This is a genomic window from Bacteroidetes bacterium SB0662_bin_6, assembly GCA_009839485.1.
Classification (GTDB): Bacteria; Bacteroidota; Rhodothermia; order Rhodothermales; family VXPQ01; genus VXPQ01.
In genome coordinates, this window is sequence record VXPQ01000048.1 from 1 (window position 1) to 57671 (window position 57671).

Annotated in this window: 42 protein-coding genes and 1 tRNA gene (1 of these 43 running past the window's edge); 13 read left to right on the forward strand and 30 right to left on the reverse strand. The window is 60.3% G+C overall.

Going from position 1 to position 57671, the window contains the following annotated elements:
- Together F4Y00_09795 and F4Y00_09800 are read left to right on the forward strand one after the other, a co-directional pair.
- On the forward strand, positions 1-268 hold a 268-nt coding region (locus F4Y00_09795), incomplete at its 5' end, for a T9SS type A sorting domain-containing protein (protein ID MYE05248.1).
- A 422-nt stretch (positions 269-690) separates the two neighbouring features.
- On the forward strand, positions 691-1674 hold the full coding sequence (locus F4Y00_09800) for an outer membrane beta-barrel protein (protein MYE05249.1): 984 nt from the start codon (positions 691-693) through the stop codon (positions 1672-1674).
- A 46-nt stretch (positions 1675-1720) separates the two neighbouring features.
- Here the strand turns inward: F4Y00_09800 and F4Y00_09805 are convergent, their stop codons facing one another.
- Complete coding sequence (locus F4Y00_09805; GenBank protein ID MYE05250.1) at positions 1721-3256, reverse strand: glutamate--tRNA ligase; 1536 nt, start codon at positions 3254-3256, stop codon at positions 1721-1723.
- 278 nt (positions 3257-3534) lie between these two features.
- Between F4Y00_09805 and F4Y00_09810 the strand changes: the two genes are divergently transcribed.
- From F4Y00_09810 to F4Y00_09835, 6 genes are all read left to right on the forward strand, one after another.
- Positions 3535-5607 carry a peptidyl-prolyl cis-trans isomerase gene (locus tag F4Y00_09810; protein MYE05251.1) on the forward strand — a complete coding sequence of 691 codons (2073 nt, stop codon included), beginning with the start codon at positions 3535-3537 and terminating at the stop codon, positions 5605-5607.
- Between the two features lie 44 nt (positions 5608-5651).
- On the forward strand, positions 5652-6548 hold the full coding sequence (locus F4Y00_09815; protein ID MYE05252.1) for a peptidyl-prolyl cis-trans isomerase: 897 nt from the start codon (positions 5652-5654) through the stop codon (positions 6546-6548).
- Positions 6549-6615: 67 nt separating this feature from the next.
- Positions 6616-8007 carry a peptidylprolyl isomerase gene (locus F4Y00_09820; GenBank protein MYE05253.1) on the forward strand — a complete coding sequence of 464 codons (1392 nt, stop codon included), beginning with the start codon at positions 6616-6618 and terminating at the stop codon, positions 8005-8007.
- A gap of 56 nt (positions 8008-8063) precedes the next feature.
- Positions 8064-9107 carry a MoxR family ATPase gene (locus tag F4Y00_09825; protein MYE05254.1) on the forward strand — a complete coding sequence of 348 codons (1044 nt, stop codon included), beginning with the start codon at positions 8064-8066 and terminating at the stop codon, positions 9105-9107.
- A complete protein-coding gene (locus F4Y00_09830) occupies positions 9104-10396 on the forward strand; it encodes a c-type cytochrome (protein ID MYE05255.1) in 1293 nt (430 codons plus the stop codon). The genes F4Y00_09825 and F4Y00_09830 overlap by 4 nt, the downstream gene beginning before the upstream one ends.
- 26 nt (positions 10397-10422) lie before the next feature.
- Entirely contained in the window at positions 10423-12078 is a 1656-nt protein-coding gene (locus tag F4Y00_09835; protein ID MYE05256.1) for a hypothetical protein, read from the forward strand.
- Between the two features lie 27 nt (positions 12079-12105).
- Here F4Y00_09835 and F4Y00_09840 read toward each other — a convergent pair whose 3' ends face one another.
- The 6 genes from F4Y00_09840 to F4Y00_09865 all read right to left on the reverse strand — a co-directional run bounded on the left by F4Y00_09840 (position 12106) and on the right by F4Y00_09865 (position 20720).
- Complete coding sequence (locus tag F4Y00_09840) at positions 12106-12753, reverse strand: hypothetical protein (GenBank protein MYE05257.1); 648 nt, start codon at positions 12751-12753, stop codon at positions 12106-12108.
- Positions 12750-13205: a tetraspanin family protein gene (locus F4Y00_09845; GenBank protein MYE05258.1), complete on the reverse strand. Its 456-nt coding sequence runs from the start codon at positions 13203-13205 to the stop codon at positions 12750-12752. Before F4Y00_09845 ends, F4Y00_09840 begins: the two co-directional genes overlap by 4 nt.
- Before the next feature lie 17 nt (positions 13206-13222).
- Entirely contained in the window at positions 13223-15634 is a 2412-nt protein-coding gene (locus tag F4Y00_09850) for an HDIG domain-containing protein (protein MYE05259.1), read from the reverse strand.
- Between the two features lie 117 nt (positions 15635-15751).
- Positions 15752-17299 carry a sodium/solute symporter gene (locus F4Y00_09855; protein ID MYE05260.1) on the reverse strand — a complete coding sequence of 516 codons (1548 nt, stop codon included), beginning with the start codon at positions 17297-17299 and terminating at the stop codon, positions 15752-15754.
- A 13-nt stretch (positions 17300-17312) separates the two neighbouring features.
- Positions 17313-19448: an NAD-dependent DNA ligase LigA gene (ligA, locus tag F4Y00_09860; protein ID MYE05261.1), complete on the reverse strand. Its 2136-nt coding sequence runs from the start codon at positions 19446-19448 to the stop codon at positions 17313-17315.
- Positions 19449-19472: 24 nt separating this feature from the next.
- Entirely contained in the window at positions 19473-20720 is a 1248-nt protein-coding gene (locus F4Y00_09865; protein MYE05262.1) for a hypothetical protein, read from the reverse strand.
- A gap of 355 nt (positions 20721-21075) precedes the next feature.
- Here F4Y00_09865 and F4Y00_09870 point away from each other — a divergent pair.
- Positions 21076-21149 (forward strand) — tRNA-Lys (locus F4Y00_09870).
- On the opposite strand, the gene F4Y00_09875 is transcribed toward F4Y00_09870, so the two are convergent.
- Together F4Y00_09875 and F4Y00_09880 are read right to left on the reverse strand one after the other, a co-directional pair.
- Entirely contained in the window at positions 21115-21309 is a 195-nt protein-coding gene (locus tag F4Y00_09875; protein ID MYE05263.1) for a hypothetical protein, read from the reverse strand. The genes F4Y00_09870 and F4Y00_09875 overlap by 35 nt on opposite strands.
- Positions 21302-22195, reverse strand: a complete 894-nt coding sequence (locus F4Y00_09880; GenBank protein MYE05264.1) for an ion transporter — start codon at positions 22193-22195, stop codon at positions 21302-21304. Before F4Y00_09880 ends, F4Y00_09875 begins: the two co-directional genes overlap by 8 nt.
- A gap of 331 nt (positions 22196-22526) precedes the next feature.
- On the opposite strand from F4Y00_09880, the gene F4Y00_09885 reads away from it, so the two are divergent.
- Together F4Y00_09885 and F4Y00_09890 are read left to right on the forward strand one after the other, a co-directional pair.
- Entirely contained in the window at positions 22527-23453 is a 927-nt protein-coding gene (locus F4Y00_09885; protein MYE05265.1) for a DUF3500 domain-containing protein, read from the forward strand.
- A gap of 120 nt (positions 23454-23573) precedes the next feature.
- Positions 23574-25292 carry a S8 family serine peptidase gene (locus F4Y00_09890; protein MYE05266.1) on the forward strand — a complete coding sequence of 573 codons (1719 nt, stop codon included), beginning with the start codon at positions 23574-23576 and terminating at the stop codon, positions 25290-25292.
- A 52-nt stretch (positions 25293-25344) separates the two neighbouring features.
- On the opposite strand, the gene F4Y00_09895 is transcribed toward F4Y00_09890, so the two are convergent.
- The 7 genes from F4Y00_09895 to F4Y00_09925 all read right to left on the reverse strand — a co-directional run bounded on the left by F4Y00_09895 (position 25345) and on the right by F4Y00_09925 (position 32823).
- Entirely contained in the window at positions 25345-26139 is a 795-nt protein-coding gene (locus F4Y00_09895) for an NIPSNAP family containing protein (GenBank protein MYE05267.1), read from the reverse strand.
- Positions 26140-26239: 100 nt separating this feature from the next.
- Positions 26240-27163: an SMP-30/gluconolactonase/LRE family protein gene (locus F4Y00_09900; protein ID MYE05268.1), complete on the reverse strand. Its 924-nt coding sequence runs from the start codon at positions 27161-27163 to the stop codon at positions 26240-26242.
- A gap of 169 nt (positions 27164-27332) precedes the next feature.
- Positions 27333-28892: a sulfatase gene (locus F4Y00_09905; GenBank protein MYE05269.1), complete on the reverse strand. Its 1560-nt coding sequence runs from the start codon at positions 28890-28892 to the stop codon at positions 27333-27335.
- Positions 28893-28999: 107 nt separating this feature from the next.
- The gene (locus F4Y00_09910) at positions 29000-29770 is read right to left on the reverse strand and encodes an esterase family protein (protein ID MYE05270.1); all 771 of its coding nucleotides are present in this window, start codon (positions 29768-29770) and stop codon (positions 29000-29002) included.
- A 145-nt stretch (positions 29771-29915) separates the two neighbouring features.
- Positions 29916-30893, reverse strand: coding sequence for a TIM barrel protein (locus F4Y00_09915; GenBank protein MYE05271.1), 978 nt, complete (start codon positions 30891-30893; stop codon positions 29916-29918).
- 53 nt (positions 30894-30946) lie between these two features.
- Complete coding sequence (locus F4Y00_09920; GenBank protein ID MYE05272.1) at positions 30947-31459, reverse strand: DM13 domain-containing protein; 513 nt, start codon at positions 31457-31459, stop codon at positions 30947-30949.
- Between the two features lie 50 nt (positions 31460-31509).
- A complete protein-coding gene (locus F4Y00_09925) occupies positions 31510-32823 on the reverse strand; it encodes a Gfo/Idh/MocA family oxidoreductase (GenBank protein ID MYE05273.1) in 1314 nt (437 codons plus the stop codon).
- A 216-nt stretch (positions 32824-33039) separates the two neighbouring features.
- Between F4Y00_09925 and F4Y00_09930 the strand changes: the two genes are divergently transcribed.
- Complete coding sequence (locus F4Y00_09930; protein MYE05274.1) at positions 33040-33903, forward strand: 2-hydroxyhepta-2,4-diene-1,7-dioate isomerase; 864 nt, start codon at positions 33040-33042, stop codon at positions 33901-33903.
- Positions 33904-33916: 13 nt separating this feature from the next.
- Here the strand turns inward: F4Y00_09930 and F4Y00_09935 are convergent, their stop codons facing one another.
- Together F4Y00_09935 and F4Y00_09940 are read right to left on the reverse strand one after the other, a co-directional pair.
- Entirely contained in the window at positions 33917-35857 is a 1941-nt protein-coding gene (locus tag F4Y00_09935; GenBank protein ID MYE05275.1) for a type IIA DNA topoisomerase subunit B, read from the reverse strand.
- Positions 35854-38172 carry a DNA topoisomerase IV subunit A gene (locus F4Y00_09940; GenBank protein MYE05276.1) on the reverse strand — a complete coding sequence of 773 codons (2319 nt, stop codon included), beginning with the start codon at positions 38170-38172 and terminating at the stop codon, positions 35854-35856. Before F4Y00_09940 ends, F4Y00_09935 begins: the two co-directional genes overlap by 4 nt.
- Before the next feature lie 454 nt (positions 38173-38626).
- Here F4Y00_09940 and F4Y00_09945 point away from each other — a divergent pair, with 454 nt between their 5' ends.
- Positions 38627-41473, forward strand: coding sequence for a TonB-dependent receptor (locus tag F4Y00_09945; protein MYE05277.1), 2847 nt, complete (start codon positions 38627-38629; stop codon positions 41471-41473).
- A 2-nt stretch (positions 41474-41475) separates the two neighbouring features.
- On the opposite strand, the gene F4Y00_09950 is transcribed toward F4Y00_09945, so the two are convergent.
- From F4Y00_09950 to gltB, 12 genes are all read right to left on the reverse strand, one after another.
- Complete coding sequence (locus tag F4Y00_09950) at positions 41476-42483, reverse strand: NAD(P)-dependent glycerol-3-phosphate dehydrogenase (protein MYE05278.1); 1008 nt, start codon at positions 42481-42483, stop codon at positions 41476-41478.
- Between the two features lie 12 nt (positions 42484-42495).
- Positions 42496-43179: a glycerol-3-phosphate 1-O-acyltransferase PlsY gene (plsY, locus tag F4Y00_09955; GenBank protein MYE05279.1), complete on the reverse strand. Its 684-nt coding sequence runs from the start codon at positions 43177-43179 to the stop codon at positions 42496-42498.
- 190 nt (positions 43180-43369) lie between these two features.
- Complete coding sequence (locus tag F4Y00_09960) at positions 43370-43837, reverse strand: SRPBCC family protein (protein MYE05280.1); 468 nt, start codon at positions 43835-43837, stop codon at positions 43370-43372.
- 41 nt (positions 43838-43878) lie between these two features.
- Complete coding sequence (locus tag F4Y00_09965; protein ID MYE05281.1) at positions 43879-45078, reverse strand: PLP-dependent transferase; 1200 nt, start codon at positions 45076-45078, stop codon at positions 43879-43881.
- Positions 45075-46253: an aminotransferase class I/II-fold pyridoxal phosphate-dependent enzyme gene (locus tag F4Y00_09970; protein MYE05282.1), complete on the reverse strand. Its 1179-nt coding sequence runs from the start codon at positions 46251-46253 to the stop codon at positions 45075-45077. The genes F4Y00_09965 and F4Y00_09970 overlap by 4 nt, the downstream gene beginning before the upstream one ends.
- Positions 46254-46258: 5 nt before the next feature.
- A complete protein-coding gene (locus F4Y00_09975; protein MYE05283.1) occupies positions 46259-47173 on the reverse strand; it encodes a T9SS type A sorting domain-containing protein in 915 nt (304 codons plus the stop codon).
- 185 nt (positions 47174-47358) lie between these two features.
- Positions 47359-48357, reverse strand: a complete 999-nt coding sequence (locus F4Y00_09980) for a phosphoribosylformylglycinamidine cyclo-ligase (protein ID MYE05284.1) — start codon at positions 48355-48357, stop codon at positions 47359-47361.
- A gap of 15 nt (positions 48358-48372) precedes the next feature.
- Complete coding sequence (locus F4Y00_09985; protein MYE05285.1) at positions 48373-49248, reverse strand: phytoene synthase; 876 nt, start codon at positions 49246-49248, stop codon at positions 48373-48375.
- 84 nt (positions 49249-49332) lie between these two features.
- Entirely contained in the window at positions 49333-50643 is a 1311-nt protein-coding gene (gene thrC, locus F4Y00_09990) for a threonine synthase (protein MYE05286.1), read from the reverse strand.
- 7 nt (positions 50644-50650) lie between these two features.
- Entirely contained in the window at positions 50651-51622 is a 972-nt protein-coding gene (locus tag F4Y00_09995; protein MYE05287.1) for a homoserine kinase, read from the reverse strand.
- Positions 51623-51685: 63 nt separating this feature from the next.
- Positions 51686-53155 (reverse strand): glutamate synthase subunit beta, encoded by a 1470-nt coding sequence (locus F4Y00_10000; protein MYE05288.1) that lies wholly within the window; start codon positions 53153-53155, stop codon positions 51686-51688.
- 28 nt (positions 53156-53183) lie between these two features.
- A protein-coding gene (gene gltB, locus F4Y00_10005; GenBank protein ID MYE05289.1) for a glutamate synthase large subunit crosses the window boundary here: on the reverse strand, positions 53184-57671 show its 3' portion. The gene runs 45 nt beyond the window's last position; the window shows 4488 of its 4533 coding nt (coding positions 46-4533); its start codon lies off the right edge, out of view — the gene reads right to left on this strand; the stop codon is at positions 53184-53186.

Here is a 57671-nt window from a genome sequence, read left to right on the forward strand (position 1 = left end):
ACCCGAAGAGGTCTCCCTCGGACAGAACTATCCGAACCCGTTCAATCCGGAGACGGCGATACGTTACGCATTGCCTAAAACGGGAGAGGTGCGCCTGACAGTCTACGACCTGCTTGGGCACGAGGTAGCGATGCTGGTTGACGGGTTGCAGTCCGCAGGGTTTCATACGGTGCGCTTCGACGGAAGCGGTCTGCCAAGCGGTCCGTACGTCTACCGCTTGCAGGCCGGGAACAGGATTTTTACCCGTACCATGATCCTCCTCAAGTAAACCTGTCTTTATGGGAAGGATGTGCAGGTTGTTTGGGGCGCGATGCTCCATTAGAGAGATTAGGGATAATTGTGAATAATTGGATTTCTCACATAAAAAACACTATCCCCTTTCCATCATCATGAAATCTACACACTGCATTGTGTATCATTTTTCAGTGGTGTTCGATTTTATCAACCATACATGCCCGGAGCCGCAAGGAGCAAGCGAACTCGCACATTCTCATCCACTCCTCTGCGTCCCACAGCCAAGCCGGGACGCACTCCGGGCGCCTTTTGAGAGGCCAGCACAATAATCAGCCGGGGTTATCCAACGGTGAGGCCCGACATCGACAGGCTGGATGCCTCAGAAGAGGGTTTCTGTGAGGCCCGGTGTCGATCATAGCTCCTTGCTAATCCAGCCGCTCGGGCCACGCTAAAACCATGTCGGAGAAGATACAGGAAACTGTACTGAATGCACTGGGCAGGCTGTCCGACTGCTCGATGGGCTGGGCAGCGCTCGCGCTGATGCTGTTCGTGCTTCCCGGCCGAGCGTGGGCGCAGGACGGCTGGTACATAGAGATGCAGCTGGGAGTCGCGGCCGCCCCGGAAATGAACGTGAAGACCGGAGGGCTGGATGATTGGTCATCGTCCGATGTGTCATCGGTCCGGTGTGACGTGACCCTGAACCCCGACCGCGTTCAGGTCGAGCCGGGAGTGTGCAGCGATGTCCCCTTACCCTGGGGGCCTCTGGAGGAGTCGTTCGATGGAGGTGCGGGTATCCTGGCCGGGATGGTCCTGGGGTATCGCTTGCGCAGCTTGAGCGTCGAAGGCGAGTACGTGTACCGCAGCACCGCCCACGACGACACGGCGGTGCCCTATGGCCCCGCGACGAGCTACGATCCCGCCAGGGATGCGGCGTTCGACACGGTCCGGGATGCCCTTGACGACGTGATGTCGCACAGCGCCTTTGCCAACCTGTACTACCACTTCCGCTCCGGCTCGAAGGTTGCCCCGTACCTTGGAGTGGGAGTTGGCTTTTCGGACGTATCGGTCGAGTACCGGACGCTATGGCACCGAACCCGGACCATCGAGAACATCAGTATCTTCGATCCGGCAGGCGAACGGGGAGAGGAAATGAACAGGAGGCTCCTGGGCACGAATACCATTGACCGGGCGAAACTATCGGACTTGCTGCTCGGCTATCAGGTCGTCGCCGGTCTGGATTATCGGATCGGCGCCCGGGTCACCCTTGGCTTCAAGCTTCGATGGGCGGGCTTCGGCCAATTCGATGACGAATCGGAGTATGACTCCCTGCGCGGCCATGCGTCCGTGGCCGGTAATCCGCCGGCGCCTGTTACGTACTATGTAAGGACGGAGGACATCGGGTTCCTGGCTTTCAGCCTCGGCATGAAGTCCCGCTTCTGACCGGTAGACGGAGGCCGGTCATACGCTGAACCGTGGACCGATCACGTCAAGGCGAGTCGTTGCCCCCCTGCTCCAGCACCTCCACCGCCTTCCGCATCCTCCGCACACAGACTTCCCTCCCCAGCACTTCCATCATCTCGAAAAGGCTCGGACCGCCGGAAACGCCGCTCACCGCAAGACGGACCGGATGAATGATGCGCCCCGCCCCGACGCCCCGCTCCCCGGCAAGCGCCCGCAGCATCTCCTCCGCCTGCTCCGCATCGAAAACGGAGGCGGCCTCCAGCCCGTCCGCATAGGCGCTCAAAAGCGCTGCCGAATCCTCCTTCCACCGCTTTTTGACAGCCCCTTCGTCATACGCGGTCGGATCTTCGAAGAAATACCCTCCCGTGTCCGCAAGGTCCTTCGCAAACGTGAGCCGGGGCTGCATGAGCGCCGCGATCCGGCGCTGGCGCGCCTGGTCCTCGAATAAACCGGCCGTCGAATCGCTGCGAAGGTCCAGGAGATAGGGGTGCGCGCGCTCCAGCAATTCATCGACGGAAAATCCCCGAATGTACTGCTGGTTGAACCAGTTGAGCTTGTTCACATCGAATTGCACGCCCCCGCCGTTGATCCGATCGGGCGAAAACAGCTCCGCCATCTCATCGAGCGAAAAAATCTCCCTGTCATCACCGGGATTCCACCCCAGAAGCCCCAGGAAGTTGACGACCGCCTCCGGTTCGTACCCGCCCCACCAGCATTGCTCTACGGTTACCGGCAAGCCCTGCTTTTCGGCATGCCGCTTGGACAGTTTGCCCTTGCCGCCCGGGTTCATGATGAGCGGCATATGCGCCATTTCAGGCGGCTCCCAGCCGAAGGCCCGGTACAGCAGGATGTGCTTCGGCGTCGAGGAAAGCCATTCCTCCCCGCGAATCACGTGCGTAATCCGCATCTCGTGATCGTCCACGACATTGGCAAGGTGATACGTCGGCATGCCGTCGGACTTGATCAGCACCTGGTCGTCGATGCCCCCGGTCGAAAAAGAAACCTTCCCCCGGATGAGGTCCTGGAACGTGATGCGCTCTCCGGGATCCACCTTCAGGCGCACGACATGCGCGTCCCCCCGCTCGAGGCGCCGGCGCACCTCTTCGCCGGAAAGCCCGAGCGAATTCGTCATCTCCCCTCTTGTGGCCGCATCGTACTGCGGCGAGGGGTTCTCTTCCGTGGCGAACCGCTTGCGCATGGCCTCGATTTCTTCCGGCGTATCGAAGGCGTAATAGGCATGCCCCCCCTCGATCAGTCGTTGCGCATACAGGGCGTACATAACTTGTCGCTCCGACTGGCGGTAGGGGCCGAAGGCGCCCCCCTGTTCCGGCCCCTCGTCCGGCTGGATACCGGCCCATTCGAGACTCGACAGGATGTCCCGTTCGGCTTCCGGCACGAACCGCGCCCGGTCGGTATCCTCTATGCGCAGCACGAAGGTACCGCCGCGGCTGCATGCAAAGAAGTAATTGAAGAGCGCCGTGCGGAGCCCGCCAATGTGAAGAGACCCCGTGGGGCTGGGTGCAAAACGGACCCGGACTTTCGACGTAGAAGGTGCAGTCATATCAGAACGTGCAGGGCACATAGGGAGACCATGTGCGGCAAGCAATAATTAGCGGAGAAGATCGTTTTCAACAGAATTTTGATCGGGTAAGAAAAGGAACCGTATCCGCCTGTGTGCGTCCACGTCGGTTCGAATCCGAACGGTCAGCGGAACGGAAAAAACGAACCGGGCCCGGTTGCGCAAGATACACGGATAAAACCCCCGAAAAAAACGCGACACAGCCCCTGCTCGTATACGAAAGAAAACACAGGAAGATACGCACGCCACAGCGCCACAGCATGTTTAGTCGATCAAAACCGATTTCCCGGGCCGTTTCGGCCGCATTATTCATTGGACTTTCTTTTGCCGCAGGATGCGGATTACTGTCCCGCACGGCGCCCGTTCCCGGCGCAGACAACCCTGAGGTCGTAGCCTCCTTTGACGGAGAATTGTTTACGCTCGAGGATTTCGAGGCCAATTACGCCCCTCATTCAGGCAGCGACGCCGACCCCGCTGCCGATTCGCTGGCCTCCTACCGCGATTTTCTCGAGCGGTACGTCGATTTCCGCCTGAAAGTGGCTGCCGCCAGGGAAGCGGGCATGGATACGCGGGCGGACATCCTCGAAGAAATCCAGTCCTACCGGTTGCGGCTCGCCCGCCCCTTCCTGATGGAAAAGGAAATCATCGATCCGATCATCCGCACCCTGCACGAACGACGGCAGGAAATGATCGACGTAAGTCACATTCTACTTTCCATACAGGAAAACGCCCCTGCGGAGGATACGCTCGCAGCATACCTCCGGATGCAGGCCCTGCGCGATTCGGTGCTTCAGGGAGTCGATTTTGGCGAGCTTGCGTTCCGCCACTCGCAGGATCCCTCCGCGCAAGGCCCTCCGGACGCGCGGGGCGCCCGGGGCCGGCTCGGATTCTTCACGGGAGGAGACCTCGTCGAGCCTTTCGAATCGTTCACCTACGACACACCCGTCGGGGGGCTTTCCCCGGTGTTCCGGACCCGCTTCGGATACCACATGCTGATGGTGCACGAACGCAGACCCGCCGAACCGGGTATCCGGATTGCGCACATCATGATTCGCCATGCGGGGCCGCCCGGAGATTCCACGAATGCCCTTGTACGGGCGGAAGCGCTTAAAATACAACTCGACGAAGGGGCCGATTTCGCGGAGCTCGCAGTGGAGCATTCCGAAGACATGATGTCCGCCGGCCGCGGAGGAGACATCGGGTCCATCAACTATTCCACGCCGGTCCCCGAAACCTTCAAGGAAGCCGCTTACTCGCTTGCGGAACCCGGTGACATAACCGGCCCGGTAGAGACCTCTTTCGGGATCCACATTATTCAGTTGACGGAACGCGGGGAACTGCCTTCTTTCGAGGAAGCCTACGAGGATCTGAAAACCCTGGCGGGCCAGTTGCCGCGCACGGGCCTGGCCGAAGAAGCGCTTGCGCAAGACATTATCCAGACGAGACAGGGACATATCGACACCACACTCGTCCTGAATGCTTTCGCCGGCCTTCCCCCCGATTCGATTCTGATTCTGCCGAACGGCGGCCTCGACGAATCGGCCCTCGCCGATACGTTCTTCGTGCTCGGCGACTCGACCTGGACGCTCGGACATCTTGCCGAAACGGCGGGCAGCCTTGGCAACCGCTCCGGATCCGACACCGAGAGCACCGTGCGTGAACTCGTTTCGTCGTTCGTTACCGAGGCAACGCTGGATGCGGAAGCGGCCCGGCTCGAGGAACGCGACGCCGAATTCGGCAGAATCATGCAGGAGTTTCGCGACGGGCTCGTGCTGTTTGCGCTGATGGAAGACTCGGTATGGACAGCCGCCGACCAGGATTCGGCCGCCCTGCGCGCCCACTACGCCATACAGCCGGAAGCATACCAATGGCCGGACCGCATCCGGGCCATCTCCCTGCAAAGCGCTTCGGATTCTCTTCTGCAGGACGCCGCCGCGCGTTTCGACGCAGGCGCCTCGATAGCGGACATCCATGCCCTCTACGCCGCCGATACGCTGTATACGCTGCACGCGGATACGACACTGATCGCCGATTCGTCCGGCTCCGTCTACGATCGCATACTGGACTTGAGCGAAGGCGAACGCACGGAAATTCTTGCCCTGCGGAGCCGGCGCATCATTCTTGTGCATGACGGAATAGAATCCGCCCGTCCGAAAACCTTCGAGGAAGCCCGAACCGAGATCGTAAGCGAGCACCAGAACGTACTGGAAGAACGCCTGCTTGCGCGCCTCAGGGAGCGCTACAATGCGCATACCTTCCCGGACAGGCTCGTGCGGGCTTTCAGAGAGGAATCGCCCCCCATGGAGCATTCCGACACGCCCACAGCCCCTTAGGGCCTGTTAACACTATGCAGCGGCGCGCTGCGGGGCCTAAAAGCATGGGAAATCTTTCCCCTTACAAACGCTGGCTGTTTCTCGCCGGGCTATGTGCAGGAGCGGCGGCGCCGTTTCTTTACGGCTGTGTGGAAAAAACGGAGCCGCGGGAATACGTGGCTCGCGTCGAGGACCGGTATCTTTTCGAGGAAGATATCGAACGCACCATGGGAAGCATCGCCATGATCGGGGACCCCTCGGAAATGCGGATGCAGATCATCGACCAGTGGCTCGCCACGGAAGTGCTGTACCGGGAAGCGCTCCGGCGGGGACTTGCGGAAAACGCCGAAGTACAGCGCCGCCTGGACGAAAGCGAGCGATCCGTGCTGGTGAACTCGTTTATCGAATCCTTCTATCAGGAAAATTCCCCGGCTCCCTCCGCGGAAGAAACCCTGACATACTTCGAGCAGCACAAGGAACAGCTCCGGTTGCGCGAACCCTTCGTGCGGGTCCGGCATCTTCGCGCCGGGACGTTCGAGGAGGCAAGAGAAGCCCAACTCGCGCTCCGGAACGCCCCTGTAGCGGAACGGGATTCGGTATGGACCCTCTGGGCCGACACGCTCGGAACCGGCCCGTCCGCGTCGGACACGCTGTTTGCCCCTCCCGTTTCCGCGCACGATCACTACCCCGAAAGCCGCCTTTTCGGGAACCGGCCGCAGCTGCGGCAAACGCTGGCGAACCTGAGCAATGAACAAACCGCGGCCGTCATCGAAAGCGATTCCGCATACCATGTCCTCCAGTTGGCGGAGCGCATACCGGCGGGAAGCATCCCCGAACAGGAGTGGATCCAGCCCGAACTCGAGCGCCAGCTCATCCTGCAGAACCGGAAACAGTTGTATGCGCGTCTGGTTCAACGTTTAAGAAATGAGGCCCTTGCACGCGAAGAGCTCGATAGTCCATAATATCTCGCGATAATATTTCGTGCGGCGTGGCGTTTCTTCGTTGTTCCAATTCCTGCCTGGCGCATTCATGTCCTTGCACCCGATGAAACCCGCCGCGTGCGCATGCACGGCCTTTCTTCTTGTATGCGTTCTTTTATGCGCGGCGCTGACTCCCTTCGCGGTTTCGCCGGCCCATGCGCAGGAAGGCGATGTGATCGACGAGATCGTCGCCGTGGTCAGTGACCAGATTGTGCTCAAATCCGAGGTAGACGCCATAGTGGCCAACTATCTCCAGCAGCAGCGCGTCCCCTACTCCGAAGCCCTCTGGATGGATGCCCTGAATGAACTGATCGGACAGGAGATCCTGAAGGTGGCCGCCCGCCGCGACACCAACATCACCGTACAGGAAGAGCAGGTCGATCAGGCGCTCAATCAGCGTATCGAGCTCATGGCGTCCCAGGTGGGCGGCGAGCAGATGCTGGAAGAATTGTACGGGCGGAGCATTGTGCGTATCCGGGCGGACCTGCGGGACGAATTGCGCGACCAGTTACTGGCGGATCAGCTTCGTCAGTCCAAAATCCAGAACGTGCGCATTACGCCCACGGAGGCGGAGGAATGGTTCGATCAGTTTCCCGCCGATTCCCTGCCGGTCATCCCCCATGTGGTGCGGCTGAACCATATCGTGCGCTTTCCCGAACTGACGGAAGAAGCCCGTGAGGAGGCCCGGGAGATCATCACCGCGATTCGCGATTCCATCGTAACGGGCGGCGGATCGTTCGAAGAAATGGCGCAGCAGTTTTCGGAAGACCCCGGCTCGGCAAGCCTGGGGGGACGCATAGAAGACACGAGCCTGGGCGATCTCGTGCCGGAGTTCGGCGCGGTCGCCTCCCGGATTCCGGTTGGAGACGTTTCGCAGGTCTTCGAATCCCCGTTCGGATACCACATTGTGCGCGTGAACGACCGGCGGGGGGAAATCGTCGATTTCAATCACATCCTGATCCGCATCGACGACAGCGAAATCGATCCCTCGGAAACCATCGCGTTTCTTACGGCCGTGCGCGATTCGGCGCTTCAACTCGACGTGCCCTTCGAGCGCCTCGCCAAACTGCATTCGCAGGAAGAATCGTCGGCGCAGCTGGGAGGGCGCGTGGTGGACCCGCGCAGCGGGGAACGCGACCTCGTCCGGGAAAACCTCGGGCCGCTCTGGCTGGCGACGCTGGACACGCTGGAAATCGGAGAAATCAGCCGGCCCACGCCCGTACAACTGGAAAATCCCCGGCAGGCCTACCATATTGTACAACTTGTTCTCTCTCAGGAGGAACATATCGTCAGCCTGGAAACGGACTACGATCGCATCGAACAGTTTGCGCTGCAGGAAAAACGCGCGCTATGGATGCAGGACTACATCGAAACCCTGCGTGAGGAGATCTATGTAGACCTGCGCGGCAAAGCGAGATCGGTCGGGATGGTCGAGCTTTAGCGCTGCCGCCGGAAGGGCGATTTTCCGTATTATTTACCCGATCCTGACCTTTTTTTATGCTGCACGTTCAGCAGGATATGCAAGTTCCTGAAGTACTCGAAGCGCTTCATGCGTCCTACGATCGCCTCCGTGCGGAGATCGCAAAGGTCATCGTGGGGCAGGACGAGATTATCCGCCACCTGTTCGTGGGCTTTCTGTCCCAGGGGCATGTCCTGCTGATTGGCGTTCCGGGCCTGGCGAAGACACTGCTTATACGGACGATTTCCCAGGCCACGAACCTGAAATTCAGCCGCATCCAGTTTACGCCCGACCTGATGCCGGGCGACATCACGGGCACGGAAATCATCGAAGAAGATGTCTCGACGGGCCGGCGGTCGTTCAAGTTCGTGCGGGGGCCCATCTTCGCCAATGTCGTGCTGGCGGACGAGATCAATCGAACGCCTCCGAAAACCCAGGCGGCCCTGCTGGAAGCCATGCAGGAGCACCATGTGACCGCCGCCGGGGAAACGTACATACTCGACGAACCTTTCTTCGTGCTCGCCACGCAGAACCCGATCGAGCAGGAAGGCACCTACCCCCTGCCGGAGGCCCAACTCGACCGGTTCATGCTTAATCTGTGGCTCGACTACCCGGCTTTCGACGAAGAGGTCGCCGTGGTCCGCAGTACGACCAGTGCGCGCGTCGCCGACGTAAAGCCGGTGATGCATGCGCAGGAAATCCAGGATTTTCAGCATTTCATCCGGCAGATCCCCGTAGCCGACAACGTAATCGAATATGCGGTCCGCCTCACAGGGCGTACACGACCCGGAAGAGAAGGCGCCCCCGACTTCGTCACGAAATACCTGAGTTACGGAGCAGGTCCGCGGGCGTCGCAGTATCTTATCCTTGGGGCCAAAGCACTGGCCGCCCTCGACGGACGCCTGTCCCCGCTCATAGACGACGTGCGCCGCATCGCGGTGCCGGTGCTGCGGCACCGGATCGTCCCGAATTTCAATGCGGAAGCGGACGAAATCACGCCCGTGGACATTATAGAGCGGCTGCTCGACAGCGCAGGCGATTCCGGACACAGAGAAAAAGGGAAACCACCCGACAGCTCATGAAAGATCCCCGTTCGCACGTTCGTCGATCCACGCACGCACTGGCCCTGCTTGTGCTTTGGTGCGGCATGGGATCGACCGGTGCGCTGGGGGCTTACGAGCCGGAAATCCGCCACGTTTCGGGACTCGTCCATGCCGGCGATACGGACGATGTACGCAAGGCCGGGGCGCCTCCCGCAACCTGCCGGGGGCCAATAATACAACCCGGACCCGGGCGTACGCACGAGGTGTTGCGGCGCGGCGGCGCAGAACACATCCGCCCCGGACCTGCGCGGGCGAACGATACGGGCGAGGAACTCTACGGAAAAGCCTGCGCAACCTGCCACGGCGCGGACGGCAGGGGCGCTCCCGCCGCCTTGCTGGGGTTCGATATTCCGCTTCCCGATTTCACCGACTGCAACTTCGCCACCCGCGAACCCGACGCCGACTGGCTTGCGGTAGCCCATCAGGGAGGACCCGTGCGCGGGTTCGCCCGGGAAATGCCGGCCTTCGGCGATGCGCTGACGCAGGACGAACTGCAAAAGATACTGGATCACATTCGCACCCTGTGCCCGGACGACGAATGGCCCAGAGGCGAATTGAATACGCCGCGCCCCCTGGTGACCGAAAAAGCGTTTCCGGAAGACGAAGCGGTACTGACGACCACGGTCGATATCGTAACCGGCAGGAGCGCTATTCTCCATGAACTGCTCTATGAAAAACGATTCGGGGCGCGTAATCAGTTCGAGGTGGTCGTACCGTTCGGCTTCGAGGAGCACAGGCAAGGCGGTCAGCTCGGGGATGTAGCGCTCGGTTTGAAACGCGTTATGCTCCAGAGTTTGTCGCATGGCAGCATACTTAGCCTCGGAGGCGAAGTGATTCTACCCACGGGACGCAAAAACACGGGCATAGGAAAAGGCCTGACACGCATCGAACCCTTTGTTTCGTACGGACAGATTCTGCCTGCGGATGTTTTTCTGCAATTTCAGGGCGGGTTCGACATCCCCCTGGACTGGAATGCAGCGGCGGACGAAGCGTTTTTTCGCGGCGTGGCGGGCAAAAGCTTCACGCAGGGAGACTGGGGGCGCACCTGGTCGCCCATGCTGGAAGTACTCGGAACCCGTTCTCTGGGAGTGGAGGGCGTTTTGCATTGGGATATCGTGCCCCAGGCGCAAATCAGCCTGAACCGGCGGCAGCACGTGATGCTCAACATCGGACTCCGTATTCCCGCGGATCAGTACGCCCGCGATGCGCAATTTATAGTCTATCTGTTGTGGGAATGGTTCGACGGAGGTTTCTTCGAGGGCTGGTAACCTGTACCTGACCGGAAAATGTACCCATGAGCGGAAAGCTGTTTCTGGTAGTTCTTATTGCTTCGGCAGGATTGACCCTCGTCCATCCGCTGTTCTTCTCCGTGCCTCCGAAAGCGCCGGACACGGCTTCTTCCGAAACGGATCCGCACCTGTTCGCGACCGGCGCCGCGTGCATAAGTTGTCATAGCAATCTGATCACCCCTTCCGGCGAAGACATCTCGATCGGCACGGACTGGCGCGCTTCCATGATGGCCAATTCGGCCCGCGATCCGTACTGGCAGGCCGCGGTCAGGCGGGAAACGATGGATCATCCGGAGGCGCAGGCCCTCATCGAGGACGAATGCGCCGCTTGCCATATGCCCATGTCCCGATTCGAGGCAAAGGCTGCGGACCGGAAAGGGCAGGTCTTTTCCCACTTGCCGGTTGGCGAAAATACACACCGCACCGACGATTTGGCCGCCGATGGCGTTTCCTGCACCGTATGCCACCAGATTACCGCCGAGAACCTGGGCACCGGAGAAAGCTTCACGGCCGGGTTCGTGATCGACACGGAGACGCCGATGGAACAACGCGCCATTTTCGGGCCCTATGAGGTGGACACGGGCCGCCGGACCGTGATGCATTCCGCGTCGGGATTCCGGCAAGTGGAATCGCGCCATATTCAGAAGTCCGAACTATGCGCGACATGCCATACCCTGTTCACGGAAGCGATCGGGCCTACGGGAGAGATTGCAGGGGAACTGCCCGAGCAAGTCCCCTATCTGGAATGGCTGCACAGCGCCTACCCGGAAGAAAAAAGTTGCCAGTCCTGCCACATGCCCGTCGTGGAGGATACCACGGCCATCTCTTCGGTATTAGGCGAGGGGCGCACCGGGGTCTCCCGGCATGTGTTTCAGGGGGGCAACTTCTTTATGCTCCGCATGCTCAACCGGTACCGGGCCGAACTGGGCGTAGAAGCGCTCCCGAACGAACTGGAGGCCACGGCGCGGCAAACCGAGCATCATTTACAGACAAACACCGCGCGCATCTCGATAGAAAACGCGGAACGGGTAGACGATGCGCTGCATGTCGAGGTGCGCCTTGAAAATCTGGCCGGGCATAAACTTCCGACGGGCTATCCCTCGCGCAGGAGCTGGATCCGTTTTACGGTGCACGACCGGAACGGGACCCCCGTTTTCGAATCCGGCGGCATCCGGTCTACGGGTGAAATCCCCGGAAACGACAACGACACGGATCCGGCTCGCTACGAGCCCCATTATCAGGAAATCACGCAAAGCGATCAGGTGCAGATCTACGAATCCGTGATGGTCGATACACAGGATCAGGTGACGACGGGGCTTTTGCAGGCAGTGCGGTACATCAAGGACAACCGGCTGCTGCCGCGGGGATTCGACAAGGCGACCGCATCCGAGGATATAGCGGTGCATGGACGGGCAAGGGAGGACGCCGATTTTACCGGCGGAAGCGACACCGTACGCTACATCATCCATTTGGGCGGACAGCAGGGACCCTTTACCGTGCAGGCCTCGCTCTGGTATCAGCCGATCGGCTACCGTTGGGCCCATAACCTGAAGGACTACGACGCTCCCGAAACCAATCGATTCGTCGAATTCTACGATTCCATGTCGGAGATATCCGGCATATCGCTCGCCACGGCGGAAATCGTCGTATTCGGGCCCTGAAACGTCTATATCCAGCCGGGGTCCGGCCTAAGGCTGAATCTCCACATAGCGTTCCAGGCGCGCAACCTCGTCGTCATCGACATACTTGCCTATCTCCCGGCGAAACTGTTCGATCCGGCTGTACGGCCGGTATTCCTTGAATTCATGAAGCATCCGGTTGCCCAGGTTCGGGATCGTAAGGATGTCTTCGTCGCTGGCCGTATTCAGATCGATCGGCACGAAAACGAACTGCTCCAGCCGCGCAACCTCCTCGTCGTCCACATACTTGCCTATTTCCCGGCGGAATTCTGCGATGTGGGCGTACGGTTTGTATTCGTCGAACTCATGGGCCATCCGGTTACCGACCCCGGGAACCAGAAGAATTTCTTCTTCGGATGTGTCATTCAGATTCAGCGGCAGGAAAAGCCGGGCGTACAATTCGTCTTGCCGGGCTTCATCCAGGGATTCGCCGACCAGCGCGTTGACCTCGAGCATATCCGTAAACGGACGCCCTGCAAGGATCGAATCCGCCTTCGCTGCATCCATATGGGGCAGCGCTGCGAGCTCGGATTCGGTGGCCGTGTTCGGATTGAGCACGCCCATATTCTGCCCCACCTGGGCCTCGGAAACAGTGGCGGGAATCAGAGTGAGCGCCGCAAGCAGTACGAACAGTCGGGTCGGGATGCGTTGTATCATTGTTTTTCCTCGTGTGATGGGTTTGCCGCGTTTATCTCCACGGATGCATCGGATCTGTTCCGGGAGGCGGAGAATATCGGATGCCGCCAGGTGTAAAGGAGCCCGATGAGTCCGAGATACACCATGGTTCCGGGCGCCAGGGCCGGCATCGCCCCGGTGAGGGATTCCCGAATCAGCTCCCATCCCGCAGCCGCGGGATTCATTTCCAGCTCGAATTCCACATTGCTTTGGTAATGCAGATAAACGCCCAGAACGCCTGCGGCGACAAACAGAAGCATGCATACCTGAAAAATGCGCAGGACGCATGCATCGTTGCGAAAAAGCCGGACGAAGAGAATCGCCAGGCTCAGTACCATCATTCCCAGCGGCACGAGTTGCCACGGGTCTTCATAGTGACTCAGCAGGATCAACTCGCTGCCGGCGCCCAGAACCCCGAAAAGAAATAATACCAATAGCAGTGCGCGCATCCCTACCCTCCATCCGGTACGATAGGCTCCTCTACGGTATGGGCGGCGTCTCCGGACATGCTTTCTTCTTCCACGGCAGCCACCCCCGCATCTTCTTCCTCCTCCTGGCCCGGATACCGGATGCGTATGTGGTAAATACCCAACAGCATGGACAAAAAGGTCCGCTTTATTTGCGCCAGATCGCGGAACGTCAGATCCGAATCGTCGAGCTGCCCGTCGGCAAGGCGATCCGCAACGATATCATCGATGAGCGTTTCAAGACGCCGGTGCGTAGGATCGGCAAGACTGCGGCTTGCCGCCTCTACGGAATCGGCAAGCATCAGGATTCCCGTCTCTTTCGTGGCGGGACGCGGGCCGTCGTACCGGAACTCGGATTCGAGGACCTCCGGATCGCCCTTCCTGCGCTGACTGAGCGCCTGCCGGTAGAAAAATTCGATCCGGGAGGTGCCGTGATGCATGGCGATGAAATCCAGCACGCGCTGCGGCACATTGTATTCTCTGGCCTTTTCCAGGCCCTCCTTCACGTGCGACGCGATAATCAGGGCGCTCATTCGCGGCTTCAGATCGTCGTGCGGATTGGGGCCCGACCGCTGGTTTTCCACGAAGTAATTCGGCTTGGCGATCTTGCCTATATCGTGGTAAAGCGCCCCGACACGCATCAACAGGGTGTTCGCTCCGATCGCATCCGCAGCGGCTTCGGAAAGATTGGCCACCTGGAGGGTATGGTTGAACGTACCGGACGCCTCCAGCGACAATTGCTTGAGAAGCGGATTATTCATATCGGAAAGTTCGACCAGCGTCAGGTCGGTGGTAATGCCGAATGCGCGCTCGGCAATCCACAGCAACGGATAGGCGAGCAGCAGCAGAAATGCGCTGATGCTTGCGGGCAGCATGTCGGCGAAAAACACACGGAAGGGTTCCCCGAAAAAGGTGGCCGATGCCGCAAGCACCAGCAGGTATCCGAGGAAAACCATGCCGGCGCTGATGAAGAATTGCCGCCGGTTGCGGATGTCCCGCACGCTGAACACGCCGAGGGCGGACGCCAGGAAGGTCGCAAAGGTAAATTCGAAATTATAATACAATAACTGGCCGCCCAGCAGAGCCAGAGTCAATGCGGCGAAAATGCCGACGCGGGAATCGAAAATCACCGTGATCAGCACCGGAGCAATGGCTACCGGCACGAGATACATGCGCAAAGACTCCGTGTGAAGCGGAATGGCGAAGAGCCCGACCACAATGGCGAACAGAATGGCCAGGAGTAACATACTCCGTCTACTCGCGAAAATGGGCCGCCGCAGCAGATACAGATACAGAAAGAAGAGAAAGTATGCCGCAAGAATGACGAGAAACTGTCCGAGAAGCACTCTCCAGAGAATATTTTCGCCGCCCCGCTCCTGCCATGCGCGTTCGAACGAAGTAAGATGCGCATAAATATCCTCCGTAACCCGTACCCCGTCCTCGATGATCGTTTCGCCCTCGGCCACCCGACCCCGCACCGGAGAAATGCGTTGTTCGAGGCGCTGGAACTCGCGTATGGTTTCCGCGCGAAGGTAGCTGAGGGAAGGCGTAAAAATCGCCCGAAAGAAGGCGCCTCCCAGTGCGGCGGAAAGGCTGTCTTCACTCTGCTGGAATTGTCGTTCGGCGAAGGCGTACGCTTCGTCCAGACCGTAGGTGTTGTCCTTGTTCCGAATCGTTTCGGTCCGGTCCACGTCGTCCCGAACCACGATCTGATCGGACAGGACACTATCCTGCGGTACATCCAGCACGCCTACGACAAGGAGTTGCGAGGCGACGCTCCAGGCCTCGTTCAGCAGGCGTTCGTCCGGTCGGGATGCATTGGATGGAGGTTCCTCACCCGACAGTTCGGGCATACGCAGCGCATAGGCCTCGGCCAGCAACCGCCATTGCCCAGAGGTGATCGTAAGACGAGCCGCCCGGCGCAGGTCGAGATATCGGAGCGAATCGGCCTCCCCTTCCTCCGTTTCGCCGAGCAGGCGGTGTACACGATACGCGGCCCAGGCATCAAAAACCTCGTCAAGCTGCTGGATCAGCGTGTCCCGATTCGCCTCCATGACCCCTTGCGCATCGTCCGAGACCTGGAAATAAGGCGGCGTATTTTCCCGAATCGCCGTCCGCTCCGCTTCCAGTTGCGCCTCCGACTTGTAGATGGAGAAATCGAAAGGGGCCACCAGCGACTCCCCATGCCATTCGTCCCCGATCTCCACCGTGTACTGGTACACATTGCTTCTCGGAAAAGCGGCCACCGTCAGTAATACGAGCGCGAAGAAAATACCCCCGGTGTACATCCAGTGGATTTGCCCGGACTTGTCCCGGGAGGCAAGCCCCTTTTCGAGATTGTTCCCGACAGGCTGCGGTTTCTTCTTCCGGAGGCCGATGGCTCTCAACACTCTCATAGGGGGACTCGTCCGGGAACGAAACGCGGGATGGGATCGCAGGAGGAGGGCCTCCCGATCAAAGCCGTATGGGGCCGCGCAATGCGCTGCCTCTCCGGCTCGGGCATGCAACAGTCCCTATCTATGCCGCAGGGCAAACAGGGATCCCAAAACCAGATGAAGGCCCGCCCCGATAGCCGTATACCAGGGCCAGGCTATGGCGCGGAGCCCCTCCCGAGCCACCACCTCGTCGCCGGGCATAAACCGGATAATCCACCCCTCCTGAGGATGATGCCAGACAGAGAAGATCACCCAGATCATGACGATCACCGTAGTCACAAACGAAAACACGGCATCCGTCTGGTTCGTGGCCTTGTTGAAAAGGCCCAGCAGAAAAACCCCAAGGAGCCCCCCATACGTGAACGAGGCTATGGCGAGCCCCAGTTCGACCACGGGGTTATCGCGATCCTCGAAAAGCGTGGCGAAGAAAATGAATACAATGCCCCAGAATACGGTAAACAGGCGGGATACAAGGAGGGATCGCGCGGCCGGAAGCCCCTTGCCCCGGATACGCGCAAACCACGGGATGCGCTCGAAAAGATCGAACACGGAGGATGAGGCCAGCGAATTGAGCGACGACGATAACGTACTCATTGCCGCCGCCACAATACCGGCCAGCAGCAAGCCGGATACGCCCGGTGGCAACCCCTCGATGATGAACTTCGGAAAGATTTCGTCGCCCCGGGCAAGACCCAGATCGGCTATGGAAACCCCTCCGTAGTAGCTCCAGAGCAGCAATCCCACCCCCAGAAAGAGCGCAAACTGGAAGATGGCCACCACGGCGGAACCGATGAGCGCCTTTTTGCTGTCCTGCTCGTCCCGACAGGTGAGCAGGCGCTGCACAATGAGTTGATCCGTACCGTGCGAAGCCATGGAAAACACCGCCCCGCCCACCACGGCGGTTACAAAGGCATACGGAGACGTGATCCATGTCGAGAGGGACTCGTTTGTCGCCAGATACAGCACCTGCGTCTTGCCGGCTTCCGCTGCCTGCGCCCACCAGTCGCCGGGTACCTGCCCCAACAATACAAACACCGCCACCACGGCCCCGCCAAGGTACACGGCCATCTGGACGACATCCATCCACACCACGGCCTTGATGCCCCCTATCAGCGTGTAGACAATGGTGAACAGGGCGATAACGGAAATGATAAATGCGTAGGATATATCCAGCCCCGCCGAGTCCGCAATCACCTTCAGGGGAATGGCCGTAGCGAAGAGGCGTACCCCGTCGGCGAGCAGGCGGGTGACAAGAAACGTCACCGAAGCCGTGCTCCGCATGGCGTCCCCGTACCGGTCGCCGAGCAAGGCATAGGCAGTAACCAGTTCTCCCTGAAAATACCTGGGAAGAAAAAACATCGATACGACGATTCTGCCCAGCAGGTAGCCGAAGGTCAGTTGCAGAAAAGTCAGGCTGCCGCCGTACGCCACCGCCGGAATCCCGATCACCGTCAGCGTGCTCGTTTCGGTGGCCACCACGGAAAAGCACACTGCCCACCAGGGCATATCCCTGTTGCCGAGAAAATAATCCGCGGTGCTTTTCTGCCGCCCCCCGGCTTTGATGCCGAATGCGGCCACGCCGGCCAGGTACAGGACGATAACGACGTAATCGAGGGTGGTCAGCATGGCAATGAGCGGATTATTCCTCGAGGAGGGCGAGCAGTTGATCCTCGTCGAGTATCACAATCCCCAGTTCGGCGGCCCGCTCGCGCTTCGAACCGGGATTCTCGCCGGCCACCACATAGTCCGTATTCCGACTCACACTGCTGCTGACACGGCCTCCCGCCTGCTTGATACGCGCCGTCGCTTCCGCCCTCTCAAGCGTCGGCAACGTACCCGTGAGTACAAAGGTCCTGCCGGCCGCCTGGCCGGATTCGTCTTCTTCCGGAGGCGCTTCCTCGGGCAATCGCTCCGTATTCACGCCGGACTCGCGCAACCGTCGTATCAGATCCCGATTGGCCTCGACCGCAAACCAGCTCTCCACACTCTTTGCAATGACCTCTCCAATGCCCTCTATTTGCTCTATTTCTTCTGCGCCGGCCCTCGACAAGGCATCGAGCGAAGCATAGTGGGCGACAAGCAGTTCCGCCGTAGTGCGCCCCACATGACGAATACCCAGTCCGAACAGAAGACGACTGAGGGGGCGTTTTTTGGAGGTTTCGATCCCTTCGAGAAGATTATCCGCCCGTTTTTCGGCAAACAGGTCAAGCGCAATCAACTGTTCCGCAGCAAGACCATAAATATCCGCAAGGGCACCGACAAGCCCCTCTTCTACAAGCGTCACCGCCAACTTGGAGCCCAGCCCCTCTATATCCATGGCCCCCCGGCTCGCAAAATGCTCTACGAGACGGATGAATTGCGCCGGGCAGTCAATGGACACGCAGTAGCTATCCACCTCGTCCGGCAGCTTGCGAAGTTCGCTCGCGCATACCGGGCAGTGGACAGGCATTTGCCAGGTACGCTCCCCGCCGGACCGCACTTCCTCAATGGGCTTGACCACCTGGGGGATCACGTCTCCGGCCCGCTTGATCACCACCCGATCTCCTATGCGGATATCCCGGTCGCGGATGTACTCTTCGTTGTGCAGGGTGGCGCTCGATACGGTGACGCCCGCAACGGGCACCGGCTCAAGCACCGCCTCCGGCTTGATGACGCCGGTCCGCCCCACACTGACCTTGATATCGTTCAGCACCGTCGTCGCTTCCTTTGCAGGAAACTTGCAGGCCACGGCCCAGCGGGGGGCATTCGATACGGATCCGAGCGCTTCCTGCCAGTCGAACCGGTCTATTTTGACCACCAGCCCGTCAATTTCATAGTCCAGGTCCTCCCGCTTCCGGTGCCACGCCTCGTAGAGCGATTTCACCTCCTCGATGGAATCGGACCGCGCAACATGTTCGCTTACATAAAAACCGTATGCCCCGAGCCGCTCGAGCAAAGCATACTGCCCTTCCGGAGGTGCGTCGATACCCTCCACCGGACCCGTTCCGTGCGCTACGAACGACAAGGGACGCGAGGCCGTAATCGACGGGTCGAGCTGGCGCACGCTGCCGGCGGCTGCATTCCGGGGATTCGCGTACAGTTTGTCCCCGGCAGCCGCCGCGGTCTCGTTCAGTTTCTCGAAATCCCGGTTGCGGATGTAAATCTCTCCGCGCACTTCCATGCGATCCGGCGGAATGGCGACCCCGGAATCCTCCACAGAAACGGCCATCGCCGGAATGGACAGAGGGATCGAGGGGATCGTGCGTACGTTGGCGGTGATGTTCTCTCCCTCCGCGCCATCCCCGCGGGTGGCTCCCAGCACCAGCTTGCCTCGTTCGTAGGTGAGGGCAACTGCAAGACCATCCATTTTCGGCTCCACGGTCATCTGCGGACACGCATCCTCGCCGAAACGGCCACGCAGCCCGCGCAGGCACCGTTCGTACCACGCTTCCAGTTCAGCTGCGTCGAATGCCTTGCCGAGCGATAGCATGGCGGCAGGGTGGCGAACCCGCTCGAACCGGTCGAGCGGCGCGGCGCCCGTGCGATGCGTGGGCGAATCCGGCGCAATCAGGTCCGGGTAACGCGCTTCTATCTGTTCAAGCGCCCGGAAAAGTCGGTCGTACTCGTCGTCCGCCACGACAGGAGCGTCAAGTACATGGTACCGGTGATTATGGGCATTGAGAAGCGTCCGTAACGTCTGCGCAAGATTCGCCGCCTCGCTGTGCGGCATGGAATGCAGATCGGTGGATGCAATGTGCATCAAGACCTTGTGAGATGCATCGACAAGGTTCTTCATAAGAAGCGCCGCCGGTACCGGCCGCTATGGTTGGATGGAGGAGAACCAGGAGCGAACCGCGTCACGAGTCAGGGTTGCCCTGTCTTCGCCGGCCGCTCGGGATACCGGATAGGGCATGCCTTCCACTTGCACGGTAACGCTATCGAGCTGCTGCTCCAGTATAATGCTGTCCGCCATACGGAATGTCATAGAACCTCCCCGATCTATCCAGTACGGGCGCCGCAGATCGTTATCCACCGTCACCCTGATCGGAGCCACACTGCCCTTGTCCGCCACGATCGTGATGTTCAGCGTGTCGGGAAGAAATTGTATGGGGATATCGTTCGCCGGGGATGTGGCATCGGTCATACCGTTTGCCGGTTCGGCCAACTCCGTAACAGAAGACGATTCCTGCGCAGACCCGTCCGAACCGGATCCCATCCTCGTCAGACCCCAGATGCCCAACCCGACCACCACGACGCACACACCAACAAATATCCATCGGGGGTCCGCCCCGCTGCCGCTGGCAGGCCCCCGCGCGCTTGCGCCTTTTGAGGACCTGGCGGTGGTAACCCCGGAGAAAGAGAAGGAGGGAACTCTGGCGAAAGGGCTTCGATCAGGAGTTGCGCCGGGCGATGTGTCTTCCCGGGCAGCAGATGTCTTCGCCGCCGAGGCTTCCCGGGCAGGGGGCTGTTCAGCAGGCGAAGTTTCGGGAGCGGTCGTTTCGGGAGCGGTCGTTTCGGGAGCGGTCGTTTCGGGAGCGGTCGTTTCGGGGTCGGGTGTTTCGGAAGCAGGCGTTTCGGAAGCGGGCGGCCCGGAATCGTCCTTCCCGTCCGATGCGGCGGGCTTCTCAGAAGGAGTTTCAGCGGATTCCGGTTCGGTCCGCCTGGATGGAACTGCCTCCTTTACCTGATCCGATTCGGAGGAGGCAGGTTTTGCGCGGCTTGTCTTCTTCTCTTGTTTCGGGGGTTCTTCCCCGGTCTTTTTCCCGGATTCGCCCAGATACTCTTTGGCCAGCGAACCGGCATATCGCCCCTTGATCGCCAACTCGAGCGCTTGCAGCGTCATCTCCACATCCATATCCAGATGCTCGGCGTATCCACGCACGAAGAGCCGGAGATATACCCTGTTGAACTGGGGATGATTGATAAGCGCATCGTGTTCGAAGCGCTTGATCATATCGTACGCCATCTTGGTGGCGTCGTGTATGTCGGCCAAAGAGACGCCGCGGGCCCTGCGGATACGGCGCAGGTCGCGGGCAAATCGTGTTCCGCGTTCGGCTTCGCCAGACATGTATGAAATATGCTCTGCTTGAATGCGGTGTACAATATCCGCCGGAAATCCGGCAGACCAGCCTCCGGCATGGAAGAAATTGAAATACCTGCCGGGAGATATTCCGGGGGACTGCTACCACGCACGAATCGCAAAGATAAAAAAGCCGGGGTGCATGAAAAAGCGAAACCGGTACGAAGACGCGAATTATTTGAGGGACAGGGGGCATGAACCGGTATTTCAACCGTCATGCCTGTCAAGGCAAGCACTGCTGCACATGCCCGCGATCGACATCATTGTTACTGAACCAATCCCCCCCCTGTGCGTAGAGATGTGCCTTGGACGGCTTTACCGGAATGCAACGCAAGCCGCACCCAGGCCCGTAGCTCAATTTGGCAGAGCAACTGACTCTTAATCAGTGGGTTGGGGGTTCGAGTCCCCCCGGGCCTACACGATCCCTCTCCGGCGCGTTTCGCTCGTGCGCGCCCTCGGCTATAGCCTGCTCCATCTCCTCCAGCGAAACGGCAGGCCCCTTGCGCTTCAGCACCCCGAAAAGCCTGTCAATCGGGCGCGCCGGCACAATACGCACTTTGTTCTGTTCTTTATCCATTCTTCCCGGTATCATTTGTCCGCAGCGGTTCCCCGCAAAAACCGCAATAGGTAACGTTGGGCGTCCCGCTGCCCCGGCCACAGGCCCCGCATACTTTCCATGTGGACTGGCCTCCCCCATAGAACCTTCCCATCTCCACCCCGACAATGCCGGTCGGGACGGCAATAATGGCGTATCCGGTGAACATCAGCAGCACGGCCAGCATCTGACCGAGCGGCGTCATCGGCGCAATATCCCCGTACCCGACCGTGGTTACCGTCACGATGGCCCAGTATACCCCGCGCGGAATGCTTGTAAAGCCCGCATCGGCCCCTTCAATGACATACATGAGCGACCCTACAATCACGACGATCGTGGATACGGCCAGCATAAAAACCGTGATTTTGCGCCGACCCGCCCTGAGCGCCGTGAAAAGCACATCTTCCGCGACAAGGAACCGCACCAGTTTGAGCACGCGGAACACCCGCAAAACGCGCAGCACCCGGATCGTAAGAAGAAATCGACCCGGTGGAAATATGACGCTGAGAAACGTCGGCAGAATGGCGAGAAGATCCACCACGCCGAAAAAACTTGTCGCATACTTCCTGGCGTTCCGGGCGCTGTAGAGCCGCAGCACGTATTCCACCGTAAAAAGAATCGTGAATATCCATTCGAGGAAGGCCAGTTCGGCGCCCCACCGCTCGGATACGGCAACCATGCTGTCCAGCATGACCGCCACGATACTCAACAGAATCACTATAATGAGCACCACGTCGAAGAGATGCCCCGCCGGGGTGTCGTTCCCGAAAATGATGATTTCCACACGCTCACGGAGCGGCGAACGCCGGGACGCACCGGACTCAGTAGACACGTCGGATGCAGAAGATGAGTCGGAAGTATCGGACATATCGGTTGCGTTGCCTGTATCGGACATGTCAAAATAGGGGAAATGGGAAAATGACCCGGAATGGGTACAAACATACAGATTTTCCATTAGGAAGCACGCGTTCGCTCCAAACAATTCAAAACCATTTGCAGAGCGCATTCGGGCGCGGTAGTTTGCCTTCGGTGTTTATCGCCGGAAAAACCTCATATCTCCCTTATTCATGCAACGGTTCTCGTTTCACAGGAAACGGTCCACAGCGTGTCTGGTGCTCGCCGTATTGCCTGTCGTTGCCGCCGCGCTTTGCGTTCCAGTACGGGCCCAGCACGTTCAGCAACTCTCCACTGCAGAGCGCATGGCCTACGCTGCAAACCAATTCATCGAAACGCTGGACGCCGATCAGCAAGCCATGGCGGTATGGCCGTTTGACGACGAGGAACGGTACAATTTTCACTTCGTGCCGCGTGCACGCAACGGGCTGCCGCTCAAGCAAATGACGCGGCCACAGCGCATCGCCGCGCACAGTTTGCTGCGAAGCGCTCTGAGTTCGCAGGGATACCTCAAAGTCACCAGCGTCATACAACTGGAACGCGTGCTCGAAATCCTCGAGGGAAGCGCTCACCGCGACCGTGAATTATACTTCGTGACCGTGTTCGGCGAACCCGGCGGAGACGCCCCCTGGGGCTGGCGGTTCGAGGGACACCACCTGTCGCTCAATTACACGTCCGTCACGGGCGTCACCGTCACTACACCCACGTTCTTCGGGGCCAATCCGGCAGAAGTGCGCTCCGGCCCCGGCACCGGCCTTCGCGTGCTGGCCGCAGAGGAAGACCTGGGCAGGCAACTGATACGCATACTCCCCTCCGATCGGCGCGAACGGGCCATCATCGCCTCTACGGCGCCTGACGAGATTATCACAGGCGCCGACCGGGAAGTGCGTCTGGAGCACTTCGAAGGACTTCCCGTCGCGGATATGACCGCAGCAGAACGCAGCCTGCTGCAGCGGCTGATCCTCGAATACCTGCATAATATGCCAGAGGATATAGCCGAAAAACAGTTTGCCAGGATCGAGGAGACATTCGACGCCCTGTGGTTCGCCTGGGCCGGCCCGCTCGAACCCGGGGCGGGTCACTATTATCGCATTCACGGCCCGACGGTGCTTTTCGAATACGATAATACGCAGAACGGGGCCAACCATGTGCACAGCGTATGGCGGGACCTCGAAAACGATTTCGGGGAGGATCTTCTGCGGCGGCACTACGACGAACACGCTCACGACTGATCCGTCTCCGCATCCATATCCGCGAACTTCTTCCCCGCCCGATCATACCGTATCTTTAGCGAATCCCCCCTTCAGAGAATAATCCGGCCCAAGGCATCGCCATTCAGTACACATCTTCTTATGAAACCTTTTGGCAAGCCCGCCGGCATCTCCTTGTGGCTGTTTCTCCTGATCCCGGGGGTCTTTGGCGCCGAGGAGGTTGCAGGGCAGATACCGAAACAATCTTCCGCTAACGCCGCGGTATCGGATCGGACTGATTCCATGGCGGAGCCCGCAGGCTATTGGATCTTTCTGGACGGCAAACCGGATACGTCCCCCGTCGAAATAAGCGAGCGGGCCCTGGCGCGCCGGGCGCGCCGCGGGCAGCCGTATGCCGCGGAACTGGACAGAAACGTCTCCCCGACATATATCCGCGCACTTGAAGAACTCGGGGTAGAAATTCAGGTGGAAAGCCGCTGGCTGAATGCGGTAAGCGCAGTATTGACGGAGGAATCGCTTGCCCGGGTCCGGCAGATGGATTTTGTGCGGGATGTGCGTCCGCTGGCCCGGCGAAAAACGACGTTCCCTGAACCGGTTTCGGGAGCGGCGCCCGTGTCGAAGACGGCGGGTGATCGCTATGGCTTGTCCCGAACGCAGCTTGCCTTGATGAACGCCATCGCCCCGCTCGAGCGGGGCATCAATGGAAAAGGGGTTCGGATCGGGTTTCTCGACACCCCGTTCTACGAATTTAACCATCCCGTTTTCGATTCTCTGAGAAGCGACGGCCGCCTCATTGAAATAAGGAATTTCACAGGAAAAACGGACGATCCCAGCACGCATGGCATGCAGGTAGCTTCCGTGGCCGTAGGGTACCAGGAGGGCGAACTGATAGGTCCGGCGCATGCAGCCGAAGTGCTTGCAGGCGCCACGGAGTATACACCCACGGAAACGAACCAGGAAGAGCACAACCTCGTAGCCGGTCTCGAGTGGATGGAAAGCGAGGGCGTGGATGTGGTCAACATCTCCCTCGGTTATACCGATGCGTTCAATGCGGGGCAAAACCGCTACACCGTGAGCGATCTCGACGGCGACACAGGGATCACGACGATTGCCGTGGATCAGGCGGCAGCGCTCGGCGTGGTCGTGGTGACAAGCGCGGGAAATTCGGGTGATAAGAGCTGGTACTATATCTCCACACCCGCCGATGCGGATTCTGCGATTACGGTAGGAGCCGTTCGCCGCGATTCGTCCCGCGCTCCGTTCAGTTCGTTCGGTCCCACGGCCGACGGCCGTATCAAGCCGGATGTTTCCGCCATGGGCGTCGGCGTTTATCTTGCCCGTCCCGGAAACCGGTTTAGCAGGTTCGGGAACGGTACCTCGTATTCCAGCCCGCTCACAGCAGCGGTCGTCGCGCAAATGTTGCAGGTCAATCCGGACCTTGCCCCCATGGATGTCCTCGACATTTTGCGCAGCACGGCCCATCAATCGGAATCCCCGGACAATTCGCTGGGCTGGGGTATCGTAAACGCCGACGAGGCAATCAAAATGGCGGAAAGCATGGCCGATCCGCTGTCCTCATCTGCTGTAGAACTTCCGACAGAAACGGCGCTTCTGGGCAACTATCCGAATCCGTTCAATCCGGAAACCACCATACGGTATATGTTGCCGCAGACCGGCAAGGTGCATCTTGCGGTGTACAACCTGCTCGGTCACGAAGTGGCGGTGCTTGTCGACGAATCGAAACCCGCAGGCCACCATGCCACGCGCTTCGAGGCAGGCAATCTGCCCAGCGGAGCGTACCTCTACCGGTTGCAGACGCAAGACAGGATCATGGCCAAAACCATGATTCTCGTCAAGTGAACCGGCTGAAAGAGCGAGGAGCCCAGCATACAACGGATGCGGGGGCCCGTATCTACACCTGGGAATAGCCCGTCGGGCGAAGCACGTAGCTGCTGATGGCTGATACGGTTTCAGCGTAATACGGATCGGCGCTGAGCGTCCTCCAGTCCGGATGGGCAATGAACTTCGCCCACGCCTCCTCTCTGGCGGCCATGCTCTCGAAAACCAGCATGTACGTGAGGTTCGGAAGCAACTCGCCCACGAGCGCTTCTCCGAAAAAGACAGGATGCAGGCCCACTTCGCGGAAGATCGGGATTTCGCCGTTGTCGAACATCTCGATCTTGCGGATCCCGGCCTCGTCGCTTTGGCTTTCGTAGACGCGCAGTTCGAAGACCCGGCCGTCCGAATCGATCGGCGTCTCCATCACCGGCATGCCGTCGAACGCCTTGAAAAGCGAACTCTCGTACCGGACATAGGAGGGATCGGCCATGGAGCGCTTCAGAAAGCCCTCCCCGGCCTGCATGTAGGTCTCGTCCTCTGCAAGGCGCCGGCGCACCGTCGTCGCCGATGCAAGGTCCGCATGCGGAAGAAGCACATACACCGAAGGGCCATTCGGGCCGTGCGCAACCGTGAATGCGCCTACCGGCTCAATGCCGAGGCGGTTCAGCGCGGGTACCGCCACATCTCCCCAGAAAGCATGAAACGCGCCCTGCTGGGACACGTTGCGCAAGCGGTACCGGCGCAATTCGTAGTACTGCGGCGAAAGAGCGGTGCTGCGCGTTACGGCGCCGAGGGCGGCATGCGGCGCTGCAAGAGACGCGAGGGCTGCCGGGGCGGCAGAAGCGAGCAAAGTACGTCTGTTCATCATCTTGAGAAGGGTTTTGTGTCTTTTTTGCCGTACGAACGACCGGCCCTGCAAATCGGGAGCAGCCGTCCGACGGCATAGCGCCGCAGCAATCGCTCCACGGCTACATGGAGACTTTCAGGGCAATGAGTTGGTGGGACATCATCACGGGCACGTACAACATCTGCGTATCGGCCACGAATTCCACATCGGCGGTACCCTGCCCGGGGGTGAGCAATACGGTCAAGCCTTCTCCATCGCGGAAATGCAGCAGGCTGCCGCCGCCCCAATCCGACACGAACAGGCCGCCCATGCCGTCCGGCTCGATCGCGTCCAGCGCGCCCTCCGGCTCGGTTCCATGCAGGGCGCGCACACGCTGATCCGCAAACGAGATCGCTTGCAGGTACCGGGCCCCGCCCGGCTCTTCCGCCGTGGAATCGGCGGCGGCAATGTATAGCTCGTCCCCTATCACATGGACGCCGTTGGGCACCAGCACGTTATCGTGTTCGAGCCAGACGCCGAAAGCGCCGTCCTGCAGCGCATAGACCTTGCTGTACCGCGAATCGGAGACGTAGACCGCGCCGTCCTCGCCCACGGTCACATCGTTCAGATAGACCTCGTCCCCTTCGACCACATGCTCGGCCATAATCTCTCCGGAATCGAGATCGATTTCCAGGAGGGCATTCACATCCGTTACGTACAGGCGATCCCCTCCATGCGCCATACCCTTCGGGTCATTCAGATCGGTCACCCACATGGAGTCCACGGTCGTCCCGTCTGCGGACACTCTGGTTATGGAGCCCGGCCCGTCAAAACTGATATTCGAGACGTACAAGGCGCTGCGTTCCGCATCGTAGATGACCGATTCCGGATGGGTAAGCCCCTCTTCGAGGAGCCATACTTCCGTGAGAACGACCGGTCCAGGCGGTTCCTCGGCAGGCATTTCCTCTTCGGCGGCCGGCTGGCACCCGATGGAGAACACGGTCAGCAGGATAAAGGCAAGCACGAAAGAGGCGCCTCGTAAAACAGGATTTTTATGCAATATCATGTGATTTGCCGCAAACGCGACGGTTTGGTGAAAACAGGGGTGTGGGACAGGAAAATTATGCAATACACGCAGGACGGCGCGTTCATCGGATATTCGGAAGCGCGCCGGGCGAAAAACTGCGATCCAAAGATACGACAGAGGCGACAATCCGACCGCATGCGCTCCGGAATCACTCCGTCATGTCCTGCTGCGCTTCGAGGTACCAATCCGGCGTGCCGAACCAGTCGTGCATTTCCTGCTCGAACGGCGCCACGACGTATTCCGGCTCGGGATAAATGCCCCGGTCACCCGTATCGGCGATCCAGGCATCCAGCGCCGCCCGCATGGCGGTGAGCGCCGCCTGATCCTCAGGATTCCCGGAGTCCACGAGGTTTTCGATTTCGTGCGGATCCGCCTGCGTGTCGTACAATTCCTCGTAGGGCACCGGCTCCATCATCCGGGCGGGCGCCCCGGTGAGCAAGCCTTGTTCATGCAACTGGCGCATAAGGGGTTTCACCAGGAAACACTTCTCTTTGTACCGGTTGAGCGTCGGGAAACCGTCGCGGGGGTAGTAATTCCGGATATAGTGGTAGCGGGGGCCGCGCACCGACCTGAGGCGGGCCACCGTTTCGTCGATGCGGTCCCGGGCGCTGAACGCGTACGTGCGCGCCGGATCGGGACGGTTTCCGAAAAAGTTCAGGCTTTGCATACTCATGGGACGTTCCACGCCGGCCATCCAGAGCGTCGTGGCCGTCAGGTCGAGCAGGCTGACCACCCCGTCGTACACGCCACCGGGGCTGTATTGAGACGGAGCCGGAAAGCCGTCCGGCCAGTGGATGATCATCGGCACATGGATGCCCACGTCCCACACCCAATGAATGCCCCGCGCCGTAAGCCGTCCGTTATCCCCGAAAAACACGATAATGGTATTGTCCGCCATCCCCTCTTCCCGCAACGCCTCAAGAATCCACCCTACCCGTACATCCATTCCCGAAATCGAGTTGAGATAGCGGGCCCATTCCTCGCGCACGATCGGATGATCCGGGTAATACGGGGGCGGGTTGACGTTCTCAGGCGTAGCGATCTGCGGATGCCAGTCTTCCCCGACCCACGGCACGCGCTCCTTCTCCGCGGATTTGCGATCGTAAATGTCGTACTCCGCCTCCGGCGTGTTGATCATCGCGAAGAACGGCTGGTTCGATTGCAGTTTGGACCAGTCGGAGGTGTCGTACAGAGGACCTTCGTTCACGAAATTCAGATCGAGCTTGCCGGTGCCGACTTCGCGGTCTCCGATGTGCGTAATGTTGGCCGTGTAATACCCCACGTCCGCAAGGCGATGGGTCAGCGGACGGACCCCGTCCGGCAAACGATAGTCGTCGTCCCGGTGCGACCGCATATGGTGCGTGTCGATCGTGGTCTGGTACATACCGGTCATGAACGCGGAGCGGCTCGGCGCGCATACCGGCGAAGTCGAGTATACGTTCGTGAAACGCAGCCCTTCGCGCGCCAGACCGTCCAGGTTCGGCGTAGCCACATTCTCCATCCCGTAGATCCCCAGATCGAGCGCCATATTCTCACCCACGATCCAGAGGATATTCGGGCGGTCCGGCTGCGCGGAGGCGTGCCCGTCCCGGTCGATATCTCCCGGCCCTCCTGTTCCGGCAGCGAATGTCCTTCCGGCAGCGAACAGGATGGTTAAAAGTGTTGCCGCACAAGCAGTTTTAGAGGGGTATTTAAACAATAATGTCATGGCAGAAAAATTTCGGGGGTGGACAGTTTCGGGCCAAACGGTTTCAGGACTGACTTACTTTGGAGAAAGACAGCAGCACTGTTCAGAAACGGCGCATACCGGAAGCTTTACCGGTGAAAGGCCTGGGACACGAAACCCAGCACTTCCGGAAGCGATTCTCTCCAATACGACCACGAATGGCCTCCATCCCGGATCCGGAATTCGTGGGGAATCTCCCGGCGGCTCATCTCGATGTGAATCAGCGAATTCCCCTCGTAGAGAAAATCGTCGTCCCCGCAGTCGATGTACCAGCGTACGCTCCCGATATCCTCTGCGGGAAGCGTTTTGACCAGTTCGACGGCATTGTGCCGGGCTATCCAGGCCATGATCTCCTCGTCGGACAGCGCCGCTGCCTGGGGATCTCTAAAACGATTGAATTCCTCCACGGAGGACGGCCCCACATACGCGCTGAGCGGCGCTGCCGAGGAAAACAGATCGGGGCGGTGCAAAGCATACATGAAGCTGCCCCCGCCCCCCATCGAAAGACCCGCTACGGCGCGGTATTGCTTCTCTGTTCTGATCCGGTACGTCGATTCCACATGCGGCATCAGCTCCTCGAAGAAGAAATCTTCGTACTGCCAGTCCCCGTCGGCCGTGTTGAAGTAGCCCAGGCGGCCTGTAAAGGCATCCGGCATGATAATGACCATAGGGGTCGCTTTCCCCTTCGAAATCGCATGATCGGCGATATGCCGCACCTCGCCGAACTGTATCCAGCCGGTCTGGTCGTCTCCGGCTCCGTGCAGGAGATACAGTACGGGATAGCTTCGCTCGGAAATGTGGTAATCCGGCGGCAGATACACAGCATACTTCCGCTCGCCGCCGAGAATATCGCTGTGCATGGACAGGTTGTCGTAGACTGTGCCTCGTTCGACCCCCTGGGAAAAAACAGGCAGGGAAAACGCCGCCGACATAAGCGCCGTCACGCAATATAATGCCGCGTGGACAGCGTATCGTTTTACAGGAAAAAGCATGGTAAAAGGGGGATTAGCCTTTGATTGAGGACAGATAGTCGTAGCTGGTTTGCAGCATATCCACGGGGTCGGGGGCCAGATCCCGCTCGACATAGAAGTGCTCGACGCCGGCAGCGCTCGCCTCGGCGACAATAGCGGAAATGTCCAGCACGCCCGCGCCTACCGAAGCCATGAACGGAAAGAGTTCCATCCACTCCTGCGGATTGTCCCCGTTGCCCTCGAAGCGCACGAGTTCGGTCATGTCCTTGATATGCAAGAGGCGGTAATGATCGGGCCAGTTCTGCAGGTACTCGATGGGATCGGCCCCACCGGCCACGGTCCAGTAGATGTCCATTTCAAGAGACACGACGGACGGGTCGATGCGCTCCAGCATGACATTCATCGGGATAGACCCTTCCATCTCCGTCAATCCGTAACCGTGGTTGTGGTACAGGAACCGGAATCCGCGTTCGACGCCGCGCCGCCCGATTTCGTTGAATTCGTCTGCAAGGCGGCGGTAATCATCCAGCGTGGTGCGCTCCTCTTCCGGGATTGCCGCAATCCCGGCATAGCCGGCGCCGAGCATCTGAACTGCTTCGCCCGTTTCGTCGATCCGTTCGCGCAGTGTACCCAGATCGACATGCAGCGACGGCACGGAGATACCGACCTCATCGAGCAGACTTCGCAGGGCCTCCGGCTCCATGCCGTAATAGCCGCTGGTGCTGAATCCCAGTTGCGGCGTGATTCCCGCCCACATTTCATGCGCGGCGGGCACGCTGAACGGGTACGGCCCGTAGACTTCTATTTCCTTGTAGCCTATGTCGGCCAAAAGACGCATCGTTCCCTCAAAATCCTCCTCCAGAAGATGAGGAATGGAAAACAGGCCAAGGCCCACGCGCTCTATGAGTGTCGTTTCCACAGGGGCATCTTCAGGGGTTGGGGAGCATCCTGTTACGTACAAGCCGGCGGCGCCGGCGCCCAGCAGGCTGAAAAAAGAACGACGATCGATCATGGGTTCGGGGGATCAGGTGGCAGAATGGCGGTGCATGGAGACAACGCAAGATTTCAGCTCTCCTCCAGCGCAAGGGGCGCCGCACCGTACAAGTGGGTAAATCGGATACAATGAATGATAACGGATCGGAACGGGCTGAGATCGAGGTCCGCTTCCAGTTCATAGGTCTGAGCGCCTGATCTCGACTGCAATTCATCCACGACATGGGCGCCCGTCACCATCACATTATCGTTGTCGGCTTCGGGCGTGCCGGTGGGCGTAAGCACCACATGCAGGTCCGGGCCCCAGTCCGTCCGGAACGCTTCCGACAGCACGAGGCGGAGCCCCTCGCCGGTATCCTCGATCCGGTACGCCCCGCTGGTCTCCTGACCGCCCTTGTCCGTAAACGATCCGGAGGCAATGATATCCGCTGCCGACTCCGAAACAACGGAAGCGGCCTGTTCCATGTTCACAGCATTCACAGCATCGCCACGAAGAACCCAGATAACAATCAGGATGATGACCAAAGCATTGGCCATACATATCCAAAACAGTGTACCCGGGCGCTTCCTGAATAAATGCCGCATAGCGAATGCCTCTTATGTTTCGTTTATGGAAGCAAAGATACGGAACATGACTACAACGCCCATCCTTCCCTGTACGTCCGATCAAGGAGAATATTCGCTTCCTTGTCGTTCGTGATCCGCATCTCTGCGGCGTCCCAGCGCAATGTCTTGCCGGGAGACAGGATAGCGATGTTACCGAGCAGCACGGCTTCCGTGATGGGGCCGCCGTAGTCGAAATGGGCGCCGGCCTGCGGACCTCCCTTGCAGGCTTCGATCCATTCCTGGTAATGGCCGATCGAACGCGGGAGCGCCGGCTCGGGCATCTCGTACTCGACATCCGTCATGCCGGAAACGGAAAGCAGCCGCGGGTTATGCCCTGTTCCGTCGGTGAGCAGAATCCCCTTGTCCCCGACGAAATAGGCGCCGCCGGGATCGGGCACGCCCATCGGTTCGTGGTCGCCAAGGCCGTCCGGACGCGCAGGTTTCAATCCTCCGTCGTACCAGACAAGGCGAACGGGAGGCATATCGCCCCGCGCAGGGAATCGGTAATGCACGATAGAGGCATGTGGCCAGGTTTCCCCGTTCACGTCTGTAGAACTGGCATGCACCGTCTCCGGAGCCGTAAGATGCAGGGCGCGAAACACAGGATCGAAGTGGTGACATCCCATGTCCCCGAGGGCGCCCGTCCCGAAATCCTGCCAGCCGCGCCAGGTGAACGGCACGTACGCCGGGTGATAGGGACGCACGGGAGCCGGTCCGAGCCACAGGTCCCAGTCCAGCGTGTCGGGAACCGGCGGCGTTTCGGCAGGACGATCCACCCCTTGCGGCCAGATCGGGCGGTTATCCCAGATATGTACTTCGCGGACCGGGCCAATGGCGCCGTCCCATATCATCTCGGCGATCTTGCGGTGATCGTCGTGCGCATTCTGCTGCGTGCTCATCTGAGTGGCGACGCCCGCCTTTCGGGCGGCTTCCGTCATGAGGCGCACTTCGCGAATGGTTCTCGCCAGAGGTTTTGCGCAGTATACGTGCTTGCCCAGAGCAAACGAGGGAAGCGCGGCGACGGCATGGGTATGGTCCGGTGTACCGATGACCACTCCGTCGATGTGATTCGCTTCCTTGTCGAGCAGGCGGCGGAAATCCCTGTAGCGGCGGGCGTTCGGAAAACGCTCGTAGGTCGGCGCCGCGCGCTTGTCGTCCACATCGGCCAGGGCTACGATGTTTTCGCTGCTCAGATTTTGCAAATAGTTGCCGCCCATGCCGCCCGCACCGATCCCGGCAAGGTTGAGCTTGTCGCTGGGGGGAACAATACCCGGTCCGCCGAGCACATGCCGGGGAAGAATGGCAATGGTCGATGCAGCCGCCAGAAAATGCCGCCTGTCCATAGTCGTCGTGTGATTGTGAATATATCCTTACGTTGTAAAAACTCCCTGAGCGATTTCGATAATACGGTTTCAGGCGGTAACAAGCGAACGACACAGAGCATGCCTTAGGGCAACAGGGAGCCTTTTTCCACCCGGTTCGTATTGCCGGTCGTACGCAGGCGACGGCCCCCATGCCTCATTCATATTTTATAAAACCTTATAAAAAACTTTAGTAAAATGACTGAACCTGTTGCCCAGGAAGGAATTATCAGGTTATATCTGTGTACGGACGGCCCGCTTGTCGAAGCAAACGGACGCTTCTTTTCTATCCGGGATGCCGGCTGGGATGACCTCTTCAACGATCCTGCGCTGGGCGAGCGGCTCACGCAGTACACGCGCAATGCTCTGGAAACCGAACCGCCTCGCCCGGATGACCTCCTCGCCCCCATCGGGCATCAGGAAGTCTGGGCCGCCGGGGTAACCTACTGGCGCAGCAGGACCGCCCGCATGGCGGAATCCGAAGAGACCGCCGACGCCTATGACCGGGTGTACACCGCAGCGCGCCCTGAGATTTTCTTCAAGGCGACGCCGCACCGGGTGGCGGGCCCCTGCCAGGCCGTGCGGATCCGCCGGGATACCCGCTGGAGCGTACCGGAGCCGGAACTGGCCGTGGCCGTCAATGCAGCGGGGAAGGCGTTCGGATACGCCATTGGCAACGACATGAGCGCACGAGACATCGAGGGAGAGAACCCGCTGTACCTGCCACAGGCGAAGGTGTACGACCAGTGCTGCGGACTGGGACCGTGCATTCTCGTTTCCGAGGAGCCGCCCGGGCCGGATACGTCGATCCGGCTGGTCGTGGAACGCAGCGGCGCCGTCGCCTTCGAGGGCGCCACGACGCTCGGGAAACTGCGGCGATCCATCGAGGAACTGGTTTCCTGGCTGCTTCTCGACAATTCCTTCCCGGACGGTTGTTTCCTGCTTACCGGCACCGGCATCGTGCCGCCCGACGATTTCACCCTGACATCGGGGGATCGCATCCGGATCGCTATCGACTCCATCGGAGCACTGGAGAATTACGTCGTACAGGACGCGGCATAGGCCGCGCTACTCGTCAGACATCCAGCGCGTCCGCATCCGCGGCGTGGTTCATGATGAAACGGAACCGCGCGGAGGCGTCCTTGCCCATGAGGTCCGAGATCGTGCGCTCGGTGCCCAGGCGCTCCTCCTCGTTAATGCGCACCTGCAAAAGCATACGTTTCCCGGGGTCCAGAGTCGTTTCCCGGAGCGTGGCGGGCATCATCTCCCCGAGCCCCTTGAAGCGCTGCACCATGACGTTGCGGCGGCCTTTCTCTTTCCGCTCGATCTCGCGCAGGATGCGATCCTTATCCGCCTCGTCAAGCGCCCACCAGGTGTCCTTGCCTGCATCCAGCCTGTACAGCGGGGGCTGCGCGATGTACGCGAACCCCTCCGTGATGAGCGGCCGCATGTACCGGTAGAAAAACGTCAGGAGCAACGTAGCGATGTGGTGCCCGTCGGAATCCGCGTCCATGAGCAGGATGACCTTGTGATACCGGAGGCGGTCCAGATCGATCTCATCCCCCATGCCGCAGCCCAGCGCCTTGACCACGTTCGAGAGTTCCTTGTTTTCCCGCACCTTGTTCGCCGCGTGCTGCTCCGCATTGAGCACCTTGCCGCGCAGCGGCAGCACGGCCTGAAAGGCGCGGTCCCTCCCCTGCTTGGCCGATCCCCCGGCGGAGTCCCCCTCCACAATGAACAATTCGCTTCTGGACGGATCCGTCGAGGCGCAGTCCGCCAGTTTGCCGGGCAGATTGAGCCGGTGGCTGATGCTTGTCTTGCGGCGGACATCGCGGGCGGCGGTGCGCGAGGCGTGACGGGCCTTCGCGGACTGTATGACCCGCGCGGCAATGGCCTCCCCCGTCGTGGGGTGCGCATTCAGAAAGCGCTCCAGTTCGAGGCGCATGGCCCCGGCAACGACCGAGCGGGCGCCGGGGTTGTTCAGTTTTTCCTTGGTCTGCCCCTGAAACTGCGGTTCGATCATGAACAGATTCAGGATCGCAACGAGCCCCTCCCGGATATCGTCCGCCGAAATGTCGAGGTTCTTGGGCAGCAGGTCGTGCGTTTCCATGTAGGCGCGCACGGCGCTGCGCACCGCATCGCGGAAGCCCTGCTCATGGGTGCCTCCTTCCCCGGTGGGAATGCCGTTGACGAAGGAGCGGACATGCTCGCGGGGCGCCTCCGTCCACTGCAGCGCCACCTCCACGCGGGCGCCGTCCGTCATGCCTTGCTGGCGTACCAGAAACTGTTCCTCATGCACGGACCGCTCGCCCAATCCTTTCACCCGTTCGGTCAGAAATTCCGAAATCCCCCCCTCGTGGCGGTATTCGCGGCGAACGCCGGTAATTCCGTTCCTGAATACGATGCACAGCGCGGCGTTCAGGTACGTCTTTACTTCAAGGCTTTGGCCGATGGCCTCGGCGTCGAACGCCACGGATTCGAAAATGTCCGGATCGGGTCGAAAATGGATCGATGTGCCGGTTCCCCTGCCGTTTTCCCGCACCTTGTGTACCGCGCAAAGCGGGGCGCCGCGCGCGTAGCGCTGCTCCCAGACCGCGCCGTCGCGACGGACCGTCACGGTCATTTCCTCCGACAGGGCATTCACGACCGAGGCGCCTACGCCGTGGAGCCCCCCGGACGCGATGTAATTCGTCTGGTCGAACTTGCCGCCCGCATGCAGGGTCGTCATGATGAGCTCGAGGGCGGAGATGTTTTTCGAGGGATGCGTGTCTACCGGGATGCCCCGCCCGTTGTCCGACACGGTAACGCTGCGCCCGTCCTCGTGGAGCGTCACCTCGATGTGGGATGCGTAGCCGTTGGTGGCCTCGTCCACTGCGTTGTCCACGATTTCCCACAGCAAATGATGCAGGCCCGCCGTGCCCGTGCCGCCCACGTACATTCCGGGCCGCTTGCGCACCGGGTCCAGCCCCTCGAGGACCTGGATATCGGCACCTGTATATGTCCGCACTTGCCTCATACCCGTATCTCCACCGGTTCGGGAACGATGCGGGCCACATGCCCCCGCTTCATGATGGCTTTGCCCTTGTTGCCGCGCCGGGAAACTTCGAATTTGGTGGTGCGCACCGTCTCGATGCGCCCCCGGCTCGTTTCGATCTTCAGGCCGTCGCGGGCCGCGCTGGAAAGCGTGCAGCCGAGCACATGATCGTCCGCGCCGAGACGCATGGCGATAACTCCTTTCGCTGCGCTTTTGAACACCGGAATCTGGGACACGGGAAAAATCAGCACATACCCGGCCCTGGACGCCATGCAGACGTTTTCGTCCCCCGCCGCCGGTTCGGCGCCGACCACTTCGTCCCCGTTTTCCAATTTGGCGTACGTCCGGCCTTTTCGGGTCGAGGGCTCCGCAAAACTGTCCATCGGCAGACGCACGGCCTGCCCGCTGACGGTGATCGCCACGAGAAGCGGATCCGTTTGGGCGGCGGCATGCCCGTTCTTCGGAAACAGTTCCGGATCCGGGTCCGGCACGGCGATCGGCCTGGGAAGCGCCCGCTCGTCGAACGAAATGACCCCGACAACGTGCTCCTTATCCGAGAAATCGAAGAATTTCTGGACAGGATCTCCGTACCCGGTCGTGTTCGGCAACGTGTCCGCGCGGAGCGAATAACACCGCCCGAAATTGGTGAAGAAACCCACCGAGCCGCGGGTTGAGGCGGGCAATATCCACCCCACGCTGTCGCCTTCCCGGACACGGATGCTGTCGATGTCCGTGTACGTACGCTGCCGCTTGATCCATCCGTCCCGCGTTACGATGGCGTAGCAGTCCTCGGCGACGATATAATCCTCGGCAGCGTATTCGACGGCCTTGTCCGGGCCCGCAATGTGCGTCTTGCGGTCCGTCCCGAATGCATCGGCCGTCGCCTGGATTTCGGCGCGCACGAGCCCCCACTGCTTGTCCTCGGATTCGAGGATGGCGCGCACGTCCGCGGCGCGCGCCAGTTTGTCTTCCAGTTCCCGGAGGATTTCCTCGATTTCCATCCGGGCCAGTCTGTAGAGTTTGATTTCGAGGATGGCGTCGGCCTGTTCCTCATCGAGATCGAACCGGTGCATGAGTCGCCCGGCCGCATCCTTCCGGTCTGCAGACGAACGGATAAGCCGGATGGCTTCGTCGAGGGCGTCGAACAGTTTCTCGAAACCGCGCAGGATGTGAATGCGCCGTTCGAGCCGCTCGAGCGCGTAGCGGAGGCGGCGCACCACCACCTCCAGGCGGAAGGCCAGAAAGGCCCGTAGCGCCTCGGCGAGATTGACCTTCTTCGGAGCGGGGACCAGCGGGTTCTCCGTGGGCACGAGACACGTCATATCGACGTGGTAACGCTTTTGCAGGTCGGTGTGGCGGAGCAGGTACGCGATGGCCGCTTCCGGATCGGCGCCCCGCCGAAGCTCCAGCACCACGCGGATGTCTTCCGTCGATTCGTCGCGTACATCGGAGAGCTGCGGCACCCGCTCGTTGACGATATGCTCGGCGATTTTCTCCACAAGCGCCGCCTTGTTGACCATGTAGGGAACGGAGGTGATCACGATCCGGCTCTTCCCTTCCATGCCGTAGTCGCCGCGCAATTCCACAGCCCCCTCCCCGTTCCGGTGTATCGCCAGTAACTCGGCGGGCGTATTCAGAATACGTCCGGCGGTGGGGAAATCCGGCCCCGGCACATGCTGCGCCAGTTCCTCGACAGACGCTTCCGGATGGTCGATCAGATAAACCAGTGCATCCGCTACTTCCCGCAGGTTATGCGGGGGGATTTTCGTGGCCATGCCCACCGCGATCCCGTCCGCCCCGTTGACGAGGAGATTCGGGACACGCGACGGGAGCACCACGGGCTCGTCGTAGCTGCCGTCGAAATTGGGACGGAAATCCACGGTGTCCTGCCGGATCTCCTCCAGCATCTCCACAGCCAGCGCACGCAGCTTGACTTCGGTATAGCGCATGGCGGCGGGGTTGTCCCCGTCAATGGAGCCGAAATTTCCGTGCCCGTCCACCAGCGGATCGCGCAGGGAGAAATCCTGGGCCATCCGCACCATGGCGTCGTAAATGGCCGTGTCGCCGTGGGGATGGTACTTGCCCATCACTTCGCCCACCACCGCAGCGCTCTTGCGGTACCGGGCGTCGGGGGTAAGCCGCAGGTTCGCGTACATGGCATAGAGGATGCGCCGCTGCACGGGTTTGAGGCCGTCGCGGATATCCGGCAGGGCGCGGCTCATGATGACGGAGAGCGCGTAGCTCAGATAGCGCTCCCGGGTCGTTTCCTGCAGGGATATGGTTTCGACGATAGGCATTGGGGAATGCTTTACAGGGCGCTGGAGAGGTGCGGGGCGGGGTTCAGGAAGGGTTCAGGGGGTGTATGGAAGGAAAGAAACATGCCGGGTGGATTCCCGGAGCAGAGACACCCGGCACAATAACGGATATAAAATGATAAAATATTGCGGGCGTCCGTGGTAATCGTTACCTTGCAACATAGCGGCGTTCCTCTGCGATGTAGCGCCTGTATCAGGCGGCAGTCTCGGCAATAACGGCCCCATATGGTGAAAGGTACGAATCAGGGACGGGAAATTCCAGTGGAAAAAGGCGATTTGCGGCTACCATTTTTTGCACGGTCGGCTCAGGGTTTCAGGCATCGCCTGGCGCCGAAATGGGCGGGAATCGGAGCATTGCGACTGCTTGCGCCCCCTTTACCTCCTTGTGCAGGGGAATTACATAAAAAAGTTGACTTTGCCATCGGAGTGTCCCTATATGGATAGTTTACGTCAAACGGATCAAAACGGAGAAGCCATGCTGCGCTATCTGCTCGCTACATCCCTGTTCTGCTTTCTTGCATTCGGTGCGTTCGCGCCCCGATCGGCGCAGGCGCAAGCCGACGTATCGATTCGCGGCGTCGTTACGGACGCATCGTCGGAGACGCCTCTGCAAGACGCCAATGTGGTGTTGCTGCTGGATGGCGTCGTGATTGCAGGCGCCGCTTCGGGCGCTGACGGATCGTATGAGATTTCCGGGATTCCTCCCGGCACGTACATGCTTTCGGTGCGTTTTGTGGGATATGAGGAGGAGCAGAGGCAGGTATCCTTACAGCCCGGCGGAACGCTCACGGCGGATGTGGCTTTGCGCCCGACGGGCTTCGATCTCAATGCCGTGGTCGTGAGCGCATCGCGCGCCTCCGAGAAGGTGCTGGACGCCCCGGCCTCGATCTCCGTCCTGGATACCAGAGAGATCGAGAGCGTGGCCCTGCCCTCCTCCGCCATGTTGCTTCGGAATGTAACCGGGGTGGATGTGGCGCAAACGGGCGTCAACCGGCATGAGATCGTGCTGCGAGGGTTCAATAACGTCTTTACCGGCGCCACGTATGTCATGACGGATTACCGGCGGGCGGCCGTGGCATCCCTGGGCCTGAACCATTATGGCCTGATGCCGATCAGCCAGATCGATCTGGAGCGCGTCGAGGTGGTCCGGGGTCCGGGATCGGCGCTCTTCGGCGCCGGGGTCGATGCCGGAGTGATCCACTTCATCAGCAAGGATCCGTTCACCCATCCGGGCACGACGGTGCGTGTGGGGGGAGGGTTGCGTAATGCATTGACCGCCTCTCTGCGCCATGCAGGGGTTGCGGGCGGCAAGCTGGGTTACAAGGTCGTCGCCGATTTTCAGCGCGCCAACGACTTTGCCTTCGATCCGGAGGATCCCCTGGATGCCATACAACTCGGCACGTTCAGAGAGGAGGCGCTTCCCGTCGATTACAATAACCATAACTATACCCTGTCGGGTCTGCTTTCCTGGCAGCCTCGCTCGAACGTCACGCTGACGGCCAATGGCGGATTTTCGGCGGTCAAGACCATCGGGCTTTCATCGATCGGTACGATTCAGGGCGAAGGGTTCGGATATACGTACGGGCAGCTTCGCCTCGACGCCGGAAGGTTTTTCGCCCAGGCCTATGCGAATTTCAACGATGCGGGCGATTCCTTTGTCTATCGGGAGGGATCGGTCCCGGATGTGGTGGACAAGTCGACCCTCGTCAATGTACAGGGGCAGTACGACTTCGATCTTCTGGACGAGCGCTTCCGTTTTATAGTTGGCGCGGAATACGAACTTACCAACCCGGTTACGAAGTCCACGATCTTTGGCCGTAACGACGATCGTGACCGATTCGCCGAGACAGGCGCTTATCTCCAGAGCGTCGTTCGGCTGAGTCCAATGTTGAATGCGACCCTCGCCGTGCGTGCGGACCGGCACGATTTGTTCGACGGGACGCAGCTTTCTCCCCGGGCCGCCCTCGTTTTCAAACCGGGTCCCGCGCATAGTCTTCGCGCCACGTTCAACCGGGCATTCGCTTCGCCCAGCACGACGAACCTTTTTCTGGATATCAATGCGGGCGCGGCCGGACCGCTTACGATCCAGGCCCGGGGATCACTGGACGGATTCACTTTCCAGCGCGATGCGCAGGGCGGCCTGATCGCCTCCAGCATAGTACCGGATATTTTCGGGGCCCCCGTGCCCGTAGGCGTCCCCCTCGAATTGCTCTATAGTCAGATATACGGATTGCTTTCGAGCATTCCGGCATCCGACTTGCAAACGCTGCTGGCCGGGCAAGGCCTGAACCTTCCGGTGCCTGTCATTAACCAGTTTATCGGCCTGCTCAGTCCGAACGGGGGCATCACCGTAACGGGCCTGACGCCCTCCTACCTTGGCTATCTGGACCCGAGCACAGGCGGGATTGACCCCAATAGCATAACGCGCGACGTGGTGGATGTCCCTTCCCTGGAATACACGTCCAGCGAGATCTTCGAAGTAGGATACAAGGGGTTGTTAGGGGAACGGCTGCTGTTCGCCGTGGACGGGTATTACGCCCGGCGGAAGAATTTCGTCAGCCCGTTGCGGGTAGAGACGCCCTTCGTGCTGGTGCCCAATCATGACTTGTTGTTCGGCGACCTGCAAGCGGCGCTCGCCGACGGAATCGCGGGCAATGAGACCCTGCATGCGGCCTTGCAGGCGGTAGGATTCTCGGCAGACGACATATCGTCGCTCATCGTGGAGCTTGCCCGGCCCGACTTTGCGGCGTTTCTTCCGGAGAATACGCCCATTGCCATCGTGCAGCCTGTGGAAAACATGGTACCCGGCCAGCTTCTGATGACCTATCGGAGCATGGGGGAGATCGAATACTACGGCATGGACGTGTCCACCGAGTTGCTGCTTGGCGACCGGCTGCGCGTTTTCGGAAACCTGTCCTGGGTCAGCGACAATTTTTTTGACGCCGGCGAGCTTGGCGAAGAGGAAGAAACGCTGGAACTGTCCATGAATGCCCCTGCTACGAAGGTCAAGGGCGGATTTGCCTACGAATCTTCCGGCAACTGGAGCGTCCATGCATCCGTGCGGCATACCGGGGGCTTCGAGGTTCGATCGGGTTTGTACACAGGGCCCGTGCCGGAGCATACGCTGCTGGATGTCGGCGCCGGATACGATCTCGGCGACTATGTGTCCGGATTGCGCACGAATCTGTCCCTGTTCAATGTGCTGGATCAACGGCACCGTGAATTCCCCGGCTCGCCGCAGATAGGCCGCATGGGGATTGTGCAGATGACGCTGGATTTATAACCCTACCCCTCTTGCTTCAACCCCCGCGCCATGAGCCCTTCCACGGCGTCCCGGGGCGCCATCCCCTCGAAAAGGATGTGATAGACCGCTTCGGTAATGGGCATCTCCACATCGTACCGGCCTGCAAGCCGATACACCGAATCGGCGGTGCTCATCCCTTCCGCCACCATGTTCATTTCCTGCTGAATGGCTTCCGGGCTCGCGCCCTGACCGATGCGCTCGCCGACATACCGGTTGCGGCTGTACCGGCTCATGCAGGTCACCACCAGATCTCCGAGTCCGGCAAGGCCCGCAAAGGTGCTCTCTTTGGCGCCCATCGCAAGACCCAGCCGCTGGGTTTCAGCCAGCCCACGGGTCAGGATAGCTGACTTGGTGTTGTCGCCGTACCCGAGCCCGTCTCCGATGCCGGCCGCCAGCGCCATGACGTTCTTCACGGAACCGGCGATCTCGACACCCAGCAGGTCAGAATTGCGGTACACCCTAAAGCGCGGCGCGGCAAATACGGACTGTATCTCGGCGACGGTATCCTCGGAACGGGCGGCGGCCACCACCGTGGTAGGCTTCTCCTCGGCCACTTCCTCGGCATGGCTGGGACCCGACAGCACTCCCAGCCGCTCCGGCGGCACAGACTGCAATACATCGGCAAGCACGCCGGTCGTCGTATACAGCGAACCGATTTCGATACCCTTGGCCACCGATACGTAGACCAGATCGTTCCCCGTCTCCTCCCTCACCTGCATGGCGCAGGCGCGCACCGCCTGTGCGGGCATGGCGAAAACCCACATGTCGCGATCCTGCACGGCTTCGCGGATATCCGACGTAATGGAAATACTGTCCGGAAGCAGGGCGCTCGTAAGATAGGTAGGATTCCGCCGCGTGCGGCGCATGGCCTCGGCAGCTTCCGGGCGCCGGGCCCAAAGCACGACATGGTGGCCCGATTTTGCAAGAAGGATAGCGAGCGCGGTCCCCCAGCTACCCGCTCCCAGCATGGCGATGCGTCTGGTCACCATGACGCCCTCTCGCTACAACTCGCCACGGCCTTTCATGCCCTTCGCCGGGCGGAAGGAACGAATCCGATTCTCCGTTCCCCTGAGCAATCGGCGGATGTTGGTCCGGTGCGTAAGGACGATGCCCACCGTGATCGCAATCCCGAAAACGAGCAGGCTCGGGTCGACCCGTTCGATATCGAACACATAGCGCCGAATGGCTACCACGGACGGAAACGCCGCGGCCGCCGAAATCGACGCTACCGAAACGTACCGCGAGGAAAGGAGCACGATCAGGAAAACGCCCAGCGTAATCCCCATGGTGGCCGGCGTCAGGGCAAACAGGACCCCGGCGGCGGTGTTTACGCCCTTGCCTCCGCGAAAACCGGCCCACACCGGATACATATGTCCGATAATGGCCGCTATGCCCGCCAGAAGCCGCACAACCACTTCCATTTGCCAGACGGCGAACCCCGCAGGAAGCGCATCCAGGCGAAGCGATGCGATCACGCCCGCGGCCAGCAGCCCTTTCCCCAGGTCCACGAGCGCGGCAAGCATGCCCGCTTTCCATCCAAGCACCCGGAAAACGTTCGTCGCTCCGGCATTGCGGCTCCCGTACAAACGGATATCCACGCCGTGCATCCACTGGCCCACCCAAACACTGCCGGGGATGGAGCCCACCAGATAACTCAGAATCAGAATAACCGCGAGAGACAGCATGACGCGAAGAAAGCAAGGAGTTGCTTCGGGTACTTATGAACACGCCGGACGGCCCGGCAGGTTTCCGGAAAGCACCGTATGGAGACAATGATTACACGTGCGTAACCACGTCGACTCCGGCTTCCGGAAGGGTGTACGGGAGAGACCTAACGGAGCACAAGCTCCTCGTGCAAACGGTGGAGATCGCCCGTCACGACGACGGCGAAACGGAGGCGCCTCCACCCTCGCAGTACGCCTTCACGGCATCCATATCCGCTGCAATCGCCTTGGCGACGACGCCCTTGATGAGCGGCGCCATCAGGCGCGACAGGATCCTGTACGGACGCGCGTCCATCACCATGTCGAGCCGGGTGCCGTCACCATCGCCCAATGGGGTCACCGTGAACACCGTGTCCCAGATCGTCCCGCCCTCGTCCGATACCATGCGGACTCGCTCGTTCGCCACGAACTCGGTGACCTCGATTTCCGTGGTCGCTTCCCTGCTCCGCATCACACGTGTTTCCCGGAACCGGGCTCCCACGCCAACCTTTTGGTCAGTCAGGAACTCCACGCGCACCAGATGCGGCACGGCCTCGCTGTAGTTGGAGATGTCGGACACGATAGAAAAGACCACTTCGGGGGCGGCGTCAATGGTTCGGCTCACTGCGGTTCGGGTCATCGTCGTTGGATTCGTTTAGTACCGCTTCAGGGGATTCTCCTTCACACCCGCTCCAGCGCCTGCACGAGGTCCGCCGCAATGTCCTCCGGGTCCTCGATACCCACCGAAATCCGCACCAGATTGTCGCCGATACCCAGTCGCTCCCGCCGTTTTTCTCCGATGTTCTTGTGCGTCGTAGTAGCCGGATGCGTCATCAACGAGTGTACGTCGCCGAGACTCGTTGCCAGAACCACCAGTTGCAGCGCATTGGCGAACCGGAAAACGGCCGCCTCGTCGGCATCGCGTATTTCGAAACTCACCATGCCGCCGTACAAGGTATTGCCGTCGGGACCGCGGGCGAACAACCTGTCTGCAACCGCCTTGTCGGGATGGCTGTCGAGTCCGGGATAATGCACTGCCCCGACCCGGGGATGCTCCTCGAGCACCCGCGCCACATGCAAGGCGTTCCGGGAATGTTCTTCCATGCGCAGCGGCAGCGTCTTGATGCCCCGCATGGTCAAAAACGAATGAAAAGGACCCAGATTCGGACCCAGATGGCGGCCCAACTCCTGCATCCAGTCCGCATGGGACTCCCGGCAGACCGTCACCCCGCCCAGCACGTCCGCATGACCCGCAAGGTATTTGGTAGCGCTGTGCATGACGATATCGGCGCCGAAATCGAACGGACGGCTCAGAATGGGCGTGGTGAAGGTGGCGTCCACCACGACAGGCACGCCATGGCGTTTGCCCATAGCGCAAATGGCGTCCAGCGGCGTGACCCTCATAAGCGGGTTCGAGGCGGTCTCCACGAGGATACATCCCGTGTCGCTTTGCGTGAGCGCCGCTTCGAACGCCTCCGGATTGCAGGGGTCCGCATAGCGGGTAATCACCTCCTGCTGTTCCATGAGTTGCAGGAGCTGGAAGGTCTCTCCGAACAACACCTCTGCGGTCAGAATGGAAGTCGGGCGGTCCCTGAGCGCCGTAAGCAGCGCGATGTGCAAGGCGGCCATGCCCGAACTGCACGCCAGTGCGCTGTCTCCGCCCTCCAGCAAAGCCACCTGGCGTTGCAGGGCCGCGGCAGTCGGGTTGCCGTAGCGCTGGTAAACGAAGCCCTCCATTTCCGCGTTGGCGACCGCGGTCATGTCCGCCGCCCGCTGGTAATGGAAACTGGCCGCCAATTCGATGGCAGGGGCCGAGGGAGAGTACGGCGCATCTCCGCGCTCCGGCATACACCCGTGAATGGCGAGCGTGCTCTGTTTCATACGGCTTCCAGCGCCTGTTCGAGGTCCGCAAGAATATCGTCGATGTCCTCCGCGCCGATGGACAGGCGAACCAATCCGTCCGTGATGCCCAGTTGCGCCCGCCGCTCGGGCGAAAGCATCCGGTGCGTGGCGCTGGCCGGGTGCAGCCCCAGCGTAGTCAGATCCCCGATACTGGCCGACGTAGCGGCAAGATGCAAGCGGTCCAGAAAAGCGTAGGCGCCGTCCTGCCCTCCGCGCACGTCGACCCCCACGGCGCCGCCTGCCTGTCCCTCGGGAAACAGCCTCGCCACGATATCCGCGTCCGGGTGATCCGAACTCCCCGGGTACAGGATCCGCTCGACAGCCGGATGCCCGGTCAGCCGCTCGGCCACCAGTCGCGCGTTCTCGCAATGCCTCCGCATACGCAGCGGCAGCGTCTTGATCCCCCGCATGACCAGAAACGCCTCGAACGGCCCCGGATTGGGACCGAGACACCTGTACACTTGCCCGAGCGCTTCATGGTGTTCTTTCTGGGCAACCACCGCGCCGGCCAGCACATCTCCATGACCTGCGAGGTACTTGGTGGCACTGTGGATGACCATGTCGGCGCCATGATCTATGGGCTTGATGAGCAGCGGCGTGAATGTGTTGTCCACGAGAAAAAGCGCGCCGGCGTCGTGGGCGATGTCTGCAAGGCGGTCCAGATCCGCAACGCGCAGGCACGGATTGGACAACGTTTCCGTGATGAGCAGCGCGGGACGGGTTTCACGTACGGCTTCGCGCACCGCCTCCAGGTCGCAAAAGTCGCAGAACCGGACATCGATCCCCGACGGCCTCAGTACGCTTGCAAGCAGTTCGAGGCTGCCCCCGTAGAGTACATCGGCGGCCACAATGGACTGACGGCGATCCAGGAGCGATGTCATGATAGCGAGGTGTACCGCCCCCATCCCGGAGGATGTGGCGAACGCTCCATCCATGCCTTCGAGCGCGGCGATCTGCTCTTCAAGCGCCCCTGCGCTGGGATTGCTTATCCGCGAGTACACCTCGCCGGCGCGTTCCTCTGCAAACACCGCGGCAAGGTCTTCTATGCGTTCATAGAAGAAACTCGACGAAGAATAGACCGGCGTCGCCACCGGGATGTAGTCGCCGAGCCGCTTGCGATCGCCCGCATGCACCAGCGAAGTCTGGAGCTTCATCCGCCCTATCTGACAAGCGTCATGGTTTTTGTCAGTGTCTTCGCACCGCTGCCGATCGTCAAACGGTATACGTAGGCGCCGGTCGGCAATCCCCCGGCGTCGAACCGGGCCCTGTGCTCGCCTTGCGGCAGCACGGCCTCCACAAGGGTTGCGATACGTTTGCCGGCCATATCGAACACTTCAAGACGTACGGGACCGGACTCGTCCAGATAATAGACGATCTCCGTGGACGGATTGAACGGATTCGGGTAGTTCTGGGACAGCGTCGAGGTTTCGGGAAGCTCGCCCGCGCGGGTGACGGACGTTACGTCGGTCTCGTCCACAGCGATGAAGGTATAAAGAAGGGGCCCACTAAGGTCATAGGGCTCAGGCGCGACGAAGTCCTCAATCAAGCTTTCTACCGAGCTCAGAGCGATATTCATTAAAAAGCTATTCAAAGAAAGCGTCATCGTGGTGTCGCTTTCGAACGTATATGCGGCAGATATATTGAAAGGGCCAATGCTCGACGGGATGGTTATCGAAAGGCTATCCACGTCCTCGGCTATTGCATAGGTGCCTTCAGCAGGATCCCCGTCTCCCGCATCGTCGCCTGCCGTTGCAATCAGGAAATCTACTTTCAGCGTATCGTCTTCCTCTGCATGAAACGTAAGGTTAAACACGTACAAAGCGAGATCCGCGGACCGGTCCCCCGAAGCGTCCTCGATTGCCGACAATTCCCACCTTCCAAGTATCCTTTCCGCATCGGTCTCGGTCTGCGCCAACGCAGACCACGGCGACAGGAGCATAGCGGATAGTGCGATCAAAAAAGCAAACGATTTCCTGGGCATGGTTCTCCGTATCGATGTGTTGCCGTGTTGCCAAATAGTGGAAGTGCACGGAGTCCTGCGCCGCAATGCGCTGCTCCGGCAAGTGTCGATCATTCAGTGCGGGACATTCACTGTGTGCCCCATGGTTGGACTATTGCGCCAATATAGCGCATCGAAAGAGAATTGCAAAGGAGGAGCGCATGCCGGGCAAGGGGCAACAAGCGCCTCTTAAAAAATAATTCTTCCCCGGGCAACTCTGTCACAACGAACCAGGGCCCGCAGAGCGCCGCTGCATAGTGCTAACAGGCCCTAATCTCCCCGATCTTCCGGGGTTGTTCGCGGAGGTTCTCGAGAATGCGCATGGCGCGATCCGCCTCGCTTGCCGGCACGACAGCAAGCAGTCCCATGCCCAGATTGAACGTGCGCCGCAGATCGTCTTCCGGGACGTTGCCAAGATCCTGAATCAACCGGAAAAGAGGCGGGCGCTCCCAGGCGTCGTAGTCGATGTCGAAGGTCAGGCCGTCCGGGATGATGCGCGGGGTATTGCCGGGAATGCCACCCCCCGTAACGTGTACGAAGCCCCTGCCCATACCCTGTTCGAGCAGGGCGCGGATGGGTCTGAGGTAGGACCGGTGTACGGCAAGCAGCGCCTCGCCGACGCTCGCCCCGCCCAGTTCCTCCGGACGATCCCCGGGATCGAAGTGCGAAAACAACACGGCGCGGGCCAGCGAATAGCCGTTCGTGTGCAAACCGGTCGAGGGCAGGCCCAGTAGTACATCCCCCGCCTCGATGGCCGATCCGTCGACGATCTGCGCCTTTTCCACCACGCCCACGATAGCCCCGGCGAGATCGTACTCGCCCTCGCCGTAAAGACCCGGCATCTCCGCCGTCTCCCCCCCGATCAGCGCGCATTCGTTCTCCTTGCATGCGATCGCCATGCCCCGAACCACGTCTTCGGCCACATCCGGATCGAGCTTCCCCGTCGAGAAATAATCCAGAAAAAACAGCGGGCGGGCGCCGCACACGGCAATATCGTTTACGCAGTGGTTGACCAGATCCTGGCCCACGGTGTCGTGGCGTCCCGTACGGAACGCTACCTTGAGTTTCGTGCCGACCCCGTCCACCGAGGAGACAAGCAGGGGGCGGTCATACCCGTCACCCAGTTCGAAGAAGGCGCCGAAGGCGCCGATATCCGCGGCTACCCCCCTCGTGAAGGTCTCCCGCACAAGCGGCTTGATACGGCGCAAGGCTTCTTCGCCTGCGTCGATGTCTACCCCGGCATCGCGATACGTAGTCATTCCCTTTTCCTGAAATTATCCGCGTGAACGGAAGGTCGTGCGTCCGAATCTCGCCTGAATGCGGACCTGCATGCGGCTCCGGCCCGAAAGCACAACAGGTCTGGCCCATACATCGTACTCACGACGGCGGATTTCGTGCAGAACTTCCAGCGCGCCGAGCCACCACCGCTTGAACGCGCCTGCCTTGCGGCGCGGCAATTCAAGGGCAAGGGGCTCGGCCAGCGCAAAGGCGTTCTTGGCCCGAATAGTTTGTTTCCACAAAAGCCGTTTCATGGACTCGTCCACCCGTCCCTCAAGCAGTTGCTCGTGCGAAACACCGTGCTGGGCAAGATCCGTCTCGGGAATGAAAAAACGCCCTTCGGACACATCTCGTTTCAGAGCCATAAGACGGCCCGTCCAGAAAAATCCCTGGGCCAATTCATCCACGTAGCTGCGTTGCCACGACCCGGAAATACCTGCAAGGTGGGCGAGCAAACGGGCATGCGGGCAAACCCATTGATCCATGAACCCGTTGACCGCGCGATCGTCCGGAAAGCGCGCAGGCCCCGCCCATACCCGGGCTGCCGATACCTGCTCGGCCAGCAATGCGCGGGGCAATTTCTCCGCCTCGCATGCGGCAAGCGCCTGCTTCGTCACCGTTTCCGGGACGACACGGAGCAGTTTTCCGACCATAATACGATCGCTTTCCTCGTCGAAAAAAGCGCCGGAAGGGGAGCCGGACGGTACAGCGGACGGCAGAGAAAGCAACACGGTAGGGCATGTGAGCGCCTGGTGAAAATCCCACAGCGCCTGGGCATGCGGAAGTTGCCTCCGGTTCCAGCCATCGAAGTAGAATGGCATGGGAAGGGGGTCCTGAATATCGGACTGGATATCGGGCGAAGAAACCGGCAAGGAACAGGATGTATTGTTTTCGGTGCTGCCGATCTTACTATCAGGATACTCTGATTAAGTCCGCAAAACCCGGAGTACCCTATACTATGCCACAAGATACGGACGCAAGGCCTCCATAGAGGGCAGGATTTCCTCGACCGCCGCACCCTGCGCCCCGATCGCCGCCAGTCGTTCGGGCACATCGGGTTCGAAATCGAGCGCAGCATGCACCGTTTCCGGAAACTTGGCCGGATGCGCCGTAGCAAGTACCACAACCGGCCCCTGCAGCGCGCCGAGTGCGCGCTGGCGGCGTACCGCCTCGAGGCCCACGGCAGTGTGCGGATCGGCCACATAGCCGGTAGCTTCATAGACCCGCTGCATGGACGCAACCGTATCTTCGTCGAGCACGCGCTCCGCACGTATCAATCGCTGCATGGCCGGACGATCCAGCAAGGCCTGGAGCCTTTCGAAATTGCTGGGTGCACCGACATCCATCGCATTGGAAAGGGTTCGAATCGTGGGGGCGAATCCGGCGTCTTCTCCGGAGAGAAAGCGGGGGAAAAAGTCGTTGGCGTTGTGCGCCGCAAGAAAGCCCGCCACCGGCAAGCCGGACAAGTGGGCAAGCACTCCCCCTGTCAGGTTACCGAGGTTGCCGCTCGGTACGCAAAACCATGGGTTTTCAGCAGGAAACCGGCTCGCCGCAAGCACATAATACATCATCTGCGGCAGTAAGCGACCGATATTGATGGAGTTGGCGGAAGAAAGGCCTGCTCCGGCGAACGCCGGATGCACAAACGCTTCTTTCGCCATGCGCTGGCAGTCGTCGAAATCCCCGGCTACGCGGAGCGCCTGTACGCCCGGCCTTGCCGCAATCAACTGCTGTTCCTGCACCGGGCTTACCTTGTCCTTCGGATAGAGGAGTACGACCCGGATCCGCTCCTGCCCGGCGAACCCGTCGGCCACGGCGCTGCCCGTATCGCCCGATGTAGCCACAAGAATCGTCGCTCTCTCGCCGCGCCGCGCCAGAAAATAGCCCATCCAGCGGGCCATGGTCCGCGCCCCGAAATCCTTGAAGGAGAGCGTGGGACCATGAAACAGTTCCAGCACGAAGGTATCACTCCATGGTCCGCCTCCTGTCGGGGCGAGCGGCACAAGAGGCGCCGGGAAATCGAGTGCATCCCGGACAATGCGTTCCTGATCGGGAGCGGAAACTTCGTCGCCGATCCAGCCTGCGAACACCCTGCAGGCCATGTCGGGGAGCGTATCTCCCTCGAAGATGTGTGCAAAAGATATGCGAGGCGGATTTTGGGGCACATACAAGCCCCCGTCGGGCGCCAGACCTCGCAAGAGCGCTTCCCCGAACGATATGCTTTCCGTATCTGTCGTACTGCGCGTGCTGCGGTAAGGAATCGCCATGAACTCGCTATGCGGGCTGCTGCGCGCGCACGCTGTGCTCTACCATATCGACTACGCCCGTATCGTTCACTTCGGCTATCACTCCTTCGGCTTCGACACGCTCGGATGCGCTTGCCGCCAGCATGGCGTTCCGTATCGAAACGGCCTCATCCGCGGAAGGCGCAAGAGCAAACATGGCCGGTCCGGAGCCGGTCAGGGCGCATCCGAATGCACCGGCCTCGAGGGCGGCGCTCCGCACGGCATGGTAACAAGGCACCAGGGAAGCACGCACCGGCTCCACGAGGCGATCCCGCATCATGCATTGCCCAACGGTTTCCCAATCACCGCACCGGTACGCATCCACCAGAAACGCCAGTTCGGAAGCATTGCCTGCAGCGTCCTTGAGGGACACGCGGTCCGGCAACATGTCACGGGCCTGCTTGGTGAGCACCTGCACGGCAGGAAGAATAAGCGCAATATGAAGCGGGCCGGGCAGTTCGATACGCCTGTAGCGGGCAGCATCGCTCGACGAAACCAGAATAAGTCCCCCCAGCAAGGCGGGAAGCGCATTATCCCCATGCCGCCCGCCGGAAGCGATGTCTTCGGCCTCGAGTACGGCCTCGACAAGAGCTTCTTTTGCAAAAGGCCTTCCGAAAAGCATGTTCACGGCCCAGGCGCCGGCCACTGCACTGGCCGCAGAACCGCCGATGCCGGATCCGAGCGGAATCCCTTTCGTGAGCGTAAGCTCGACCCCTTCGTCCGTGCCAAGCAGATTCAATACGCCCTGCGCCGCAATGACTGCGGTGTTCTTTGCGGAATCTTCGAGCACCTCCCAGGGCACGGCGCCCGGCTCATGTTTAAGCCGGATACCCGGGTATTCCGTACGGCGCGCCCGGACCACATCCCCGATCCCGGAAATGCACAGGCCAAGCGCGTCGAATCCCGGCCCAAGATTGGACAAGGAAGCCGGACCAAAAACATCTACAGGGTGAAGCGACATATAAATCTTTACCTTATATCAAGTAGTATAAGATGTTGTTAGAGAATGTGTTAATGTCGTGGATCAGCGTATTATCGGCAGGTCTTCTCCCCCCTTTGCAGGCAGCATAGTCGCTTCCTCGCGCAGGAAAACATCCACGCCGCGGGCAGCCTCCCGCCCCTCGGCAATAGCCCACACCACGAGCGACTGCCCCCGGCGCATATCTCCCGCCGCAAACACGCCGGGACGCGATGACATGTAGTTCTCGTCCGTCCGGACATTCCCCCGGTCGTCCAGCTCGACGCCGAGTTGGGCAATCACGCCATCCGGCTCCGGCCCGACATAGCCCACCGCAAGAAGCACGAGATCGGCTGGCCACAGGTGCTCGGAATTGGGCTGCTCCACGAATCGCAGACGCCCGGAAGCATCCTTCTTCGGCCGCACGTTCACCGTACGCAGTTCCTGCACGAGCCCGTCGTCGCCGCAGAATTCCTTCGTCAGTACGCTCCAATGGCGATCCACCCCCTCTTCGTGCGATGTACTCGTCTGGAAAACCATGGGCATGAAGGGCCAGGGTTGATGAGGCGGGCGGTCTTCGGGCGGTATGGGAAGCAACTCGAATTGCGTGATGGATTTGGCCCCTTGCCTGTTGGCGGTACCCACACAGTCGCTTCCCGTATCGCCGCCGCCTATCACAATGACGTCTTTGCCGGAAGCCGTGATCGGCTCCACATGATCCATGGCGTCGCCCTCATTGATCTTGTTCTGCCGCCAGAGATAATCCCATGCGAAATGAATGCCGGTCAACTCCCGGCCCGGAACCGGCACATCGCGCGGCTTCGTAGCCCCTCCGGCAAGCACTATGGCGCAAAAATCATCGAGAGCGGTCACAGGGTAATCCTTGCCCACTTCGGCATTCGTAATGAACTCGATGCCTTCCTCACACATCACGTCGATCCGGCGATCCACGATCCATTTCTCGAGCTTGAAATCCGGAATGCCATAGCGAAGGAGCCCGCCGATGCGGTCGTCCCGTTCAAACACGGTAACCGAGTGACCGGCCCGATTGAGCTGGTCGGCAGCGGCAAGCCCCGCGGGGCCCGATCCCACCACAGCCACCTTTCGCCCCGTCCTTTCCACCGGCGGGCGCGGTGCATACCAGTTGTTCTTCCAGGCCCTGTCCGAGATGCTTTTTTCGATCTGCTCAATCGTTACAGGCGGCTCGTTGATGCCAAGCACGCAGGCCGATTCACAAGGAGCGGGGCATATCCTGCCCGTGAACTCCGGAAAATTGTTCGTCGCGCGCAACCGCTCGAACGCCCCTTCCCATTCATCCTGGTATACCAGATCGTTCCAGTCCGGAATGATGTTGCCGAGCGGACACCCTGCCTGACAGAAGGGCACCCCGCAATCCATGCAACGCGCGGCCTGCCGCTTCACCTTTCTGACAGGAAGCTCCAGGTACACATCGCGGTAGTCCCGCTTGCGTTCCTCCACCGGGCGACGAGGGGCCAACTCCCGGGGATACTCCATAAATCCCGTTATTTTACCCATATACTTCCGATCCCTTGTAAACCCCTGTCTATACGACGGCATGCTCCGGTATTATCGCCTGCCCCGCTTCTTCCTCCAGCCGGAGGAGGGCATTCCGATATTCGACCGGCATGATCTTGATGAATTCTTCCAGCGAGGCTTCCCAGTTTTCAAGAACCCATTCCGCAACGGAGCTGCCCGTAAGGCGATAGTGCTTCTCCACCATCGCATGCAGTTCCTCCATGTCGGCAGGGTCTTCCACCCGTTCGATATCCACCATCTTGCCGTTGCAGCGTAACGTCCGGAACTCCAGGGTGCCGTCGAGCACGTACGCCACGCCTCCACTCATACCCGCCGCAAAATTGCGCCCGGTGGGGCCAAGCACGACCACGCGGCCCCCGGTCATGTACTCACACCCGTGATCGCCGAGGCCTTCGACCACAGCATGCACACCGCTGTTGCGCACGCCGAAACGTTCGCCGGCGCGCCCGCGCACGAACACTTCCCCGCTCGTGGCCCCGTACAGCGCCACATTGCCGATGATAATGTTGCTGTGCGCATCGTATCCGGCATTTTCCGGCGGCTGGACGATTATGCGGGAACCGGAAAGCCCCTTGCCGAAATAATCGTTCGCATCGCCTCTCAGGTGGACGGTTATTCCCGGAGCCCCGAAGGCGAAGAAACTCTGCCCCCCGGAGCCGGCCATATTGATACGAATCGTATCGTCAGGAAGGCCTGTGATCGGATACCGCTTGCTCACTTCGGCGGAAAGCAACGTTCCGACCGTCCGGTTGATATTCCGAATAGCGATATCGAACGCAACCGGGGTTTTCGTTTCGAGCGCCGGGCGGGCCATTTCGATCAGGCGATGATCCAGCGCCTTGTCGATGCCGTGATCCTGCTCTGTGGTATGGAACTTGCGCAGCGCTTCGGGTACCTCCGGCTTCACGAGAATCGGGGAAAGGTCCAGATGCCTGGCTTTCCAGTGATCGATACCCGGGCGCACTTTCAACCGCTGCACCTGTCCGGTCATTTCCTCCACCGTGCGGAACCCGAGACGGGCCATGATCTCGCGCAATTCTTCCGCAACGAAGTGGAAATAATTGATTACATCTTCCGGCTGCCCTTCGAATTTCTTACGGAGCTCCGGATCCTGGGTGGCGATACCGACAGGACACGTATTCAGATGGCATTTACGCATCATAATGCAGCCTATCGCCACCAGCGGCGCCGTAGAAAAGCCGAATTCGTCCGCCCCCAGCAGACAAGCGACCGCTACGTCGAGCCCGGTCTTGAGTTGTCCGTCGCATTCCACCCGAATACGGCTCCGGAGCCCATTGCGGACAAGCACCTGATGCGTCTCGGACAGGCCAAGCTCCCAGGGAAGCCCTGCATGCATGATGGAGGTTTGCGGAGAAGCCCCCGTCCCTCCGTCGTGGCCGGAAATCAGCACGACATCGGCCTTCCCCTTGGCCACGCCGGCGGCGACTGTGCCTACCCCCACCTCAGAGACCAGTTTGACCGTAATCCGTGCGTCCGGATTCGAGTTCTTGAGATCGTGGATCAACTGCGCCAGATCCTCGATCGAATAGATGTCGTGGTGTGGAGGCGGGGAAATGAGCCCTACATACGGAGTCGAATGGCGCGTCTTCGCAATCCACGGATACACCTTTTCACCCGGCAATTGGCCGCCTTCCCCCGGCTTGGCCCCCTGGGCCATTTTAATCTGAATCTCGTCGGCGCTTGTCAGGTAGTCGATGGTCACGCCAAAACGCCCCGAGGCCACCTGCTTGATCACGCTCCGCTTTTCGCTGCGGCGATCATACCGTTCCGGGTCCTCGCCTCCTTCGCCTGTGTTGCTCTTGCCCCCGATGCGGTTCATGGCAATGGCGAGCGTCTCGTGGGTTTCCTTCGAAATGGACCCGTACGACATGGCGCCTGTCTTGAACCGCTTGACGATCTCCGTCCACGGTTCCACTTCATCGAGCGGCACGGGGCTTGCCCCCGCTTCGTCCAGCACAAGCAACCCGCGCAATGTGCCGAGCTGCCGGGTCTGATCGTTGACCTGCCTGGAATATTCCTCGTAGGTAGAAGCCTCTCCGGAGCGGACCGCCTGCTGCAGGCGCGCAATCGTCATGGGATTGAACAAATGGTGTTCGCCGTTGCGGCGCCAGAGATAACGTCCGCCCGGGTCCAGGCCATTCGAGAACACAAGGCGGAGGTCCGGCCAGGCCTGACGATGGCGTATCATCGTCTCCTCGGCAACCGTATCGAGATCGATGCCGCCTATGCGACTTGCCGTACCCGTGAAATACCGGTCGATAAGATCCCGGGACAGGCCGACCGCCTCGAAGATCTGGGCGCCCCGGTAACTCTGTACCGTGGAAATGCCCATCTTCGACATGACTTTGAGAATCCCCTTCCCGATCGATTTCATGTAACTGACCCTTGCCTCGGTGTCAGAAATCTCTTCTTCCCCGAGCAAGCGTTCGATCACCTGCAAGGCCAGCCACGGGTTTACCGCATCGGCGCCGTACCCGATAAGCGTGCAGAAATGATGCACCTCCCGAGGCTCTCCGCTTTCCACCACGATGGAAGCGCGGGTGCGAAGGCCCTTGCGAATCAGGCGATGATGTACAGCGCCGGTAGCGAGCAATGCCGGAATAGGCGCCAGATTCGGGCCGGCGGCCCGATCCGACAATACCAGCACAGACCGTCCTTCGCGCACCAGCCGCTCCGCCTCATCGCACAGATGATCGAGCGTCTTCCGGAGGCCCTCTCCCCCGCTGTCTCCATCGAATACGATGTCGATCTTCTGTGTCTTCAATTCCTCGATTCCCGAATTCGGGAGACGCGCAAGATCCCGATCCGAAAGAATGGGCTGCTTCAGAATCAGTTTGCGGCAATGCTGCGGCGTCTCCTTGAAAAGGTCCCGCTCGGCGCCCAGTTGCGTGAACAGGGAGGTCACCATCTCTTCACGGATCGCGTCGAGTGGGGGGTTCGTCACCTGGGCAAACAACTGGCGAAAATAATCGTAGAGGAGACGCGGCTTATCCGACAATACAGCGAGGGGCGTATCGTCCCCCATCGAACCGAGAGCTTCCTTTCCATACAGCCCCATAGGCTTCATGAGGAGGCGCTCGTCCTCGAGCGTGTAGCCGAACATTTTCTCCAGAACATGGAGTTCCTCGGGAGAATGCCGTGCCGGTCTTCCGTAATCCGGCAAATCCTGCAGGCGCACGGCGTGATCCCTAAGCCACTCGATATAGGGACGGCGGGTGGCCAGCCTTTGCTTGATTTCCTCGTCTTCAATAACCCGGTGCTCTTCCAGATCAACCAGAAACATCTTGCCGGGCTGCAAGCGCCCCTTCGACACCACATCGGCCGGATCTATATCGAGGACGCCCGTCTCGGAGGCCAGAACGACCAGGCCGTCTTTCGTGACCGTAAACCGGGAGGGCCGCAAGCCATTCCGGTCGAGAATAGCGCCAATGTACCGGCCGTCCGTAAAGGGCAGCACAGCCGGCCCGTCCCAGGGCTCCATCAAACAGGAATGGTACTCGTAAAAGGCGCGCCTCTCCTCGCTCATCTCCCGGGTGTATTCCCAGGCTTCCGGCACGAGCATCATCATAGCGTGCGGAAGCGAACGGCCCGTAAAGTAGAGCAGTTCGAGAGCATTGTCCAGAATGGCCGAATCGCTGGCGCCCTCGGTCAGTATGGGCAAAAGCTTCTGCATGTCGTCGCCGAAGAGTTCCGACTCGAACAGCGACTGCCGGGCATTCATCCAGTTGAAATTGCCCCGGAGCGTGTTGATCTCGCCGTTGTGGCACAAGAAGCGGAATGGCTGCGCCAGCGGCCACTGCGGCAGCGTATTCGTAGAAAATCGCGCATGCACCATCGCAAGCGCGCTTTTCATGCGAGGATCAACGAGGTCCGGATAAAACCCGGGCAGGTCGTCGGCCAATAACATCCCCTTGTACACGATCGTACGCGAGGATAACGAGGGGATATAAAATTCGCTCGTCTCCGGTATATCCGCCCCTGCTATGGTATGTTCAACCACTTTGCGGATCACATACAGTTTGCGTTCAAACGCATCCTGATCCACGGTTTGCTCGCCGCATCCTACCAGCACCTGCCAGAGTTCGGGCTGCATGTCTGCGGCGGCTTCCCCCACGGAATCCGGAGAAACCGGTACGCGGCGCCATCCGAGAAATTCCTGTCCTTCCACCCGAACGGTTTCCTCGACGATATTCCTGCAAAATGTCTGCGCACGGGCGTCCCGGGGTAAAAAAACCATGCCGGCCGCATATTTCCCCGGGGCGCGTACGCCGGCGCCGAGTTCTTTCAGCACGGGCGCCAGAAATTCGTGCGGCATCTGAAGAAGAATTCCCGTTCCGTCGCTTGTCCGGTCATCGCATCCGCATGCCGAGCGATGCGACAGGTTGTTCAGCATTTCCAGTCCCTTCTGCACAATATCGTGGACCGGCTCGTTCTGCACATTGCAAACGAAACCGACGCCGCACGCGTCGTGCTC

Bases quoted from the DNA above. Each gene is read 5' to 3' on its own strand.
- F4Y00_09800 (MYE05249.1), top strand. From the start codon at position 691: ATGTCGGAGAAGATACAGGAAACTGTACTGAATGCACTGGGCAGGCTG.
- F4Y00_09805 (MYE05250.1), bottom strand. From the start codon at position 3,256: ATGACTGCACCTTCTACGTCGAAAGTCCGGGTCCGTTTTGCACCCAGC.
- F4Y00_09810 (MYE05251.1), top strand. From the start codon at position 3,535: ATGTTTAGTCGATCAAAACCGATTTCCCGGGCCGTTTCGGCCGCATTA.
- F4Y00_09815 (MYE05252.1), top strand. From the start codon at position 5,652: ATGGGAAATCTTTCCCCTTACAAACGCTGGCTGTTTCTCGCCGGGCTA.
- F4Y00_09820 (MYE05253.1), top strand. From the start codon at position 6,616: ATGTCCTTGCACCCGATGAAACCCGCCGCGTGCGCATGCACGGCCTTT.
- F4Y00_09825 (MYE05254.1), top strand. From the start codon at position 8,064: ATGCTGCACGTTCAGCAGGATATGCAAGTTCCTGAAGTACTCGAAGCG.
- F4Y00_09830 (MYE05255.1), top strand. From the start codon at position 9,104: ATGAAAGATCCCCGTTCGCACGTTCGTCGATCCACGCACGCACTGGCC.
- F4Y00_09835 (MYE05256.1), top strand. From the start codon at position 10,423: ATGAGCGGAAAGCTGTTTCTGGTAGTTCTTATTGCTTCGGCAGGATTG.
- F4Y00_09840 (MYE05257.1), bottom strand. From the start codon at position 12,753: ATGATACAACGCATCCCGACCCGACTGTTCGTACTGCTTGCGGCGCTC.
- F4Y00_09850 (MYE05259.1), bottom strand. From the start codon at position 15,634: ATGAGAGTGTTGAGAGCCATCGGCCTCCGGAAGAAGAAACCGCAGCCT.
- F4Y00_09855 (MYE05260.1), bottom strand. From the start codon at position 17,299: ATGCTGACCACCCTCGATTACGTCGTTATCGTCCTGTACCTGGCCGGC.
- ligA (MYE05261.1), bottom strand. From the start codon at position 19,448: ATGAAGAACCTTGTCGATGCATCTCACAAGGTCTTGATGCACATTGCA.
- F4Y00_09865 (MYE05262.1), bottom strand. From the start codon at position 20,720: ATGTCTGGCGAAGCCGAACGCGGAACACGATTTGCCCGCGACCTGCGC.
- F4Y00_09875 (MYE05263.1), bottom strand. From the start codon at position 21,309: ATGGATAAAGAACAGAACAAAGTGCGTATTGTGCCGGCGCGCCCGATT.
- F4Y00_09880 (MYE05264.1), bottom strand. From the start codon at position 22,195: ATGTCCGATACTTCCGACTCATCTTCTGCATCCGACGTGTCTACTGAG.
- F4Y00_09885 (MYE05265.1), top strand. From the start codon at position 22,527: ATGGCCTACGCTGCAAACCAATTCATCGAAACGCTGGACGCCGATCAG.
- F4Y00_09890 (MYE05266.1), top strand. From the start codon at position 23,574: ATGAAACCTTTTGGCAAGCCCGCCGGCATCTCCTTGTGGCTGTTTCTC.
- F4Y00_09895 (MYE05267.1), bottom strand. From the start codon at position 26,139: ATGATGAACAGACGTACTTTGCTCGCTTCTGCCGCCCCGGCAGCCCTC.
- F4Y00_09900 (MYE05268.1), bottom strand. From the start codon at position 27,163: ATGATATTGCATAAAAATCCTGTTTTACGAGGCGCCTCTTTCGTGCTT.
- F4Y00_09905 (MYE05269.1), bottom strand. From the start codon at position 28,892: ATGACATTATTGTTTAAATACCCCTCTAAAACTGCTTGTGCGGCAACA.
- F4Y00_09910 (MYE05270.1), bottom strand. From the start codon at position 29,770: ATGCACAGCGATATTCTCGGCGGCGAGCGGAAGTATGCTGTGTATCTG.
- F4Y00_09915 (MYE05271.1), bottom strand. From the start codon at position 30,893: ATGATCGATCGTCGTTCTTTTTTCAGCCTGCTGGGCGCCGGCGCCGCC.
- F4Y00_09920 (MYE05272.1), bottom strand. From the start codon at position 31,459: ATGCGGCATTTATTCAGGAAGCGCCCGGGTACACTGTTTTGGATATGT.
- F4Y00_09925 (MYE05273.1), bottom strand. From the start codon at position 32,823: ATGGACAGGCGGCATTTTCTGGCGGCTGCATCGACCATTGCCATTCTT.
- F4Y00_09930 (MYE05274.1), top strand. From the start codon at position 33,040: ATGACTGAACCTGTTGCCCAGGAAGGAATTATCAGGTTATATCTGTGT.
- F4Y00_09935 (MYE05275.1), bottom strand. From the start codon at position 35,857: ATGAGGCAAGTGCGGACATATACAGGTGCCGATATCCAGGTCCTCGAG.
- F4Y00_09940 (MYE05276.1), bottom strand. From the start codon at position 38,172: ATGCCTATCGTCGAAACCATATCCCTGCAGGAAACGACCCGGGAGCGC.
- F4Y00_09945 (MYE05277.1), top strand. From the start codon at position 38,627: ATGGATAGTTTACGTCAAACGGATCAAAACGGAGAAGCCATGCTGCGC.
- F4Y00_09950 (MYE05278.1), bottom strand. From the start codon at position 42,483: ATGGTGACCAGACGCATCGCCATGCTGGGAGCGGGTAGCTGGGGGACC.
- plsY (MYE05279.1), bottom strand. From the start codon at position 43,179: ATGCTGTCTCTCGCGGTTATTCTGATTCTGAGTTATCTGGTGGGCTCC.
- F4Y00_09960 (MYE05280.1), bottom strand. From the start codon at position 43,837: ATGACCCGAACCGCAGTGAGCCGAACCATTGACGCCGCCCCCGAAGTG.
- F4Y00_09965 (MYE05281.1), bottom strand. From the start codon at position 45,078: ATGAAACAGAGCACGCTCGCCATTCACGGGTGTATGCCGGAGCGCGGA.
- F4Y00_09970 (MYE05282.1), bottom strand. From the start codon at position 46,253: ATGAAGCTCCAGACTTCGCTGGTGCATGCGGGCGATCGCAAGCGGCTC.
- F4Y00_09975 (MYE05283.1), bottom strand. From the start codon at position 47,173: ATGATCGACACTTGCCGGAGCAGCGCATTGCGGCGCAGGACTCCGTGC.
- F4Y00_09980 (MYE05284.1), bottom strand. From the start codon at position 48,357: ATGACTACGTATCGCGATGCCGGGGTAGACATCGACGCAGGCGAAGAA.
- thrC (MYE05286.1), bottom strand. From the start codon at position 50,643: ATGGCGATTCCTTACCGCAGCACGCGCAGTACGACAGATACGGAAAGC.
- F4Y00_09995 (MYE05287.1), bottom strand. From the start codon at position 51,622: ATGTCGCTTCACCCTGTAGATGTTTTTGGTCCGGCTTCCTTGTCCAAT.
- F4Y00_10000 (MYE05288.1), bottom strand. From the start codon at position 53,155: ATGGGTAAAATAACGGGATTTATGGAGTATCCCCGGGAGTTGGCCCCT.